Origin of the sequence: Nocardia cyriacigeorgica NBRC 100375 (genome assembly GCF_000308555.1) — a bacterium.
Lineage (GTDB): Bacteria > Actinomycetota > Actinomycetes > Mycobacteriales > Mycobacteriaceae > Nocardia > Nocardia cyriacigeorgica.
Genome location: NZ_BAFY01000178.1, coordinates 1 through 46,862 on the forward strand (window position 1 = coordinate 1; position 46,862 = coordinate 46,862).

The following is a 46,862-nucleotide window of genomic DNA, read 5'->3' on the forward strand; positions in this document are numbered from 1 at the left end:
CCTGGACCCTGACCCGAGACGAAGGCCGCCCACCCCGCGCCGTCCCGATCGTCGGACTCATCGGCTGCCTGCTCCTGGCGTTCACACTGCCGGTGGAATCGGTCCGCGCCGGAGCGGTCGTCGCCGCCGTCGGCGCGGTGGCCTACCTCGCCCGACGAGGTGCGGGCCGCTCCGGCACGTGAGCGCCGAGACCGATCCGCGACGCACAACGCCGGAAATGTGTAGCGGCAGCACTGCTTCGGTGCCTAGCGTTCGCCCATGTCCCTGCGCACAATTCCCGTCTCGATGGACCCGAAGATCGTCGCGTCCATCGACTCGACGTTGGATCGCGTCGAGCGCGAGCATCACGCACGGGTTCGGCTGGCGATCGAAAGCGGCAGCCGGGCATGGGGATTCCCCTCACCGGATTCCGACTACGACTGCCGGTTCCTGTATGTCGCGAGCCTCGATGCGTATCTGTCACCGTGGCGGACACGGGATGTCATCGAGACGCCGCTGGTCGGGCTGCTCGACGTCAACGGCTGGGATCTCGGTAAAGCGTTGCGGCTGCTGGTGAAGGGCAACGCGGTGCTGATCGAATGGTTGCAGTCACCGATCGTCTACCGCGGGGACGAGCGGTTCCGCGCCGAACTGCTCGAGCTGGCCGAGGCCGTCGCCGACCGCCACCGGGTGGCGCGACACTATCTGCACCTCGGCGATCGGCAGTGGAAGCTGTTCGAGCGCAACGCATCCTTGAAGAAGGTGTTCTACTCGCTGCGTCCGGCCATGGCACTGCGGTGGCTGCGCGAGCATCCCGGCGCCGCGGTCGCGCCGATGCATCTGCCGACATTGATGGCGCAGTGCGAGTTGCCCGCCGACCTGGTCGCAGCGATCACCGAACTGACCGAGGTGAAATCGCGGACCCGCGAAATGGGCAGCGGCTCGGCGCCGGAGCCGATCGCCGCCTTCATCGCCGCGGAGTTCGACCTCGCCGACAGCGCGTTCCCGAAGACGATCGACCGCGATATGGCCTCGACCAAGGAGCTCACAGCGGCGTTCTTCCGCCGGGAAGCAGCGGGCGCACCGGCGTAACACACCTGCCCGCGACTCAGCCGTTCGCGCCTACTGCGGCGGCGTACGCGGCCGCCAGCCGTTCGCTCGGCCGTGGCGCCGACGGATCGGGGCGGGGCGTGCCGAGATGCTGTTCCCGCAGCTCGTCCATGAACTCCTCCCACAGCTGCGGACCGCCCTCCTCCAGTAGCTCCGCGCGCACCCGCAGCCGGTGGGTGGTCTCGCGGTGGCGCAGTCCCCATGACCCCAGATGCGCCATGATCGGCACCAGCTGGATGGCGGACTCGGTCAGCCGGTATTCGGCCTTGCGGCCCGGGCCGGCGTCCTCCCGGCTCAGTAGTCCGGCCGCCACCAGCCGTTTGAGCCGGTCGGACAGGATATTGGAGGCGATACCTTCCTCGGAGCCGGCCAGCAGCTCGCGGAAGTGGCGGCGGTTGCCGAACATCACGTCACGCAGCACCAGCAACGTCCACCGGTCGCCGATCACCTCGATGGTCGCGTTGATCGGGCATCCCGAACGTCCGTCTTCGCGCATGCGGTCCTCCTTCGATCCATCTCCACTGCTTGCAATATACAACCACCTGTCGCTACAGTTCGAGTCAACCGATTGCAAACAGCAACCACATTCCGCGAGGAGGCCATCATGCCCAAGGTCCGAGCCAATATCTCCATCTCCCTGGACGGCTTCGTCGCAGGGCCGAACCAGAGCGTCGAGAACCCCCTCGGCGAGAACGGCGAACGCCTGCACGACTGGATCTTCAGCACCCGCGCCGGCCGCGCGATGATGGGCGAGGAGGGTGGCGGCACCGGCATCGACAACGATCTCGTCGCCACCCAGGAAGACGGCATCGGCGCAACCATCATGGGCCGCAATATGTTCGGCCCGGTCCGCGGCGCCTGGCCCGACCACGACTGGACCGGCTGGTGGGGCGAGAATCCACCGTTCCACCACGATGTCTTCGTGCTCACCCACCACCGGCGCCCCTCGGTGCCGATGGCGGGCGGAACCACCTTCCACTTCGTGGACGCAGCACCAGAAGAGGCTCTGCGACAGGCTTTCGCCGCCGCCAACGGACAGGACGTCCGCATCGGAGGCGGCGCGGCGACCCTGCGCCAGTTCTTCCGGGACGGCCTGATCGATGAGATGACCCTGTCGGTGGTGCCGATCCTGCTCGGCTCCGGCGAACCTCTCTTCGACGACCTCGGCACCCTTCCCGGCTACCAGGTCGCGGTGCTCGGCAGTTCGCCCGCCGCATCCCATCTGCGCATCGCCCGCCAGTAGTGGGCCTAGCTCGGAGCACGCACCCGCCCGCTCACGATGATCGGATCGCTCGACCCAATCGCTGTCTCGTTTCCCAGCCTGAGGTGCACCCGGTCACGGCGGAGTCCCGGCTTTCCCTGAGCCGGATTCGCCCCGCGCTTCGGCGTGTCGCTGCCGGGGACCCACAGATTGGGTGGGGTTCGGTACCGCCGGCCAATGGTTATGGGGCGCACGACCATGCCACGACCGGATTTCGTCCGCGCTGCCGGTGATCGGCTGCGGCCTGGTCGTCAAACATGAACTGCAACAACAGAAATGGCGGAGTAGCGATGCCGTCTACCGCCGGGAGTCCGGCCTCTACCACTTGATGTCCGAATCGGATAAGGCCGCATTCGAGCACGAGTTCGTCGTCCACGACCGGCAGCGACTGCTCTGACATCCGCCCCCCAGAAAGGGGCAAGCCCCGCACCGTACGGTGCGGGGCTTGCGAAAGTCACGCTGTTCAGATAGCGCGGACGTCCTGAGCCTGCGGGCCCTTCTGGCCCTGCCCGATCTCGAACTCCACACGCTGACCCTCTTCGAGGGTCCGGAAACCCGACCCGGAAACTGCCGAGTAATGCACGAAGACGTCAGGGCCGCCTCCGTCTTGCGCGATAAAGCCGAAGCCCTTTTCGCTGTTGAACCACTTCACGCTGCCTTGAGCCATGTTCTGTACTTCATACTTCCTGTAGATGAGCCGAGCAAATGTCAAGCCCGGTCTCGGCTACAACGATGCCATGCTTTGCGATATTCCTCCACCTCTAGAGCACGTGACTGTGAGGTAACTATCCCTCAGCGCATTCCACTATGGAGTGTGGACGATTGCCCAGGTAACGGCCGTGTCACGGCCGTACGCGGCCACGGCGCCCCTGCACCGATGAATTTCGGTCGCGGATGCCGTCCCTATCTCGGTGGGGCCGACAGACAGGAGCGCAGTCATGACGAGGCCGTTTCGATTCGGGGTCGTAGCCCCGCTCAGAACCGATCCGAGCACGTGGCGAGATCGAGTACGCCGCATCGCCGACTACGGCTACTCGACGCTGCTGGTGCCCGACTTCCCGCAGACGCAACCGGCACCCGGCCCGATGCTCGCCACCGCCGCTGCCCTGACCGACATGCGCGTCGGCACCTGGGTGTATGCCTCTCCCCTGCGTCCCGCGTGGCTGACCGCATGGGAAGCGCACTCCCTGACACTGCTCACCGATGGCCGATTCGAGATGGGCATCGGCACCGGCAGGCCGGGAATCGAGGACGAACTCCGCGACAAGGGCGTGCACGCCACCCCACCTACCGAGCGACTGAGCGAGATCCGAAAAACAGTCGACACGCTGCGCGATCTCGACGGACACGATCATCACACCCCCGTGGCGATGGCGGTGTACGGCCCGAAGGCACAGGCGCTTGCCGCCGAGGTCGCCGACATCGTCACTTTCACGCTCGGCGATCAGCCTCGTAGCGAAGTCGCCCGCATAGCACGGGATTTCCGCACCGCCCGGGACATCGAGCTCGCCCTCCACGTGCCGGTCATCGGCGACACAGTCGCGCCCCACATGGCCCACCCGGCCACCGACCCCGCAGCCCTCCGCGCAGCGGACGCGCTGACCGTCCTACCGGACGACCCAGCGGCCGCCAAAGATGAGATCCAGCGACGCCGAGAGGAAATCGGCTTCTCCTATTTCGTCATCGGCGCCGACTTCGCCGAGCGATTCGCTTCGGTCGTTGCGGAGTTGGACGGTCGGTAGCGCGGACGCATGGCTACCCCTCCCCGGGCAGTAACGCCCACGTCACCTCAATCCCGGTCGTGCGGCCACCAGATCGCGGCGGCGATCACAAGGATCGGGACCCCAACGGCGATGGTGTATCCGGCAGGTACCCAGCCGCTCACGCCTGCGTCCCAATGATCGACCAGCGCGCGAATGACAATCGTGGACATACCGTTTCCACGTCGACAACGTGCATGAGACCGTCGAGTTCGAGTGCGCCGACGTGATCGGGCGCGGGCAGAAGTACGGCGTCAGCACCGGCGTCGCGCACCTGATCGACCAACGGGAGCACCGACGTCGACCCTGGCCACACCAACCGATAACCCAGCCGCCGGGCCAAGCGGCGCATCTGTGCGGCATCCCAACCAGGCGCCCTGCTGCGGTCGTAGTCGATCCACCCCAGCGCTATCGGCCTCACTTCGCACCACCCCATCCGTCGACGATTGGTATGCACCCCGCCGCCGAGGAGACCGGGAGGATCGGCCGCGTCCCGGCAGCGGGGCCGGTCAGCAGCTTTATCGAGGGAGAGAGCTTGTGGCTATGGCACTTTCAGCTCGTACTCGTCGGAAATACCACGTCAATACTCGAGCCTGACCACTTCGGCAAGGTCGCGCATCTGCGGTGTGAGGGTGCGCCGCTTGGTGATGATGCGGCTCAAGATTTCTCGCGCCAATCGCTGTTCCACGAACCACGGCCGTGCTTCGTCCGACAGCTTCGCCAGCACATCGACCGCCCGGTCGTAGCGCCGCAAATCGACCTGCGCCGCGGCGACGTCGAGCAGATGGCGGTTGCGGTTGTCCGAGGTCGGGCGAAGGTCTTGGGGTATATCGCGGGCGAGGCGCAGGGCGAGATCCGGCCGGTCATCGATGACAGCGTTCTCGACCCGCTTCATCGCGACTGTCGCGGGGTCGAAGGTGGTCCAGTACTGGTGGTACGGGCTGCGTTCGGGCCGGACAGCCACCGCCCCGGCTGCGGCGAGCCGCATCATGTCTTCGGCCTCGTCGGGCCGATTGTCGCGGACAGCTGCCGCCGAACCACGCAACAGGAACCAGCCCCAGGTCGATATTTCACGCGTGGTTGCCGCTGACAAACGTGGCTCTATCCGGTCGGCCCATTCCGTGGCGAGCAGACGCACCTGGTCGAACCGCCGTTCCACGATCAGCAACCAGCACAGTGTGACGACAGCGGACGCCGCATCCAGCACGTTGCCGGTGGACTCCGCGTCCGACACCGCAGACTCCAAGGCCAGTCGCGCAGGTTCCAGCTGGCGCGTTTGGACCAGCACCGACCCGGCGAGTTGATGCACCCGCGATCGCAGCAGCGGTGGCACACCGTTCCCGTCCTGAATCAAGCGCGGCAGGATTCGGGCGAGCTGTTCGTATTCGTTGTCGTGATACAGCCGCGTGGCATGCGCGAGCACGGCCTCCAGCCCAGGTGCCGGCGCGGCCACATCCTCTGCCGGTAGCCGCAGCGCTGCCCGGGTCGGCGCCCACCGCGCATCGGCGGCGTCGCTCTCCAGAAGGTCGGGAGCGGGCCCGAGCAGCGCTGTCAACGGACAGCCGAGCGCGACAGCCAGTCGGCGTAGCGTATCGATCCGGGCATCGTCGCGCTCCCCTTGCTCGACCTTCCGAACAAGCGACAACGACACCGCGGCGGATTCCGCCAGCTCACGCTGAGTGAGCCCCCGCCGCTTCCGGATACTCTGGAGCCGCTCCCCGAGGTCCATGTGTTCCAGGCTAATGCCTTGTCAGGCAACGTTCGGTAGGTAATCGGGGTGGCGGACCTTCGAGCCGATGCCAACGTCCCGGATCGGTGCGCTGTGCTCCATCCGCCGCTTCCGGTAAGAGTCGAATTCGCCCTCCTCCCAGCCCTCAACGCCGCCACCGCTCCTGCCGCCCAACTCGGCCACCTCTCTGGGCCCAACGGCTTCACCTCGCCGGGGCACCCGCTGAGCAGAAGCTGTACTCGCGGTTGCGAAGCGCGGAAGAGGTGCGGAGGACGTGGGACGCTTCCGATGGGTGGGTTGGGTTGCGATTTCCGATGGTGCGGAGTGACTCTCGGTTCACAGAGACAAAGAGCCTCGTCGCAGGAGGCGATATCCAATCTCGGTAGATCGCGCCATCAGGTCAGCCGTTCTCGCGACAATTGCCTAGATCACAGGACGATTACTGCATGCCCACAAAAGAAACCGTGTCGACCGCTACAACTGCACATCCTCGCCTCCCGATCCTCGCACGCATGTTCAACTCCAGCAATCTGTGCTGCACCCAACTGCGCAGCCCAGAACCAATATAAGCGACGGTAGTGGCTCGAATTTCGTAAAGTCCGCGTACACCGACACTCTGGCCTGGCTCCGGAATCATTCGTAATGCACGGCTGGAAAGTTGCGCAAGGGAATCGTCATGTCCGCCACAGGCTTGACGGTGGGCGGAAACTGGCTCTCCAGCCATGCTTTGACCCGCTGAGCATTGCCGATGCCATTCTGCTGCAAGGTATCAACGACATCCTTGCCACAGACCATAACGATCGGATGGCCATCGTCACGCACCTCCTTGTACGCCTGGGCACCAAAGTATGAGAGCGTCACGAACACTCCGAACTGGCGATGCCGGATGCGCGAGATCAACCTGCTCATCTCTTTCACTCCGATTGCATTGCCTGGTTGATAACACTTCGCTTCGAGACCAAAGAGTACGGGCACTCGATCAGCGGGCGGGCCAAGAAGGTACTGACCCGTGGCATCGCGACCTCCATCGCGAGAGGGCGGGGTCACGGTACAATCGCCGGTAGCCGGTGCGATCAGTCTCCAGATCGCAACGGCGCATTCCTCGAAATCGGTTGGCCGGTGCGCGAAGTGCTCATGAATAATTCTCAGGATTTCCTTGCCACCGGGGTCCTGCGGGAGCTGATCTGACTTGGATCGGATCGTCACGGTAGGCGGTGCAACCAACGGCCTGTACACTCGCCCCTCGACCCACTCGAGCCATGGCTTCGGACACGCACCCGAGGTCGTAGGTGCACCAGAAAGTACGTCAGACAACCAACCACGGGGAACGATGCTCACATCGAGCACTGTGAAAATCGCACGATAGTTCTGGAACCTCAGCCCCGATGTGTTTCGCCAGATGGCCGACAGGTCGGCATCCGCGCTCAAAGTCGCAGCACCGGGGGCCAGCAATCCCCGGAACCGCACCGACCTTCCCGGCGCAGCCTTCTCGAAGTACAGGAACGGGGGCACCTTCAATCGATCTTGCGCCGTACCGTGCGCCGCCTCGAAGACGTCTCGCAGCAACAGGTTACCGCCACGACCCGTCTCATGCAGTTCCGAACCGGGCCGCCTGTTGTCGCCGAAGTAGGTGAAGATTCCCGTCTCTGGGTCTAGATGGTCCGGCCAGTCCGGCTCTGCCCCGCTTGTATATAACACCGCCAACCGAACTGTCTTGCGCCAAACCGAGCCGTTGCAACGAAAGCCCCCTTGGTTGCCAACTGGCAACAATCGCGCCAGAGCATCATCGCCAGCCGTACCCTGGGCTCCACCCAGATAGCGCCTCTCTACCTCCAGGTCTGCGTGCTTCAGATCAACGAAGGCCACATCCGCGTTCATTGCCACCATGAGCAATCATCGTAAGCTTGCAGGCTCCTCGTTCTGTCCGGTGAAGCCGACTCAGCCTGCTGGGTTGTTCCATGTCCCATCCAACTGCCCCTGCCCGGATTCCGGTCTGGCCAGTCGCCAAAAGTCTTGCTCCTCAGCCCGTTCGACTACCTCAGCATCAAGACAGAGCTTTGCTCAGCCGGTACGGTTGGCCTGTGACCGAGAGCATGTCCTTGTTCCCGCCAGATCCGCGCCCCGATGACGAGCCGGACACGTTCGATACTGGCTTGCAGCATGTCTGGCAATGGTTTAAGTCTCAGAAGAACATGGAAGCCCGGTTCGGATCGGCACTTCGGCAATCCATCGATGAAGTCTTGGACGGCCAACGAACCGGACGGTATGACGTAGATACACTCGAGAAGACAGAAAAGACATATCTCGGGACAAAAGTAGAAATCGTCGTGAGGGCGGAGTTTGAGCTGGAACGCGGCGGCAGCAGGGAGATGGACTACAAGATCCAAGGCCAGGCAGTCGACGCAAAGTTCTCACTCAAAGGCCAATGGAGCATTCCCCGGGAAGCCATAGGGCACATATGCCTGGTTATGGCCGCCGACGATCACAAAGGCACCTTCGATGTCGGCTTGGTTCGGATCGATCCGTCGATACTGAATATCGGTCGAAACCAGGACGGAAAGACCACGATCAGCCGCGAAGGCCGAAGCAGAATCACGTGGCTCTGCCGGAAGTCCCCACTACCGCGAAATCTGTTACTGACGCTGCACAACCAGAACAAGTCAAACGTCGATGCGATAATGATGAAGATCTCCGGGCAGCAGCGCATCAATGAGCTGATACGCAGGGTTCAGGGCACCATTATCGACCGAAATACTGCTGTGACGGTAGCCAGACAGCACGACGGAATGAAGCGGTGTCGCGATGCACGTCATCATTTGCGAGCCGATGGAATCGTGCTGCTGGGACATCAGAACGACGGACCCAAGATAGCAAGCCAGCTGAGACTTCCCAAGATCGAGAAAGGCACTTACATCGCCGTTCGTCTCGCCGAGGTCACAGGTCCGACCGACGAACGGCCGGCCGCGTTGATCGGAGACCGCTACTACGCCATCGCCACGCCCGACGACCCGCAGCTGCCAGCGCCACCCGTCAAAATGTAACCACCCCACGGGACCCACTACGGGCCCGCACTGAGCCGCGAATCCTGAGCCACACGCCGAAACGTCCATCCAGCAGTAGCAATCGCTCCGACCCGAGCCGATCATTCGGAGCGTCGGTCACACCGACGCTCCGGCGATGCCATAGTATCGCTCACATGTTCGGATCCGCCCGCCAGCGCTGCCACCACGGCGGCAACCGCACGAGGGAGTTCCTCGTGTTCCCAGAGGCGGACCACACGCCAGCCGGCGGCAGCCAAGGCCTTATCGGCCGCACGGTCACGCTCGATGTTTCGCCTCAGTTTCGGCGTCCAGTACCACTCGTTCGTCGTCGGCCGCCGACCGTGGAGAGGGCAGACATGCCAAAAGCAACCGTCGACATACACCGCGACCTTTCGGGCCGTGAAGACGATGTCCGGCCGAACCTTCACCCCGCTGACCTCGAAACGCAGGTCTTTCCGGTATCGGTAACCCATCCGATGAAGTGCCCGCCGAAGCGATACTTCGGGTTTGGTGTCGCTCCGGCGGTTCGCCTGCATATTCCGCGAACGACCCTCGTTCATCGGCGCAGGGTAGAGCCCACGCTCATGAGCCTTCCTACGGGCATCCTCCGATGCTGCCAGCATTACCTCCGAATTGGCTTATCGCGGTGGTTGAACATCCTGAAAGATACTCCCGCAGATATGAACCGTCACCACCAGCCGACTCCCCGAAAGGCCCAGGAATGACCGAACTCAGCGTCATCGAGATCTGCGCCGGCGCCGGCGGCCAGGCGCTCGGGTTGGAGCGTGCAGGTTTCGAGCACAAGCTGGCGGTCGAACTCGACCCAACGGCGGCCGCGACGATCCGCCTCAACCGACCGGAGTGGAAGGTAGAGGTTGGGGACGTTGCTGACCTTGAGGTATTCAACCCTGCAGCGTTCGCACCGGACGCGGAGGGGCTCGACGGTCGCCCGATCGACCTCCTAGCTGGGGGAGTCCCCTGTCCACCATTCTCGATCGCCGGCAAGCAACTCGGGGCCAATGACGAGCGAGATCTATTCGCGTGGGCAGTCGAGCAAGTCGCAATTATCAAGCCGAGGGCACTTCTGCTGGAGAATGTTCGCGGGCTCAGCATGCCCCGATTCGCCGGATATCGCCAGCACGTTCTCGACCGACTCCGTGAATTCGGCTACTCCGCGGAGTGGCGTCTGATACAGGCTTCGGATTTCGGCGTACCTCAATTGCGGCCACGCTTTGTACTTGTAGCGATGCAAACGGGCGATTTTGAGTATTTCTCCTGGCCAGCACCGGTCGGCGAGCCTCCAACAGTCGGCGAAACGCTACTCGACCTAATGCAGGAGAATGGGTGGGATAAGGCCGAGGAATGGGCGAGGAAAGCGAATCGCATTGCGCCCACGATCGTCGGTGGTTCAAAGAAGCATGGCGGTGCCGATCTCGGTCCGACACGCGCCAAACAAGCGTGGGCCGAGCTGGGTGTCGACGCATACGGCGTGCACGACACAGCGCCGCCCTACGCCAAACGCCCAATGACCGAGTACGGGCCCAAGCTGACCGTTGAGATGGTCGCGCGGCTCCAAGGATGGATGTACGTCAGGGACTCCGACTCAGACGGCAGCTCCGACCGCTTGAAGCATGAGTTCGCGTGGCGTTTTACCGGCGGAAAGACCGCACAGTATCGGCAGATCGGCAACGCCTTTCCGCCTCCCGTGGCAAAGGCGATCGGTTCCGCTATCGCGGCAGCCCTCCGCCACGAAGCTCCTCGGCGTGAGCGCGACCTCCGGCCTAGTGCAGATCCGGTTTACATCGCACTACGCGAAAGCGGTGAGTTCATGTCCGCTGCTCAGATTTCCGCGGCATCGGGACTAGAACTGGATGACCCCGAGGTCGATCGACGAATCAGCCTGCTGAGCAGGGACTTCGAAATCCTCAAGGAGGAGCACAGCTCTGGCCTCAAGTACAAACTTGGGGCATTCCGGGCTTTTACCGGCCAGGACGATCACGCCCGCCATGAGTATTACAGGAAGAACCTATCCCGGGTCAGCTAACGGTGCGACGACCCACGCGATAGAGTAAATGTGCGTGGACCCTACGTCGGCAGCAATCTCCAGCCGCCGCAATAACACGACGTTCTAGCAATCACCATCACGATCTCGGCGCGTAGCGCGGAAGGCGGCATAGCCGCCTTAAACCGCAACTGCGATAAGTCAGGAGATATGCCTCCAAGCTGAGATGGGGTTTCGTCGAAATTCGCGCAGGTCATGCATCGAGACCGACTTGAATAGGTCTTGGGCGGCCAGCACTGCAACCTCCTGTGCGCCACAGAAATACGTTTCCTGCTGGCGCCAGGTTGGGTGCACAAGCAACACGCATTTCTCATTTCGAACTAGTGCTGGCACACCCTCGATTGAATGCGCTGAAGTGTTGGGAAGGGCTTTGGCAGCGGTATCAATCCACGTCGCAGCTTCCGGCATCGACCGCGCAGCGGTGAGTTTCTCGCCAGTGACCAGTTCCAACATGTCTAGCGCGAGGCGCCAGTCAAGAAGCGGGTGCTGTCGCGCGTTGCTGTATGACCGCAAACAGTCTGGACAAGACGTGTCGCAGTTGTTGGCGTGGCTCGGGCCCTCCCATGTAGTACGAAGCTCGTCGAGAGCATCGAACAGCAGCCGACGGAACGCGACTGGGTCACCAAGCTCCAAAGCGTAGCCAGCACCGTTTTCGGCCGTGTCCGCGAGGAACACTCCGGCGCCCACTTGGACGCTGTGCTCACCGCTCTTACCAGCTGCTGACAAGCGCATCGGGACAAGACCGGCGGCTATCTCCAGAGGGTCGAGATCGAGCAGGACTTGCGCCGCGCGCCTGAGCGTCTCGGCGAACGACGTATACGCCGCCTTCCCCGAGGGGAGCTCATAAAGAGCTATTGTCCCTGAACCGATATCGAGTGGCCCGGGAGTAACGAGGATCGCGTCCGTTACCCGCACCTCACCGATGGTGTTGATTGGCGTCGCAGCCGTCAGTGGCGTGTCAGCGACAACCGACCTGTCCACCATGGTATGAAACTCATACCCGCGCCCGAAGTTGTCGTTCATCGTCACCAGCTGGGCCTGGTCATAGATGTCCAGCTTGACGTGCTCCAACTGTGTTGACGTCGTCGGAGACGCTCCGGGGATGAGAGCTGGACTAGACGTTGTGCTCAGTACTTCCTGGTCATCATTGAACCCTCGCGGCGAATAGGTAGTGCGGAAGCCACGAGGCTCGTAGAGGTTCATCCACGCCAAATTGCTTCCGCACGCCCCGCAAATCGCAACGTCTGATAGCGTGGTTTGGCCACATTTGTCACACCTGCGCACAGACTTTGCTCTCCCGAGGGGATCGACAGCCTCAGCCCGACTGCCTCGCACGACGTATGCGGCGAAGCCGTTCGCGGTGTGAACCAGCCCATCCTTGACTACTTCGGCACCCGGCGCAAAGCTGCGTACCGCTAGCTCGAGGGCGCGATCGCTCACCGCGAACCGCTCCATGTCCGCACGGCTCTGGACCCGATTGCTCCAGAGGCTTCGGACTCTCGTCGGGAACCCGAACATCGGGATGACACCATGTCGGGCGAGTGCCACGCTCAGTTCAGTATCGGCTGAGCCCTTTTCGTGGATTACGATCTCGTCGATCCGCGTCGCTAACATCGAACGGGCGTAGTCGAGTATCGATGCTCGATCTGGAGGTTCGAGGGGAGTATGTGCGGTTAGCCTCGAGACGATCGAGTCGACTGTTGGCGAGTTCCCCAGCCAGTCAGTAATCCCATCGCGAAACAACGGCCACTCGTCGAGCTGACCAAACGTGCCGTGGTTGCTGTCCGGGGTCCATGCCGGTGACGGAGACTGGGCCGCGAACGCTTCGAATAAGCACTCACTGTTGACGACACGTTGAACAATGCGCGTTCGCGCCAGGTCAAGGAACGGCTGCGGCGGAAGATCTCCAGTAATACGATCCGGCCTGTTGAAATAGTACTCGTCGTGAGTTCTGTCGCGGCAAATCGTGACTGCGAAGCTCAGTGCTTGGCCGGCTCGCCCCGCTCGACCCACGCGCTGCTGGTAATTGAATCGTTGAGGCGGCATGTTCGCCATTAGAACCGATCGAAGTGACCCGATGTCGACGCCGACCTCCATGGTCGTGGTGACCGACAGAACGTCCAACTCGTCCGCAATCCTATTCTCGGACTGCGTGAATGCACCTTTGAACCACCGCTGACGTTCTCGCTGGATAGCCAGGGGCTTCGTCTGCCCCGTTAGTTCAGCAATGGATAGGCGCCTCGGTACGCGATGCGCTAGCCACGCATAATAGTCATCTGAGACATCCCGAATACGTCGGCGCTCAAGGTTTGGCGCAAAGCACTGCCGGTTGGTGCAAACGCCCAGACTTGGCTGAAGATGCACGAAACTGCATCGGTTGCAACGCCATTCATGTTCGCCCGCAGGGTGAAACTTCAGGGTTGAATCTGCTGAAGTCGTCTTGAGGAGCCACCCACTGACCGCGCGGGAGACGGCACTATCGCCCATGAGAGCCACTAATTGATCACTGAGCTCACCCTCGTCGCAGTCTCGAGCCACAGCAACCGCTTTGACGTACTTTCGGATCGGCGCAGGAATCAGAGCCGTAGCCTCGACACCACCGCGGCTACTCCCCTCGGTCCTGCCCATCAGCCCGAGGATTCTCACCACACTGTGGACGAGCTGAGCCTGATCACTTTCCGCCAGTGGGCCGGCGACCGGCCTCCAACCATCGATGTCAACGCGAGCAATCCCAACGGATTCAAGATCACGTCGCGCACGGTCAAAAGTTGCATCGACAACCGCGGACCGAAGGGACGACTTGAGCTTCTCCTGCCCCATCGTGATTGGGGGTTCGGGCCAAAGGCCGGGCTCGGGTGGTCGAAAGGCTCGATACCAGGGAGTTCTGCCGTCCAAGGAATCCTCGAGCTGCTGGTTCCACGGGTCTGTCCCACCAGGATTTGCCCCTAATCCGACCAGCACGTCCGTGATGCGATCACACATTTCACCGAAGGCCACCGTCGGTATTGCACTCAGCTGAGCAAGCGCCTCATCGATTGAGTTCTGTTCGTCAGCTGAGATGACAGCGCCCGCTCGTTGCTTCATCCGGGCGACTGCTCCGAGCAACAGATCCGGCCTTGCCTGTAGCTGGACGGGGTCGGCAACAATCGCATCAAGTGCAGCAAGGGGGTCGGCTCCTTTGGCGAGCTCCCGGCGAAGTACCTGACGGATGAGATCACGGTGGTGATTGCGAGCTACGCCGGCCGCGGTTCGGGCTGCATCGTCCCGGCTGTCGGTGAATACAACCGTCTTCGAGTTCGTGCCGCTCTCCCTGGGCTGTCCCTCATCGAGTGACCTCACGAGCTGCGAAAGATACAGCTGCGTCGCGGCCGCTGCGCCAGAGGTGTGAGCGCGGATGGCCGAGGATACCTGCCCCGCTCTGAATGCCCCTTTTGGGGCACGGCCTCTTGGTCGGTACCCACATGACGGGCATCGGTCGGGCAGAGCTGGCACCCGGTCCTCAGGGGAGTCTCCAGTGAAGACTAGTCCAACCCCGGTCGGTTCACCATGGCGCGCGGCGACGCCAAGCGCGGGATTCCACGAAACCGGCGAAAACGCCAGCTTGATACTGTCACTCGTCCAGGAATCGTAGCTGCTTATCGTTCCTGGCCTATACCAATAGTACTGCTTGGCGGGCCTCAAGAAGACCGGTTTAGCGCTTTGGGTCTCGTCCACTGGAGTTGGCGAGAGGAGGATCTCGCGACCTTGCGCTTCAACGATGTATCCCCCCAGACTGACGTCACCGCACTCGTAACAGTACAGAAGTTCAAGGACGCGCGCGCCGCATTCAGTGCAGGTGCTCACCGGGGTACTGAAAAGCCGACCGACACGTCGGCTACTGGAATGATATCTGATGCCCGAGCAATCCGGATTAGTGCAGGCCCACATCCCTCGAGGAACTCGAACAAACACGTGAGCCCGGATGGGGATCGGAGTATTCCGCGCGACAGCAAGATCAGCATTCGCCAGCTGTCTTAGCGCGGCCTCGATCAGATGACCGTCGGGATCATCCGGGAAGAGTCGTGCTGATATAGCCTCAAGCGAGGTCGCACGAATTCGTTTCTCTCTTTCGTCACGACACGCATCTGCGAGAGCGTGCGTGAGATCCCCGATATCGAGCGAACCGGCTAGCAGTTTCTCGGGGTCGACGGAGTCGGGTGGCGTAATCGTTACCTGCCGGCCTGATTGAATCGAGAAGCTGTCTCGATCGACGCCGAAAAACTCTTCAAGGTAACGACGCCCTCCATCAGTGTCGGTTAGGGATGCCGACGTCGCGATGATCCTGAGCTGAGGACTGTTGGCTGCTATTCCAATTCTTCGGAGCAAGGCTCGGAGGATCATTGCGACTTCGCTGCCCTGCGTACCACGATAGAGGTGAAGCTCATCGACTACAATTGTAAAGACGTTGCTTCTGCTTTCAGCGAGCCATGCGGCAGTCTGGGCGAAGATTTCCTCCTCGCGGTGACGCATCATCATCGTATTGAGCATCGAGTAATTCGTCACCAGTATATCCGGTGCGTGAGCGATCATATCCCAACGGGTGAGCATTTCACCGGAACGTGGGTCCGGAAACTGGCTGAGATCGACATCTGATTTGCCGTTCAGCTGGGCCTCGACCAGTAGATCGTACTCCTGCTCGTAGGTCCTCAGCTCATGCGCGGCCTCGGCCACCCTCGCATTCGACTTGTCGCCCGTTCCAATAGTATTGCCCGTGTAGCGTCCGAACCAGATCGCGTGCGAGGGATCATCCTCACGGAGCTTACGGACGGCCCTCCTCAATCGTGTCATCTGGTCTTCGACTAGCGCGTTGGTCAGGTAGAGGATAAGGCTCCGCACGGCAGGCAAACGGGTTTCGCCGGCCCGAAGTGGATGCCACGAGGGCTGCGCCTGTTTCCACCACGGTGTCGGTGACACCTGAGGTGACCATGACGAAGATTCCCTGACAAGTCTCAGGAGTAGAGGCAGAAGAAAAGACTCCGTCTTTCCAGACCCAGTCCCGGAGGTGACGACGAGATTTCTTCCGATCGAATTTCCATCGAGAAAATGCTGGATGATGGAATTCGCCTGATGATCTCGAAGGGTGATCTCATCAGGGCGGGCGTACGGAAACAATGCCGCGGCAACGCGGCGCGCAATGGACCCCGGAATACCCGCAGTTTCTGCGACTTTATCGAGTCGAGCGGTATCAGAGTAAGGAATCACTGGTTCGATCATGACCGAGCCAACAAGCGCGCCCTGCTTACCCAGCAGCTCGCGGCGCTCAGCCATTAATGCGTCGTCGTTCAGCCAGAAGGCAGTGTCAAAGTAGCGAAGATATGTTTCGCGCAGCCCATTCGCGAGTGTTACCGGCGTGATCGCATCCATCGGGAACCTTAGGTGGTCAGGAGGGTTGTCAGGAGGTCAGCACTCGCTCTGTCGACTGCCGAGTACAACAGGCAGTTTCGCTTCTGCTGAGCAATCGTCACCAGCTTTGAGGATGGTAGGTGTCCAGACAATGCCACTGCCGCGCGGTTGTACAGCCCAGGCAGCTCGCACCCGCGCGGCGTGAGAATCGCCTCGGACTTCTCGACGTAGAAGGCGAAGGTCCTTCCGGTGGCATTCGCGGCTAGATGCTTGGCCAGGTGAACGCCTGTGATCGCACCCACGCCCTCATTCACGTCGTTCTCGTCACGAAAAACATACAAATTCTCGAACCCGCGTTTTATTCGGTACGCGCCAGGGCTGCCGAGATCGCCTGTAGGAACCCAAGTCGCACTCCGTAGTTCGAATCGCTCTGCCGACTCGAAGCCTGGCATCTGCACTCGTTCAAGCCCCGAAGCGACATCGGATAGTCTCGGCAGGGCATGGAGGAGTGCCGACCCTGCGTCCGGGACTACAGTTCCCTCCTCGAGATCTGCGATCATTTTCAGCTCACCGCTCCCTAGCGGTGACAGCAGCATTTCCGTGGGCCCTGAGGGGGGATGGCATATCTTGAGGACATCGGCCCCGAATTGCGCCTCGATCGATGCGATCGACGCCCTAGACCAACGACCTGTAAGCCTGTACTGTCCACTCGCGGTCTGCGCCAGGCAGGACGGCGAGAGTTCCCATCGTATCGGACGTCCGCGCTGATCACGCTCAATTGCGATGTGCCCGAGTGCTTCCAGAGTACGAGTGAATGTATCTACAAAGATGGCTGAGCCCTCGAGTTGGCGGGCAATGCTGTCAATCGAGTTGAATGATCCGCCTCCCAGGTGGATTAGGGCGTCCAGGGCAGCGTCCCAGTCGACCTCGGCTTCTGACACAGCCGGAAGATCTTTAACCGTGATCTGAGGTTCGACGGCCTCCGCGGATCTTCTTCGTGCACGACTGCCGTACCGGGGCAACCAACCCGGATAGCGCTTCACAAGACCACAAGAGGTGCACTCACCCTGAATGAACTTTGGCGCGTTTCCGCCAAACGCTGTCGGAAGCTGTATGTGGTGGGCGCCGGTAGCGACGCATGACTTCGGGTCTGGCGTTCCGATCCGCACCCGATCGATCCGACGACCCTCACGCGGTTTGCTCCAGAAGACGGTATTCGTCGCAGCCTGGGTTGTAGTGATGCCTGTAATACCGTCACAGTAGAGGCCATCGACGATGATGGAGTCTGCCTCTGCCTCAGCCGCGGAAAGAGCTCCAGTAGGCGTATCCAGGACGTAGCAGAGCCTCGGCGCACGATGCCACGCAAGGTTATCGACCGCGTCACCGGAGCGTAAACGAACTGATATCTGTTGGTTTAGAGCTCTTTTCAAGCCGGTGTACAACGAGACCTGGTAGTCACCGTCGGGTAGGCCGAGTTCAGACAATGATGCTACGAGAGCACCAGTATTCGATTCCCAAATGCGCAGTTCGGTATTGGTCTCGGCCTCAGTCAAAGTGACGCACAGCTGGAGCTCACCTTGAACCGCTGCACGTATCTCTGGTGGCCGAACGGTTGACCACTTACGAATCCGCGAAGGAATCTGAAGCCCGCCAGCGATCGTCAGCTGGGTGCGAGCAAGCGGAATCAGCTCATTGAACCTCGTGGAACCGGTCGACGGGGCCGCAAACATCTGGACGCCGCTGAACAGGGTCCACCCATCGGGCAGCCCGTCCAACTTATCCGCCACCGAAAAACCGGGCCGAGCATACGCGTCAAGAACTCGCGCGACCTCCTCAACCGCGCTGCTCGCGGCCTTGTTTTCCCCTAACGAACGAACGAGAATCATTGAGTCGACGCCGAGCTGCATACGCTCAGCTTGCACATACGCGGATTGAAGCTCGTCGTAAATCAGCGGGACAACCTGGCGCGGAGACCGCTTGTACTCTGGTCCTCCAGGACAGCCTGCGTGCCGTAATCGAACGATCCCCTCAAGCATCGATCCGAACGCGATTTCTTCCGTGTAGCCGGTCCGCCATAGTCCCGCCGTCCCAGGTGTAAAATCGATGGCTGACCATCCGCCCGCGGTCTCCAAAATCTCCATGTGCCCGTCCATCTCCCCAGAGACGGGGCGGACCCCAATGAAGAGATCGAGCGAGGAACCGAGGAAACCATTTCGCAAATTAGCGATCAGGAGGGCAGCAGCGGCGCTTGGTGTCGCGGCAGAACCTGGCTGAGCTCCGTCCCAGTTCGCGAGTTCAAGCGCCGCGACCGTGGCGATCCGAGCGTGAGAATCTGACCGCCTCCACAAACGACGCAGGTTGGCAGTTGCTGTTGACGATTCTGCGGTCAGCCAAATGTCGAGGTACGTGGCGACGTCGTCTGGTGATAGCCGCATACCCGGGCCGAGGCCGAACTGATTGAACATCGCCGGAAAGCGCTGCCGGTCGGCTTCTCGAACGAGCGCCTGCGACATCGGCAGGCCTACGTATCGGTGGGTTAGTGCGAACGCCGTCGGTAGCCCGCGCTCACCCTCAAGGTTCTCCAGCCACCTGTTGACCCGCTTCCAGAGCAGCTCGGCGTCACGTTGGTAATGTCTCCGGAGGGCTGAATCAGCGTCATCTAGTCCGAGCAATCGGGCAAGGCGCGCGTAGTATGCGGTGGCTGCCAGGCCTTCGTCCGTGTTGCCCATATCCTCCGCTGCTACCACCGTCAGAGCCAAGAAGGCCAGGCACGGAGGCGGTTCCACCGATCGAACAGGCCATTTCTGTGTTCTGCTCGTCAGCTTCGTCAGCGAGAAGCCATGTTGATCAATCGTCACTGCCTGGACGACTGCGGCCAGCGCCTTTCGCGGATCGGGCTCGTTTGTACCCGCTGCGGCCGCTATGAGGCGGATGGTCTCATCTTCGAGATCCATATACGCGGGAACGGCTTCGTCGGTTTCTGGGTAAACGACATCCGCGACTGCTGTGTTCCAAACGAGGTACCGTTGCCAGCGTTCATTCGCCGTACCCGTGATCAGCCTAGGTTCCGTCAGCACGACTCCGCCTCTCTGGACGGCATACCGAATTGCTCGGTTTCTACGAACCGCGTGCGGTCGATGCTCGCGGCCGGTGCCCGTCCAGCACTCTGTTTGGAATCGCAACTTTCAACCGAGAAGCCTTGCCGCCTCGCGGGTGCTGGCTCGCGTCGTCGGCGTCCAGGTGACTGCTCAAGCCTGCCGTACCCCGCCTCGCCGACCTGAACAACGGGCGATGGGCTGCCAAGATCCGGCGAGGCGTACGTCATGCCATCGGCCGACGGTACGTAGCCAGACCTGATCAGCCTCCAAGTCACGTTATCCGCTACGCCCGGGAAGCTACTCATTCGTAGATCACATGGCTTGCGAAGGTCAGGCAGAAATCGCTTGGTGCCTGCCGCGGTGACGTCGAAACTCCGCTCCTGCGCCGTATCCACCCTGCCCGCCTCACTCTGCCCGTGCCCGCACTGCCGACTTTCGAGGAAACTCGTACGTGAAATCTACGCAGAGGCGGCCGACGTTACAGGCGCAACGACCACCTCTGTTCAGGTCGGCAGCAGTCTTCCCACTACCTCCGCCAACTGCACCACATTCCGGCACTCGTGCATCGTGACGTGCTCCGCGTAGAGATGGGCCGCGGAATCCCCGGTGTTCCAGGAGCGGGCGGGTTCGGGGTTCAACCAGTAGGCGTGTTTGGCCTTGTCGAGCATGAGGGACAGGGCGGCGAGATTCGGGTCGGTGCGGTTGGTGCGGGCGTCGCCGAGGATGAGGAGGGAGGTGCGGGGGCCTAGGGCGTCGAGGTGGTTGGTGACGAAGCCGGTGAGGGCTTCGCCGTAGTTGCTGCTGCCGAAGCGGGTGACGCCGGATTCGCGGATGATGCGGGCGGTGAGGTCGGGGGTGGGTGGGGTGCCGGGGGTGAACCAGGGGGTGATTTCGGCGCAGGTGTCGATGAAGCCGAAGCTGCGGACGCGGCTGAACTGGTCTTGCAGGGCCGCGACCAGCAGGAGGGTGAATTCGGCGAAGCCGGTGACCGAGCCGGAGAGGTCGGCCAGGACGACGAGGTCGGGGCGGCCGTGTTTGCGGGCGCGCAGGACGGGGGTGACGGGGACGCCGCCGGTGGACATGGACGCGCGCAGGGTGCGGCGCAGGTCGATCTGGCCGCGGACGGCCTTGCGGCGGCGGGCGGCGAGGCGGGTGGCGAGTTTGCGGGCCAGCGGGTGGACCAGGCGGCGCATTTCGGCGAGGTCTTGTTCGCGGGCGCCGAGGAAGTCGATGCGGTCGGTGCTCATTTCGACGCCGCGGCGGGCGATGTAGTCGGTGCCGCGCAGGTCGGCGGAGCGGATGCGGGCCTCGGTTTGCAGGGCGGTGCGGAAGGCCCGCAGGCGGCGGTCGGCTTCGATGGTGTGCACCGCGGTGTCGAATTCGCTGGTGGCGCTGCCCATTCGGGAGGCGATGCGTTCGGTGAGGTCGTCGGGTCGCAGTGCTTTCAAGGTCAAGTATGACGACCAGCCCGCGCCGGAGGCGGTGGTGACGACGCCGGAGGCGCCCGCGCCCTGTCCCCCGCTGCCGTAGCCGCCGAGTTCGGTGAGGGCGCGGCGGGCGAGTTCGGTGGTGGCATCAGGGTTGTCGGCGGCGAGGGTGGTGACGAGTTCGTCGCGCAGGGTTTCGATGGCGTCGGAATTCGGTTCGCGCACTTCGCCGAATCCGCCTCGGCCGAGGAAATAGAGGTCGAAGAGCTGGTCGAAGACCGAGCGTTGGCCGTTGCGGCGCAGCAGGGTCGCGGCCAAACCGGAGCGGAGGTGGTCGGTGTTGTCGGTGCCGAGGGCGACGATGGCTTCGGCGGCGTCGATGGTTTCGCTGGGGCCTGCGGTGATGCCGTGTTCGCGGAGCAGGGTGACGAAGGCGACCAGGCGGTCGGTCATCGATTCGTGATGCGACCCGGCCGCGCGGTCACCGGTGCGCGGTGTCGACGGCGTCACCTAGCGGCCCTGCCCCGCGCGGCCCGGCAGCGCGCACGACGGACGCGCCCGGACCGATTCGAGCGTGAGGGGCGGAGGCCCACTAGACCGGCGGCGGCACAGTGGCTTTACCCGGGTGAGGCGTTGACGCGGACCTCGTCGTCCACCGGTCGCCTTCATGCCGACTCCCCGACCACGTCGGCCCCACCCAGCCCGAGCCTTTCCGCCGCGACCTGATGGTCGGACCGGTGTTTCAACAGCACCCCCAGCGTCGACTGCACCATCGTGCCGGTGAGCCGGCGAGCCCCCAGCGCGACGAGGGTCCGCGCCCAATCCACCGTTTCGGCGACCGAGGGAGGCTTGCGCAGCGGCAGTTGACGGAGCGCGGCGACGGTGCGTACGACAGGTTCGGCGAGCGCGGCATCGAGCTCGGGCACCCGCAACCGGACGATGGCGCGTTCCAATTCGGCCGTCGGATAGTCGATATGCAGGTACAGGCAGCGTCGCTTCAACGCTTCGGACAGCTCACGGTTGGCGTTGGAGGTCAGAATGACGAACGGCTTGCGCACAGCGGTGACGGTGCCGAGTTCGGGGATGCTGACCTGATAGTCGCCGAGCACCTCGAGCAGCAGCCCTTCGAGTTCGACGTCCGCCTTGTCGAGTTCGTCGATGAGCAGCACCGTCGGCTCCGGATTGCGGATGGCGGCCAGGAGCGGACGCGAGAGCAGGAACTCTTCGGTGAAGACGTGCTCGCGGGTGTGGTCCCAGCCTTCGCCCTCGGTGGCGGTGATACGCAGCAGCTGTTTGGCGTGGTTCCACTCGTAGAGGGCGCGCGCTTCGTCGATGCCTTCGTAGCACTGCAACCGGATCAACTCGGCCGCGGCGGTCGCGGCGATGGCCTTGGCCAGCTCGGTCTTGCCGACGCCGGCGGGGCCTTCGATGAGCAGCGGTTTGCCCAGATGGCCGGCCAAGAACACGGCGGTGGCGATATCGGTAGACGGCAGATACCCGGCAGCGGTGAGCCTGCGGGTCACCTCGTCCACCGAGGCAAAGAAGTTACTCATCGGTAGACAGTGTAAAACGCGCCGGCCCGCTACCTCGCCTCACCAGGTGAGCGGTGACGAGCGCAGCTCGGCGATGGTCACGCCCCTGCGCCGCTTCACCAGGCCCCGCAAGGTCCCCGCGTTCAGGTATCCGACCCGCGAGGCGACCGCCTCCAACGTCAGGTCGGTCGTGCGTAGCAGGTGCGCGGCGCGCTCCAATCGGATGTCGTTGACGAAGTCGCGTGGTGACATGCCGAGTTCGGCCTGGGTGGCGCGTTGCAGGCTGCGTTCGGTGACGCCGATCGCCTGCGCGGCGGTGGAGATCAGGAACTGGTCGGCCAGATGGTCGCGCACCCAGCGTTCGAAGGCAGCGGTCACCGAATTCCCGCGGGCGACGATCTCGGGCAGCACGAAGTCGCTTTGTTTGCGCCCGCTGCCGGCGATCATGTATCGGCTGGCGAGTTCGGCCAGCGCGGGACTCACCGATTGCACCAGCGACAGTGCGAGATACATGTGCGACAGCGCGGCGCCCGCGGTGCTGACGCGCGGGCCGCGGCACAGGATCCGGCTCTCGTCGAGCGCGATCTGCGGATAGCGGCGGCGGAACGTGGGGCCGAGCCACCAACTGGTGGTCGCCGCGGATCCGTCGAGTACACCGGCCTCGGCCAGGAAGAAGGTTCCCGAACAGGCACCTGCCACATGCGTGCCGTTCTCGTGGACCTGCCGGATCCGGTCCAGCACGGGCTTGCTGCGGGCCGAGGCAACGAGCTCGACCAGCGGCTCGGGATCGAGCACCTGCACCGCTGGCACGATCATCATGTCGAGCTCGGTGGCGCCGTCGACAAGCGGCGTAGTCGAGATGGTGTGCCCGTGGCCTGAGGTGACGCTGTCGCCGAAGGACACAGTGCGCACCCGCCACGGCGCCGGTGGCGTCTCGAGCTGCTCGCGGGCCGCGTTGGCGGTGTCGAACGTCTCTTGCAGTGCCGCCAAACCGAAATCGGCCACACCATCCATTACGAACACCCCGACATCCATGTCGGGAATAGTACTGAACATGTCGTTTCCGACACTCGGTAATGGTCAGCACGCGGCATAGTGTCATGTCCAGTGACGGACCGCACAGTTGTTCGGCCCCCTCACCTCGGCAGCCCCGAGCCGTCGTCCGCCGATCGATCACACCCCTCGGAGTCCCGCATGTCGCTCGCCACCAGCCTCGTCCACCACATCCGTTTGACGGTCACCGATCTCGAACGCTCACGTGAGTTCTACGAGGACGTGCTCGGCTTCGAAGTGGCGGCCGAGTCGCCCGGAAACCCGGCCGACCCACTCGTTCGCGCCGACCCCTTCCAGCTCTACGGCGGAGTCGTCTTCCAGACCCCCGGCGGGATGCTGCTCGGACTGCGACCGGTCGCCGACCCCACCGATCACTTCGATTCCGAACGCGTCGGTCTCGACCACCTCAGCTTCACCGTCGATTCCCGCGAAGACCTGGTGAAAGCCATCGCCCGTTTCGACGAGGCGGGGGTGGAGCACGGCGACATCGTCGAGATGGACCAATTCGGCATCGCGATCCTCGGCTTCAACGATCCCGACGGTATCCACCTCGAACTCACCACGGCGATCTGATGAGCGCACCGGCACGCACCTGTACCGACGTCGATCTACCGCCGTTTCCGCAACTCTGGGCCAGGTGGGCGGCGATGTCGGCCGCCTTCGCCGCCGCCGGATCCCAGTGGGGGCCACGAATGTTGCCATCGCTGGCGTGGTTCGAGAGCTCCGGCAACAGCGGATCCACGTTGTACGCGCTGCCCGGCGGCCGTGCGGTGCTCTCCGGGGGCGTGTGGACGTCGGATACTGCGCAATCCGACGACGACGCACCTCCGCCCGTGCACCCCGCACCGCCGGACTGGGCCGTCGACCCGATGCTCAACCCGCACGCCGACACCGGGCTCACCGCGTTCTGCTACTGGTGGGACGCCGGGCACTGGTCTCGCGCCGACTCTCCACCGGTCGCGCAGTCGGCCTCGGCGCTGCCCGGCCTGTGGACGACCGATTCGGTCGCCGAGTTGATCACCTGCCTGGCCACCGGCCGCCCGAACGACGACCAACGCGCGCACGCCGTCACGCTGATCTGCGCGGCCGAGATCGGCGCGGTCACCCATGACACGGTCGCGAATGTGTTCGGCGACAACGACTTGTTCGACCTGGACGCCGCCATGGATCAGTTCGAGATGGCGGGGCTCACCGCACGCCAGACCGCTACCCGCACGGCCACCCAATGCCTGCGCGGTCCGGCGACCCCGCGGTTCAGTACGGGTTCGCCGCAGCTTCGACGCGTCCGGATTCGATGGCCTCGACCAGGGCTCGGTGATCGCTGACGGTCTGATCGGCATACGCGAGCGCGAAGCCGGCCATCGCTCGGTCGAACGATTCGCCGGAACCGAGATAGTCGGCGATGGCGATGCGGTCGCCCGAGCGGGCATGCGCCCTGGCCAGGGTGTGCCCGCACAGCGCGGCGTACTCACGGAGGCCGGCGCGTGACATGCTGCCGATCTCGGCGGAACCTTTCATATCGCGCAGTTGCCGCCAGTAGAAGTGACGGCCCTGCGGTCCGGCGATCCGCCCGAGGAAGATATCGCTCGCGGACTGCATCAATCGCTGCCCGTGCACCACGCGGTGGCTGTGATTGCGGAACACGCTCGGCGCCAGATACGGTGCGAGCACCGACTCCTCGGCCTCTTTCACCTGCAGAAACAGCGGGCCGCCGGTATCGCGATCGATGAGCAGCACCACGAAGCAGCGGGTGCCGACGCTGCCGACGCCGACGACTTTGCGGGCGAAATCCACGATCCGGTAGCGGTTCACCAGCACCCGCCGCTCCTCGGGCAGCGAGCGCCGATAAGCGGCGAAGACCTCCTCCACAGCATCGGCGTCGGCGTCGGCGATCGGGGTGAGCAGTGGCGGTTGCTGCCGGATGCGCAGGCGGCCGTCCGGTCCGCGTTCGGTGAGTTTGTGCAGCGCCTGGAGGCTGGTACGGCGGCGGGCGGCATCCAGGGTCTTCTCGATGTTCTTGCGGCGCTTCGGTTTACGGACCAGATCGACCAGGGTGTCGGCATCGACCTGCTCGTACCAGACGTCGAGGGAATCACGTCCGGCCAGCCGCCGCATGCCTTCGCGGTAGGCCGACGCGGCGGTGCGGGCGGCCGCGGAAGCCTCGTCGTCGGGGCAGCCGTTGGCTCGTGCGGCGACCGCGATGCTGGCCGCCAGCCGCTTCACATCCCATTCGAAGGGACCGGGCAGCGTCTCGTCGAAATCGTTGAGGTCGAAGACCAGCGAACGTTCCGGCGAAGCGAAGACACCGAAGTTGGACAGGTGGGCGTCGCCGCACAGTTGTACGGTCAGTCCGGTGTTCGGGGTGGCCGCCAGATCGGCGGCCATGATCGCGGGCGCGCCACGCAGGAAGGGGAAGTGGCCTGCCACCATCCGGGCGTAGCGGATCGGCACCAACTCCGGGACGCGGGTGGCCGCCTGCCGTTCCAGGATGGCGATCGGGTCACGGTCCGGCGCGAGCCGCAACTGACCGAGGGCCGAACGTGGCAGCTGCGCGCGCACCGCGCGGCCATCGTGTTCGCGCTGCGACGGCGGAGTATCGACCACCGTGTTCGTCATCCACACAGTCTTGCCCGCTGCCGATACCAGCACAATGATCCGGCGAAATCCGGTGTGTCCCCTATTGCCCCCGACCCATCCGGTATGCACGGATGGGTGGCGCCTCATCCATTCGAATGATCCTCGAGCACAAACCTGCCCGCACCCGTGACCTTTGCGGTGAAGTGCGCAAGAGTAGGACATGTGTCACCGCTGCTCGGCCCTCCCCCGACCTCGTCGGCCGGCCGGGAACCGGTGTCCATCCGAACCCGGACCGCCGCGGCCCCCAGGTGCGCGCTCACGCCTCGCCCGCGCGAACCACGCACGTCCCGCGGCCAGGGCCTCGAGTCACGGCGAAGGGCTGCGATCGACAAGCATCGCGGCCGGCTGGAAAGGAAACGACAGTGTTCACGACGACATCGTCCACGGGGTTGCGCCGGACGGCGGCCCGCGTCGCCATCGCAGGCGCTATCACGGTGTTTCCGCTGGCAGCGGTAGCGGTTCCGGCCGCGGCCGACCCGGCGACGGCACCCCCGGCCATCACCCAGGTCGACCGGCCGCACCGGGATTGGGACAACCCGTGGGACCACGACCGCAACTGGGACCACGACAAGAACTGGGACCGTGATCGCCACTGGGACCACGACCGGAGCCGGGACTGGGATCGCGGCCGCGGCAACGACCCACTGTGGCGGCTGCTGCAGCGGCTGCTGCCGAGCGGATCGTTCGGCTGGTGACGATCTGCGGGCGGCACAGCGCGGGTGCCGCCCGCACCCCTTGACCTCAACCGATGTCGAGGTTTTAGCGTCGGCGGCATGGCTTATCTCACCGACGTCGAACGCGAGTACCTGCGCAGTGTACGGCTGTGCCGGCTGTCCACCGTCACCCCGGACGGGCAGCCGATGACCGTCCCGCTCGGCTTCCGACTCAACGATGACGACACCATCGACATCGGCGGCCCGAACCACGCGGCCACCCGCCGCTATCGCAATGTGCTCGTCAACCCGAAGGTGAGCGTGCTGTTCGACGATCTGACGCCGGACCGGCCCGGCGAGCTCGTACCGGGCAAGGGCCGCGGAGTCGAGATCCGCGGCATCGCCGAAACGCTCACCGTGGAGGTGCCGCCGGTGGTGCCGGAGTGGTTCTCCCACGACATCATCCGGATCCATCCGCGACGAGTGCACAGCTGGCATATCGATCCGGCCGACCCGAAAGGCCGCGCCCGCACCGTCGCCTGAGGTGTACACGCGAAAGGGCCCGTCCGCCATCGGCGAACGGGCCCTTTCTCGCGTGCGGAACTTACGCGGTTTCGGTGATCGGGCGATCCACCCAGCTCATCAGGCCGCGCAGCTTGGCGCCGGTGACCTCGATCGGGTGCTCGGCGTTCTGCTTGCGCAGCGCCTCGAGCTCCTTGTTGCCGCCCTCGACGTTGGCGACCAGGCGCTTGACGAAGGTGCCGTCCTGGATGTCCTTGAGGATGTCCTGCATGCGCTTCTTGGTGTCGGCGTCGATGACCCGCGGGCCCGACAGGTAGCCACCGAACTCGGCGGTGTCGGAGACCGAGTAGTTCATCCGCGCGATGCCGCCCTCGTACATCAGGTCGACGATCAGCTTCAGCTCGTGCAGCACCTCGAAGTAGGCCATCTCCGGCGCGTAACCGGCCTCGACCATGACCTCGAAACCGGTCTTGACCAGTTCCTCGGTGCCACCGCAGAGCACGGCCTGCTCACCGAACAGGTCGGTCTCGGTCTCTTCCTTGAAGGTGGTCTTGATGACGCCCGCGCGGGTGCCGCCGATCGCCTTGGCGTAGGACAGCGCCAGCGCCTGACCCTCACCCTTCGGGTCCTGGTCGACCGCGATCAGCGCGGGAACACCCTTGCCGTCGACGAACTGACGACGCACCAGGTGGCCCGGACCCTTCGGCGCGACCATGCCGATGGTGACGTTGGCCGGCGGCTTGATCAGGCCGAAGTGGATGTTGAGACCGTGGCCGAAGAACAGCGCGTCGCCGTCCTTCAGGTTCGGCTCGATGTCGTTGGTGAAGATCGACGCCTGCGCGGTGTCGGGGGCGAGCACCATGATCACGTCGGCCCATGCGGAAACCTCGGCGGGGGTGCCGACGGTCAGCCCGGCCTCCTCGGCCTTCGGCCGCGACTTCGAGCCCTCGGCGAGGCCGACACGGACCTCGACACCCGAATCGCGCAGGCTCAGCGAGTGCGCGTGGCCCTGGCTGCCGTAACCGATCACCGCGACCTTGCGGCCCTGGATGATCGACAGATCGGCATCGTCGTCGTAGAACATCTCGACTGCCACTGTTGTGGTTCCCTTCTCACTTGATAGGCGTTAGTAGAGCTTTGTTTTTCGGGGTAGCTCAGCGGGTTGCCGTGATCGACTTCGGCCCGCGTCCGACCGCCACCACACCGGACTGCACGATCTCACGGATGCCGTACGGTTCCAGCATCCGCAGCAGCGCGTCGAGCTTGGACCGGGTTCCGGTCGCCTCGACGGTGAGCGCGTCCGGTGACACGTCGATGACCTTCGCCCGGAAGAGCGTAACGGCCTCGATCACCTGGGTGCGCACGCTGGCGTCGGCGCGCACCTTCACCAGGATCAGCTCGCGGGCCACCGAGGCCTCGGCGTCCTGCTCGACGATCTTGATGACGTTGACCAGCTTGTTGAGCTGCTTGGTCACCTGTTCGAGCGGCAGATCCTCGACGGTGACGACGATCGTCATCCGGGAGATATCGGGCACCTCGGTGCCGCCGACCGCCAGCGATTCGATATTGAAGCCGCGGCGAGAGAACAGGCTCGCCACTCGCGCCAGCACGCCCGGCTTGTCCTCGACGAGGACGCTGAGGGTGTGGGTGCTGCTCATTCTTGGTTCCCCTCGCTGGTCTGTGCGGTGATGTCGGCGGGACGGCCGGCCTGCGTCCGATCATGGGACAGCGCCTCGTGGATGACGGCGGGCTCGGCGGCGGTCTCGTCCTCGTCGAACAGCGGACGGATGCCGCGCGCGGCCATGATCTCGTCGTTGCTGGTGCCCGCGGCGACCATCGGCCACACCTGGGCGTCCTTACCGACGATGAAGTCGATGACGACCGGGCGATCGTTGATCGACTGCGCCTCCCGGATCGCGGCCTCGACGTCTTCTTCCTTCTCCACCCGGATGCCGTGGCAGCCCAGCGCTTCGGCCAGCTTGACGAAGTCGGGGATACGCAGGGTGTGGGTGCCGAGGTCGGTGTTGGAGTAGCGCTCCTCGTAGAACAGGGTCTGCCACTGGCGGACCATGCCGAGGTTGCCGTTGTTGATCAGCGCGACCTTGATCGGCACGCCCTCCACCGCGCAGGTGGCCAGCTCCTGGTTGGTCATCTGGAAGCAGCCGTCACCGTCGACCGCCCAGACCTCCTTCTCCGGAGCACCCATCTTGGCGCCCATGGCAGCGGGCACGGCGTAGCCCATGGTGCCGAGGCCGCCGGAGTTGAGCCAGGTGCGCGGCTTCTCGTACTTGATGAACTGGGCGGCCCACATCTGGTGCTGGCCGACGCCGGCGCAGTAGATGGCGTCCGGTCCGGCCAGGCGGCCGAGCGCGTCGATGACGAACTCCGGCGACAGTGATCCGTCGCTCGGCGCGGTCCAGCCCAGCGGGTAGGCGTCGCGGATGCCGTCGAGGTAGGTCCACCATTCGTTCAGCTCGAACGGCATGGTCTGGGCCGGATCGGACTTCAGGGTCTCGATCAGCTCGATGATCACCTCGCGGCAGTCGCCGACGATCGGCACGTCGGCGTGGCGGTTCTTGCCGATCTCGGCCGGGTCGATGTCGGCGTGGATGACCTTGGCGCCGGGCGCGAAGGAATCCAGCTGACCGGTGACGCGGTCGTCGAAGCGGGCGCCGAGGGTGATCAGCAGGTCCGACTTCTGCAACGCCGCCACCGCGGCCACCGAACCGTGCATGCCGGGCATGCCGCAGTGCAGGCGGTGGCTGTCGGGGAACGCGCCACGCGCCATCAGTGTGGTCACGACCGGGATGCCGGTCAGTTCGGCCAGTTCCACCAGTTCGGCCGAGGCATCGGCCTTGATGACGCCGCCGCCGACGTAGAGCACCGGCGCCTTGGCCTCGGCGATCAGCCGGGCGGCCTCACGCACCTGCTTGCCGTGCGGCTTGGTGACCGGCCGGTAGCCGGGCAGCCGCATCTCCGGCGGCCAGCTGAAGGTGGTCTGCGCCTGCAGCACGTCCTTGGGGATGTCGACCAGCACCGCACCCGGACGGCCGCTGGCGGCCAGGTAGAACGCCTCGGCGATCATGCGCGGGATGTCGGCGCCGTCGGTGATCAGGAAGTTGTGCTTGGTGATCGGCATGGTGATGCCGGAGATGTCGGCTTCCTGGAAGGCATCGGTGCCGATGAGTCCGCGCCCGACCTGACCGGTGATCGCGACGATCGGCACCGAGTCCATCTGGGCGTCGGCGATCGGGGTGACCAGGTTGGTGGCGCCGGGACCGGAGGTCGCCATGCAGACACCGACCTTGCCGGTGGCCTGGGCGTAGCCGGTGGCGGCGTGACCGGCGCCCTGCTCGTGGCGCACCAGCACGTGGCGCACCCGCGTCGAGTCGAACAGTGGGTCGTAGACGGGCAGGATGGCGCCGCCGGGAATGCCGAATACGGTGTCGACGCCGAGCTCCTCGAGCGAGCGGACGACCGACTGCGCGCCGGTGACCCGCTCGGGCGGGAGCTGGCGGCGGTTGGCCGTGGTCGTCGCGGGAGTACCGGCAGCTGCCGGCTGGTTCGCCGAAGGCGCTGGCCTGCGGGCCGAGGGCCCGGGCCGGGCGGTTGGTGCGCTCACCGTCTTGGTTCCTTACCTCTTGTCGTTATGACCCCGGGCGAGCCGCGAGTGGCGGTGCCTGCCCGTCCGGACAGCGGTCATGGTCCGAACACAAAAAAGCCCCCGACAGCACATGGCTGTTCGAGGGTGGCGCGTCGCAGTGCGAGCTGACGTATCAGGTAGTCGGGCTCAACGCTGGACGCGCCGGCCGATTACGAGCAACTCGTTTCGATTCACGCGCATGACGGTATTTGTGCGTGAGGTGAAGAGTCAAACTGCTGGCCTACGCCGTCCCATTATGTGGGACGACAGTGGGTGCTCGAGTCCGTCCACCATGATGCGAGGATGGTGGTGTGTCATCACCGCATCAGTCCGTGCCACCGGCTAAATCGTCCCACACGTCCGACGCGGCGCCGGATACGGGTGGTCAGGCGAGCGAGGGCACACCGGCCCGTGTCATCCGCATCACACGACTGAACTTCATCGGCGTATTGGTGCTGGTGCTGTGCGTGTTCTTCCCGTTCGTCGGCTGGCCCGCCGCGCTGTGGTGGCTGTTCGCCCTGCCGATCGCGGTGTCGGTGTGGATCCTGCGCACCCAGACCACGGTCTCCGGGGACGGCCTGGATCTGCGCACGGTCCTCGGATCACGTCACATCGACTGGGCGCAGGTGCGCGGCATCCGCATTCCCAAGCGTGGGTATGTCCGGGTCCACCTCGACGACGACAGTGAGGTCAAACTACCGGCGGTAAGCTACGACCGGTTGCGCGAACTGGTGGACGCCTCGGGTGGACGAATCCCCGACCCGTTCGCCGGGCCCGCGGAACCGATCGAATCGGCGGAGGCCACTACCGATGGCACCACCGAGCCCAGCTCGGGCGCCGACCCGACCACGGGCGGCGACACACCGAGCCCCAGCGAGGCCGATACCGCGGCCGCACGCGACACCGACACCACCCCGGGCAGCTGATCTCCGCTCCCCCACCGGCACACAGCCCGTGCGCGGTGCGGGAGTAACGTCGAGGAACGCCGAGCAGTGCGTCGGCCGGACCGCCGGGCATCCCCGGCCGATCCGCCGAGCCGCTCGACGTCGTCGCATCCCAGCCCCCGCGACCCACCCGAGGACCCACCCATGCCACCGCTTCGTTCACGAACCACCACCATCGGCCGCAATGCCGCAGGCGCCCGCGCCTTGTGGCGGGCCACCGGTATGACCGACTCCGATTTCGGTAAGCCGATCGTCGCCATCGCCAACTCCTACACCCAGTTCGTGCCAGGGCACGTGCACCTGAAGAACGTCGGCGAGATCGTCGCCGACGCGGTGCGCGAAGCCGGTGGTGTGCCGCGCGAGTTCCACACCATCGCCGTGGACGACGGCATCGCGATGGGTCACGGCGGCATGCTGTACTCGCTGCCCAGCCGCGAGATCATCGCGGACTCGGTGGAATACATGGTGAACGCGCACACCGCCGACGCGCTGGTGTGCATCTCCAACTGCGACAAGATCACCCCCGGCATGCTCAATGCCGCTATGCGGCTCAACATCCCGGCGGTGTTCGTTTCCGGCGGCCCGATGGAAGCCGGAAAGGCCGTCGTGGTCGGCGGTGTCGCACAGGCGCCGACCGATCTCGTCACCGCGATCTCGGCCAGCGCGAACTCCGCGGTCAGCGACGAAGGGCTCGACGAGGTCGAGCGCAGCGCCTGCCCGACCTGCGGTTCGTGCTCGGGCATGTTCACCGCGAACTCGATGAACTGCCTCACCGAAGCGCTCGGACTCGCCCTGCCCGGCAACGGATCCACCCTCGCCACCCACGCCGCCCGGCGCGCGCTGTTCGAGAAGGCGGGCCGCGTCATCATCGACATCGCCACCCGCTGGTACCGCGATGACGACGCCTCCGTGCTGCCGCGCAATGTGGCCAACGCCAAGGCTTTCCGCAACGCGATGGCCCTCGACGTCGCGATGGGTGGTTCCACCAACACGGTGCTGCACACCCTGGCCGCCGCGCAGGAGGGTGAGATCGACTTCGACCTGAACACCATCGAAGAGATCAGCCGCAAGGTGCCGACCCTGTCGAAGGTGGCGCCGAACTCCGACTACCACATGGAAGACGTGCACCGCGCCGGCGGCATCCCCGCGCTGCTCGGTGAACTGCGGCGGGCGAACCTGCTGGAAACCGAGGTCACCACGGTGCACACCGCGAGCTTCGACGAATGGCTCGACACCTGGGACATCCGCTCCGGCAAGGCGTCCGAGGAAGCCCTCGAGTTGTTCCACGCCGCGCCGGGCGGGGTTCGCACCACCGAGCCGTTCTCCACCGACAACCGCTGGTCCTCGCTCGACACCGATGCCGAGGGCGGCTGCATCCGCGACCTCGAACACGCCTACACCGCCGAGGGCGGACTTGTCGTACTGCGCGGCAATATCGCCCCCGACGGCGCGATCCTCAAGACCGCGGGCATCGACGAGGAGCTGTTCACCTTCCAGGGCCCGGCCGTGGTGGTCGAATCCCAGGAGGAAGCGGTGTCGGTGATTCTGGCCAAGAAGATCAAGCCCGGCGATGTGATCGTGGTGCGCTACGAGGGCCCCGCCGGCGGCCCCGGCATGCAGGAGATGCTGCACCCCACCGCGTTCCTGAAGGGCTCGGGTCTCGGCAAGGACTGCGCCCTGATCACCGATGGACGCTTCTCGGGCGGCACCTCGGGCCTGTCGATCGGCCACATCTCGCCCGAGGCGGCCAGTGGGGGCGTCATCGGCCTGGTGGAGGACGGCGATCAGATCCGCATCGACGTCGCCAGCCGCACCCTCGAGGTGCTGGTCGATGATGCGGTGCTGGCCGAGCGTCGCGCCAAGATGGAGGCGCGGGAGAATCCCTGGCAGCCGGTCAACCGGGACCGCCCGGTGACCACCGCGCTGCGCGCGTACGCGGCGATGGCGACCTCGGCCGACAAGGGTGCGGTGCGGTACGTGAAGTAGTGGTGGCCGAACGAATCAGGCCATGAAGAAGGGCGCTCCCGTCGAGTGACGGGAGCGCCCTTCTGGTCGGATCCGGCGGCCGCTCAGTCAAAGGGGCCGATGCCGACCAGTGGGTTGCCGCCGTGCAGGTACCACCACGCACCCGCGGCCGCGGCGATCGCGAGCAGCAGCACGACGAACGAACCCCAGGCCGGACGGGTGGCCCAGCCGCGGCTACGGTCCAGCGCCCAGCGGCCGGGGCCGGTCAGGATGATGACCGCGGCGGTGCCCGCGAGGATGGTCTCCAACTCGACCGCGCCGGTGCCCTGGGTGTACTGGAAGTCCGGATGCATGCCCTGTTTCCAGGCCCAGGCGTCCAGGATGACGGCCAGCACGGCGCCCGCGGCCAGTGGCGTGGCCAAGCCCAGGATGAGCAGGATGCCGCCGCCGACCTCACCGGCGATGAGCATCGCGGCCGACAGCGACGGATGGTCCCAGCCGCCCTTTTCCATCATCTGGCGGGTGCCGTCGATGCCCGGGCCGTCGAACCAGCCCGCCAGCTTCTGCATGCCGTGGTAGAGGAAGGTGCCGCCGACGACCAGTCGCAGCAGGAACAGGCCGAGATCGAGGGTGCCCCGCCGGTGGTCGCCGTTGCGGCGGCGCACCCGGGCGGCCGTGGCGCCGGTGGGCGGTGCGGCGGCGGGCGGAATGCTGGCGTAGGCGTAGGTGGCGTCCGGGTCGGTGCTCTTCGCGTCGGCGCCGGCGTCGTCCGCGGCCGGGGTCGCGCCCTTGGCGGCCGCGGCGCCGGAGCCGGGGGCGGCGTCGACCTCGGGATCGAGCCCTAGCTCCTCGTCGGTGCGCGGGATCTGCTTGGTCATCTTCGGACGTTCCTCGCCCACCGCGGGGAACTCGCCGGTCGGTGAATCGTAGGGGCTGCCGACGCCGCCCTCCGACGATGACACCGCCCGCTGCTCCGCCGTGCTCGCAGCCGATTCTGGCTCGTCTTTCGACTTGTCGCTCACGCGTTCAGCCTAAGCCGCGAGGGCCCGCCGGTTAACCCTCTCGGGCGACGGCGTGTCCGGTTGACCTGTTTCGGCCACACCGAGTGGACACCCGCGGCAGGCGCGCGGACCGAGGTTTCCGTTACGTTTGGGGTATGAAGTCGGTTGGCGCGAGGCGCTTGGTGGTGGGGGTGGTGCTCGGCTCGATGCTGCTGGGTGGCTGCGCGCGGTTCGACGATTCCGCATCCAGTCCGTTCACGCCCGAGCCGACGCTGCACGGCGCGAATATCGAGCCGAAGAAACCCGATCAGCCGCCGACCTCGACCACCCGTCCCAGCGGACCGTGCATCGACCCCGATCCCGCGGTGGTGGCGACGTGTCTGGACACCACCGGCGGCCTGGTCTCGCTCGGCGGGACCGCACTGGTCACCGAACGCCGCACCGGACGGATCATGAAGGTGGTACCCGAGCAGCCCCCGGTGGAGATCGCGCGCGTCGATGTCGACGGTTCCGGCGACGGCGGACTCACCGATCTGGCGCTCTCCCCCACCTATGGCGAGGACGGCCTGCTCTACGCCTACATCACCACCCCGAGCGATAACCGGGTGGTGCGGATCGCCCAGGGCGGCGGCCCGCCGAAGCCGGTGCTGACCGGAATCCCGAAGGGCGCCACCGGCAATCGCGGGGCCATCGAGTTCACCGAACCGAACCGGATGCTGGTGCTCACCGGCGACGCGGGCAATCCGGGCGCGGCCGCGGCGCAGTCGTCGCTGGCGGGCAAGCTGCTGCGGGTGAATTCGCCGAGCCCCAACGGTTCGGCGTCGCCGGAGGTGGTGATCTCCGGGATCGGGACCGCCGGCGATATCTGCCTCGACAGCACCCGGGGTGTCTGGATCACCGATCGCACCGCCACCGAGGACCGACTGCAGCGGCTGGCCCCCGACGGCGCCGTCAGCACCGCCTGGACCTGGCCGGATCGCCCCGGTGTCGCGGGCTGCGCGGCGGCCGCCGACGGCGTGGCGATCGCCTTGACCGGCGCGAAGGCGCTCGCGCTGGCCGTCACCGACCCGGACACGCATGCGGTGACCGCGGCGCCCACGCTGGTGGCACAAGACAAGTACGGGCAGCTCAGCGGCGCTGCCTCCGGTGGCGACGGCACCATCTGGGTATCCACTGTCAATAAGAACGATGGCGGCACACCCGGCCCGTTCGACGACCGCGTGGTGCGGATTCCGCCGCCCGCCGCGGGTGGGGGCGGACCGGACTGATCCCGTTCGCAGTCCGGTCATCGCGATTGTTCGCGGTGACCGGACGCTGGGGTGCCGGCGGCTGGTGATGTCGACCGCGGAGGCGGCCCACCGTATGGGCCGGGCATCAGATGACAGCCGGGCGGGCGTGTCCTGCGCAGGTGGCATGGCCCGCGGTGGCCGTAAGGCCCGGTAGCTGCAGCCGAAAACGCGGGACGCCCGCCCACAGATCAGCGGACGGGCGTTCTCCGATCCGAAGGATCAGGCCCCGCAGGCGGCCAGCACGAGTTCGCGCACCCGGGCCGCGTCGGCCTGGCCGCGGGTGGCCTTCATGACGTCGCCGACGATCTTGCCCGCGGCCTGCACCTTGCCGGAACGGATCTTGTCGGCGATATCGGGGTTGGCGGCCAAAGCTTTGTCGACCTCGGCCTGCAGGGCGCCCTCGTCGCTGACCATGCCGAGGCCCTTGGCCTCGACGATCTGCGCGGGATCGCCCGCACCGGCCAGCACGAAGTCGACGACCTGCTTGGCGACTTTGTTGTTCACCGTCTTGGCCTCGACCAGCTTGATCACCTCGGCCACCTGGGCGGGCGTGATCGGCAGATCCTCCAGCGCGACCTCGCGTTCCTTGGCCTTCTCGGTCAGGTAGGCCACCCACCAGGAGCGGGCCTCGTTGGCCGGTGCGCCCGCGTCGACGGTGGCGATGATCAGATCGAGCGCGCCCGCGTTGACCAGATCGCGCATCACCTCGTCCGACAGTCCCCAATCGGACTGGATGCGGGCCCGGCGCAGCCACGGGTACTCGGGGATCGTGGTGCGCAGCTGCTCGATCCACTCGGCGTCCGGGGCGACCGGCCGCAGATCCGGCTCGGGGAAGTAGCGGTAATCCTCGGCGGTCTCCTTGCGGCGCCCGGGCGAGGTGGAGCCGTCGGCCTCGTGGAAGTGCCTGGTCTCCTGGACGATCGAACCGCCGGAGGCCAGCACCGCCGCCTGGCGGCGCATCTCGTAACGGACCGCCACCTCCACGCTGCGCAGCGAGTTGACGTTCTTGGTCTCGGTGCGGGTACCGAATTCGGTGGCGCCGACGGGCATCAGCGAGACGTTGGCGTCGCAGCGCAGCGAGCCCTGCTCCATCTTCACATCCGAGACGTGCAGCGACTTCAGCAGATCACGCAGCGCCGTGACGTAGGCGCGCGCCACTTCCGGCGCCCGCTCGCCCGCGCCGGTGATCGGCTTGGTGACGATCTCGATGAGCGGCACACCGGCCCGGTTGTAGTCGAGCAGCGAATGGCTGGCGCCGTGGATGCGGCCGGTGGCGCCGCCGATATGCACCGACTTGCCGGTGTCTTCTTCCATGTGCGCGCGCTCGATGTCGACGCGGAAGGTGCTGCCGTCGTCGAGCACCACATCCAGGTGGCCTTCGGTGGCGATGGGCTCGTCGTACTGGCTGATCTGGTAGTTCTTCGGCTGATCCGGGTAGAAGTAGTTCTTGCGCGCGAACCGGCCCCACGGGGTGATCGAACAGTTGAGCGCCAGACCGATGCGAATGGCCGATTCGACGGCCTTCTCGTTCACCACCGGCAGCGATCCGGGCAGGCCGAGGCACACCGGGCACACCTGGGTGTTCGGTTCGGCGCCGAACTCGGTGGGGCACCCGCAGAACATCTTGGTCGCGGTGGACAGCTCGACGTGAACCTCCATGCCCAGCACCGGCTCGTACCGGGTCACGACATCGGCGTAATCCATCAGCTCGACGGTAGGTGCGCTCATGGCGAACAGTCTATGTAAGGGCTACCGGCGGGCGTGCCGACGGTCCGCGCATGTGCGGCGCGCGGTTATTTCGCCGGTACCCGCTGGGTGAGCCAGTCCTTCACATAGTCGAGCACCTCCGGCGCGATGGTGGTCTCGATGGTCGAATATTCGCTGGGCAAGCCGCTTCCGGCGGGCTGCATCAGGTGGTTGAGCCCGGGGAAGGTGTGCACCGTGGCGTCCGGGTCGCCGGCGAGCAGATCGCGCATCGGCTGTTCGTTCTGGCTCGGCAGGACCTGCAAATCCTTCTCGCCGAAGAAAGCGAGCACCGGCACCCGCAGGGCCGAGAGCGCGGGTGCGGGGTCGTAGCTCATGAACGAGGTCATCGACGGGGTGAGCAGGGCGTCGATCTGTTCGTCGGTCATCCGCTGGCCTTCCGGCAGCGTCTGGTTGTGCTCGCGCGCGACCTGCCTGGCCTTGTCGAGATCGCCTGCCCGCATCGCGTCGGCCAGCGCGGTGATGTAGTCGACCTGTGCGGCGGTCTCCTCCGGGGACGCGCCGCCCGCGGCGAACAGTGCGCGGTTCTGTTCGATCAGCACATCACCACCGGGAACGGCGGGGCCCGCCATCAGGATCGCGAAAGTCACCCCGCTGTCGGGTTTCGAGGCGACCAGCGGGGCCAGGTAGCCGCCCTCGCTGTGCCCGAACAGGCCGATGCGCGCCGGGTCGATGTCGGCACGGTTGCTCAGGTAGTCCACCCCGGCGGCGGCATCGCCGGCCAGGTCGTCATAGGTGGCCTGATCGAGGTTGCCGCTGGTGCCGCCGACGCCACGGTCATCGGTGCGCAGCACGGCGTACCCAGCGCGGGTGAGCGTATCGGCGATCAGCAGAAAGGGCTTGTGCCCGAACAGTTCTTCGTTGCGGTCCTGCGGGCCGCTGCCGGTCAGCATCAGCACGGCCGGGAACGGGCCTTCGCCTTCCGGCTTGGTCAGCGTGCCGGCGATGGTGATATCGCCGTTGGCGTAGGTGACGTCCTCGGACACGTAGGGGAACGGCGGTTTCGGTTCCTGCGGGCGGGCCGCGGCTGGGATCGCCCCTCGGTCCATCACCAGCGCGAACGTCTGCCCGGACTGGGTGAAGTCACCGGTGATCTGCCCTGCGGCCGAATCGAGGCGGCCGCGGAAGGTGGGATCGCCCGGTATGTCGGGAATGGTGAACTCCACCTGATCGGCCTTCGCGGAGACCGCCGACAGCGGGGCATCGGCGACGCCCTGGGACGGGATGTCGATCGTCGCGCTGTCGACGGCGCTGAACGTCACCCCGACCTCGAGCGGCTGGCCTGGCACGTCGATCGTGCCGTGCCAGTCGCCGAGCACCGGATTCTCGCCGCTCGGCCCGGCATCGGAGGCCGACCCGGAATCACCCGAGCAGCCGGCCACGACCATCGCGGCCACCATCGACAGCACCAGCACCGCCACTCGTCGCGCACGCATGATCTTCACAGTACTGATCGCGCACGCGTTTCCGGGGGAGGTTCGCAGCGATGCGACGCCGACCCCCGGAGCGCTCAGCCGAAGAACGCCTCGGCTTCCCGATACCGCTCGGCCGGGACCCGCTTGAGCTGTTTGGTGGCCTCCGACAGCGGCACCAGGCCGATCTCGGTACCCCGCAACGCGACCATCTGCCCGAAATGCCCGGCGTGCACGGCCTCGGCGGCATGCAGTCCGAAACGAGTGGCCAGCACCCTGTCGTAGGGGGTGGGGCTGCCGCCGCGCTGCACGTGCCCGAGCACCGTGGTGCGAACCTCTTTGCCGATCCGGCGCTCGATCTCCACGCCCAGCTGCTGCGCGACGCCGGTGAACCGCTCGTGCCCGAACTCGTCGACACCACCCTCACGCAGGGTGAATCCGGAATCGGGCGCGGGATGCGACCCTTCGGCCACCACACAGATGAAATGCTTGTCGCCACGCTGGAAACGGCGTTTGATCATCGCGCACACCTGCTGCACGTCGAAGGGAACCTCCGGTACCAGCGTGAGGTGCGCGCCCGCGGCCATGCCCGCGTGGATCGCGATCCAGCCGGCATGCCTGCCCATCACCTCGACCAGCATGACGCGCTGATGCGATTCCGCGGTGGTGTGCAGCCGGTCGATCGCCTCGGTGGCGATGGCCAGCGCCGTGTCGTGGCCGAATGTGACGTCGGTGCAGTCGATGTCGTTATCGATGGTTTTGGGGACGCCGACGACCGGCACACCTTCATCGGACAGCCAGCTGGCCGCGGTGAGCGTGCCTTCACCCCCGATCGGAATGAGAGCCTCGATGCCGTTGTCGTCGAGGGTCTGCTGAATCCGGCCGAGCCCCTCGCGCAGCACGTCGGGATTGGTGCGTGCGGTGCCGAGCATGGTGCCGCCCTTGTTGAGCAGCCGGTCGGTTCGGTCGTCGTTCAAGATCTGGATCTTGCGATCCTCGAGTAGGCCGCGCCAGCCGTCCTGGAAACCGACGATCGCGTCGCCGTAACGCCCGTTCGCGGTGCGTACGACGGCGCGGATCACGGCATTCAGCCCTGGGCAGTCTCCGCCTCCGGTCAAGACTCCGATGCGCATGGCCGCTATCTTGCCTCGCATCGGGCCTCGATGGAGCCTCGCCCCCGTGAACGATGAGTAACAGTGACCGCGAGACTCAGGACGGACACTGCCCGCCGCTGAGTTCGCGCAGATGCTGCGAGATCAACGTCGCCATCTTGTTCAGCATGGTCATTCCGTCGGAGAAGTTGCCCGAGGCCGGCTGAGCGGCGAACGCGACCGCGATCTGCCCGCCCGCCGCCGGGACCAGGCCGAATTGACGCACCAGATAGGCGCCTTCGGAATCGGGACCCCAGCCGCCCTTGAAATCGGCGGTCTCGAACACCGAACCAAGCCCCCACTGGTGATTCGGAATGATCTGCCCCATCAGGGCGACGACCTCCGCCGAGTCCGGCAGGCACGGCAGCCGCGAGGCGAAGCGCACCTGATCGGCCAGCGCCCATTCGGCCTGACCGAAGGCCGAGAACTCCGCCCTGGCCTTGGTGGCGGGAACGGTGGTCACCGCGTCACCGCCCTCGCGCAAGACCGATTGCACGGCCTGCGCCGCCTCCTGCGGGGTGCCGAGCGACTGCCACAGCGCGTCGGCGGCGGAGTTGTCGGAGGCGGTGATGGCGGCGGTCGTCGAATACGACGGGCTGCCCTGGCTCTTGCGCAGCGCGGCAATGGCCAACGGCACCTTCATCGTCGACCAGGCCGGGCCGGTGGCCCAATCACCGAAGGTCACCAGCTTTTCCCCGCCGACCGGCATGATCGCGAGGCCGAGCCGTCCCTGCTGATTCTTGCTCAGCTCGGCGATATCGGCGGCCAGCGTGCCGGGGACGACGATCGAGAGACCCTCGTGCTCGGCCTTTGCCGCGGCCTCGGTGACACTCGGCATGGACGGGGCCGCGGGCTCGGCCTCGCTGCCGCACGACACCACCAGTAGCGCCGTCAGCACGGCGACGACCACGGCCGCCTGCTGTCGGATCTTCGGGAAGCGCCCCGCTTGTTCAGTTGGCATGTTTCGACACATTCTGGTTGCGGTCTCCCCCCGGTCTCGGCGTCGGCGCAGCATCCGGAAACCGTACTCGTTCGGCGCCCCGGCCGCCTGTTGCGTTGCTGCGGCAACGGCCCGGGGCGCCGAGAATACCCGATGCCTCGCGACCGAACCCGGTTACGCACAACCGATCTCGTCGACGCGACTACTGGACAATCGACCGGATTCGCTTGACCTCAGTACACGTACACCACGGCGTTGTCGCCGCCGGTGCAAGTGACGAGCCGATCCTGCTCGGAGCAGCTCATGGTGTAGGTCCGGCCGGTGATGGGGCTGGCGGCGACGACCGACGCGGGCGCGCTACCGCGACCACCGCCGGCCGCCGCGGCGTAGGCCTTGCGGACCTCCTCGGCGAACTCGCAGCTGGTCACCGTGGTCCCGGCCGCGGCGTTGGCGAAGGCGACCGTCGCCGGCGGGCCACACGGCCGGGCACCCGGTGGCAGCGCGATCGGCGTCGGCCGGGCCGAGGTGGTCGAGGTCCTGGCCGAGCCGGTGGCGCCGCCGGTGCGCGCCGCCGCGGACGTGGGCGCCGCGGCGGTGGTCTGCGCGGTGGTCGACTCGGAGTCATCGGAGCCGAACATCTGCAGGCCGACCACGGCGCCGATGGCGATGACGGCGACCACCAGCACACCGATCACGATCGGCAGCACGACCGAACGGCGGCGGCCCTGTGGTGCATACGGGTCGTGCGCGTAGGGATCGTGTGCGTAGGGATCGGGCTGGTATCCGGCCGGTCCGGCGGGCGGGTAGCCACCGGGCGGGTAGCCACCCTGATCGGCGGCGTATTCCTCGCCGTAGCCGCCGCCGGCACGTCGATCGGGGGTCCCGTATCCGGCGGGCTCGCCGTACGACGGAGGCGGAGGCGCGCCGTAACCGGCGGGCTGGGGGTGGCCCGGTGACGACCCATAGCCGGGAGTGGGGGCGGGCGCCGGTTCTACCGGGGCGCCGTAGATTCGGGTTTCCTGATCGGCGGGATAGCCGTCGGCCGGCCGGTGGTCGGCAGGGTGATCGTCGTCCTGGCCCGCACCGAGACCAGCTGCGCCGTAGATCCGGGTTTCCCGATCTGCCGGGTAACCGCCGCGATCGGGTTCGGCGCGGTAGTCGCCGCCGGCGCCGGGATGGCGGACGGTGGGCGCCGATTCGGCGGTGCCGTAGACGCGGGTCGTCTCACCGGGTGGATACGGGGCATCACCGCCGCGACCGCGCGCTGCGGGGCCCGGCTCGTCGCCGGCTCCGGCGCCGGTGGACGCCGAGGCGGCGATCCCACCGAGCAGGGTGGGCGCGCCCGCGCTCGCATAGCCGCTCACATCGGGCCGCGCGGCGGGATCGACCGCGGGATGCAGTTGCGCGCCCTCGTACAGGTGCGCGTCGGGGAACGGGCGGACCTGCGGCACCGGGCCGGTTCCCGGCGCCGTCGCGATCTCCTGGGTCGGCAGGGTGAACTGGGTTTCGGTCGGGCTCACCTCGGTCGGCCTGCTCGGGCGGATGACGGGCAACGACACTTCACCGGTCGACTCCGGCGCCACCGCGCTCAGCTCACCGGTTCGCGACGGGTCCGGCGGGCGCACAACCAGACGCGCGAAACCACCGGTCGCGGGCGCGGACCCGGCCGCAGGGGCGCCGGCGGCGGCAGGCAGAGCGGCCCTGGCGGCGCGGGCGAGTTCGGCCGCGGTGGGGAACCTGTCGTTCGGATCTTTGGCCATGCCGCGCGCGATCACCGCGTCCAGTGCGGCGGGCACCCCGGGGCGTTGCACGCTCGGACGCGGCGGCGGTTCGGCCAGATGCGATCGGATCAGCACGCTCATGCTGGCCGCGGGGAAGGGTGAGGCGCCGGTGAGGCATTCGTGCAGCACGCAGGCCAGCGAATAGATGTCAGCGCGGCTGGTGACGGGGCCGATGTCGAATCGTTCCGGCGCCATGTAGGTGTAGGAACCGATGGCGACACCGACCATGGTGATGGCGCTGTCGCCTTCGGTGTGGGCGATGCCGAAATCGGCGAGGTAGGCGAAGCCGGCCTCGGTGACCAGGATGTTGGCAGGTTTGACGTCGCGGTGCACGAGTCCGTCGGCGTGCGCGGCGTCCAGGGCGGCGGCGATCTGCTCGATGACGGACACCGCGCGGTGCGGGCTCAGCGCGCCGCTGGTCTGCAGGATCGTGCGCAGATCCGAGCCCGGCACCAGCCGCATGTCGATGAACAGCCTGCCGTCGATCACGCCCCAGTCGTGAATGGGGATGATGTGCGGTTCGGCCAGCCGCGCCGCGGCCTGGGATTCGCGGCGGAACCGGACCTGATACTCCGGGTCCTGGGCCAGTTCGTCGGAGAGCAGTTTGAGCGCGACTACCCGGTCCTTGACCGTGTCGTAGGCCTCGTAGACCTCACCCATTCCCCCTTTGCCCAGCAACGACCGCAACTCGTACGGCCCGAACCGTTTTCCCACGTCGGACCCAGGTGCCACCACCGGCGTCTATCCTCCACTCCCGGGCGCCGGCGGTCGCTGCGACCGTGCGGTCATGGACGCCGAACCTGCCCGTCAAACAGTGGATTGTCCTGGTGAGACCACCCCGTGGTCAAACGCGAACACGATCGCGGCGGCCCGGTCACGCAGATCCAGCTTGCCGAAGATGTGTCCGACATGGCTTTTCACGGTGACCTCCGAGATGCCGAGCTCACGCGCGATCTCGGAGTTCACCCGACCGCGGCCGATGAGCTCGAGAACTTCGTACTCGCGGGCGGTCAGCTCGGCGAGCCTGGCATCGGTCGGCGTCGCCGGGCGCACCGTGCGATAGGCCGACAGCACCCGGCCGGTCACCGCGGGGTCGAGCCAGGCGCCGCCGCCGGCCACGGTGCGCACGGCGCGGATGAGATCTTCGGCCGGGGAGTCCTTGAGAATGAATCCGGCCGCGCCCGCGCGCAACGCCCCGGACAGCAGTTGATCGTCGTCGAAGGTGGTGAGCACGAGCACCGGCGGCGCGTCGGCGCGCATGCGCACCAGCCGGGTGGCCTCGATGCCGCCGACCCGTTTCATCCGCAGATCCATCAGGATGACGTCGGGGCGTGCGGCCGAGATGACGGGCACGACCTCGTCGCCGTCGGCGCATTCGGCGATGACGAAACCGTCGCGGCGGCGCAGGATCCGGCGTAGTCCGCCGCGCACCAACTCCTGATCGTCGACCACGAGTACCGCGATCGTGGTCTCCGTTGCCGCTGTGGTCACATGTTCTCCTGTCTGATCGGCCCACTGCGCCCGAAGGCCACATCATGGTCGCGCGGCCCCTTCGACCCAAGGGTGACCGGAAGCCCGCCGGTCAGCCATCCGCAGAGCGCGCTCGTGCGTGGCGGGACGTGCGGAAATCGCGCCTCGACCGACCAGCCGTCGTCGTCCGGACCCGCGGTCATCCGGCCGCCGAGCAGTTCGGCTCGATGGCGCATCCCGGTCAACCCCATTCCTGTCCCGACGGTGAGCGCGCCCGCGGGCAAGGTGTTGGCGACGACCAGGGTGACGGTCGCCGGGTCGACCGTCAGCCGGAAACGCACGTCCGCGCCCGGCGCGTGTTTGGCGATATTGGCCAGCGACTCCTGGCCGATGCGGTAGAGCGCGAGGCCGACGGCGGCGGAGACCGAGTCGAGGTCGCCGGTGATCTCGGCGTCGATGGACAGCCCGGCCCGTGCGAAATCATCGATCAGCGCGGCGATGTCCTCGGCGCTCGGTTCGGCCAGATGTTTGGACGGACCGTCCAGCAGCCCGACGGTACGGCGGATATCGGCCATCGCCTGCCGGCCGAGGCGTTCGGCGTCGGTCAACGCGTCGACGGCCTCGTCCACGTCGCGGTCGGTTTGTAGCGAGTGCCGTGCGGCGGTGAGATGCAGCAGGGTGACGCTGAGCGAATGCGCGATGACGTCGTGCACCTCGCGGGCGATGCGCCTGCGTTCCTCGGCGGCCGCCTGGGCAGCGCGGATGCCCTGGTATTCGCGTTCCTGATAGAGAAACCGGCGCTGGGATTGCAGCATCACGCCGACCATCCAGCCGAGCACCACCCCCAGCGCGTACATCGGCATCCCCTCGAAGGGCACCGTACTCTCGAGCCAGGGCAGTTTGCCGAAGCTGTCGAAGGCCACGAGTATGCCGATCGAGACCACCACGAACGGCACGCTGACCCGCTTGGTGGAGATGGCCGCCACCTCGCCGGCCGCGATGACCAGCACGAATGGCGCGAAATCGGCGGCGACGGGTTGGGCGAGGTAGATCGCCGTGGCGGACAGCGAGGTGATCATCAGTTGCGCCGGTGTGGGGACCACGCCGAGGAATGCGAACAACGGCAGCGAGATGAACAGCAGCACCAGCGCCAGCAATGGCAGCGCCGACGGGAAGTATTCGTGCCGCTGGATGGTCGCGGCGATGCCGGTGAGCAGGAATGCCAGGTCGGCGATGATGACCACCGCGGGCGGGTAGTCGAACGGCAGCTCGTCGAGGTTGCGCCGGAACTCCGCTCGCGGATGGCGCACGAAGGCAGCGATCCGGTCGCGGATGCGCCCGCTCTCCCGGAACGGCGCCACCGGGCCGACGAACCCCGGCTCGGGTGTGACGCTGCTCGCACTCATCCTGTCAGGATATTCGCCCGGCCGGCCCGGGCACATCGTCCCGGAAACGGGCCACGCCTCCACCCACGGTAGGAGAAGGATTCGCGTCCCTGGCACGACGACAAGGCGGTCGCCGCGTTTGTAGCGTGAATTCCACGCACTCGAGTGGCGTGGATCCGCACCCAAACCCGAAGGCCCAGCTCACGAAAGGCCAGAAGCCATGACCTGGGAAGACCAGCACACCCGCATCGACATCATGCACACCGTGCTCGCTCGTGCGGCGACCGATCCGCACCGCCCCGACCTCTTCGACGGCCTGCCCGACCTCGACCGCCTCTTCGGCGGGCGGGAGGGCTTGCTGCTGGCTCTGCGCAACCGGTGGAACCTGCACCTGGAAGCCAAGCTGGACGAGGCCTACGAGCAGGGCAGGCCCGAGCTGGAGGCCTACCTCGAACTGTGCGCGCAACAGCCCGAACTCCACGCCCTGCTCGACGGCCCGAATCGGCGCCACCCGAGCGCGTCCGAGGCGATGGCACGGTAGCGTCGCACCGGCCGATCCCGGAGGCGTATCCGAACACGCGCCTACCCAACGATATACACGCTAGAGAGAGGGCGGGGAACGCGATGACGCAACCAGCCGTGCTGGAACTGTCGAACGTCAACAAGGAGTATCTGGTCGGCGACCAGGTGGTACGCGCCCTCGACGGGATCAGCCTCGACATCGCGGCGGGCGAGTTCACCTCGATCATCGGCCCGTCCGGTTCGGGCAAGAGCACCCTGCTGCATCTGCTCGGCGCGCTCGACAGCCCCGACTCCGGCTCGATCCGGTTCCAGGGTGAGGAGATCGGCAGCCTCGACGAGGAGCGGCAAT

The 46,862-nt window shown here is 65.8% G+C and carries 38 protein-coding genes and 1 pseudogene; 16 read left to right on the forward strand and 23 right to left on the reverse strand.

Annotated features, from left to right (window positions below):
• Nucleotides 1–182, forward strand: a pseudogene (locus RJ05_RS31435) (amino acid permease); the annotation flags it as partial.
• A 76-nt stretch (nt 183–258) separates the two neighbouring features.
• Nucleotides 259–1,071 carry a nucleotidyltransferase domain-containing protein gene (locus tag RJ05_RS17235; protein WP_051016656.1) on the forward strand — a complete coding sequence of 271 codons (813 nt, stop codon included), beginning with the start codon at nt 259–261 and terminating at the stop codon, nt 1,069–1,071.
• 16 nt (nt 1,072–1,087) lie between these two features.
• On the opposite strand, the gene RJ05_RS17240 is transcribed toward RJ05_RS17235, so the two are convergent.
• Nucleotides 1,088–1,585, reverse strand: coding sequence for a winged helix-turn-helix transcriptional regulator (locus tag RJ05_RS17240; protein ID WP_036538478.1), 498 nt, complete (start codon nt 1,583–1,585; stop codon nt 1,088–1,090).
• A 108-nt stretch (nt 1,586–1,693) separates the two neighbouring features.
• Between RJ05_RS17240 and RJ05_RS17245 the strand changes: the two genes are divergently transcribed.
• Both RJ05_RS17245 and RJ05_RS30950 read left to right on the forward strand, forming a co-directional pair.
• Entirely contained in the window at nt 1,694–2,332 is a 639-nt protein-coding gene (locus tag RJ05_RS17245) for a dihydrofolate reductase family protein (protein WP_036538514.1), read from the forward strand.
• Nucleotides 2,333–2,504: 172 nt separating this feature from the next.
• Entirely contained in the window at nt 2,505–2,747 is a 243-nt protein-coding gene (locus tag RJ05_RS30950; RefSeq protein ID WP_138445495.1) for a hypothetical protein, read from the forward strand.
• A 66-nt stretch (nt 2,748–2,813) separates the two neighbouring features.
• Here RJ05_RS30950 and RJ05_RS17250 read toward each other — a convergent pair whose 3' ends face one another.
• Entirely contained in the window at nt 2,814–3,017 is a 204-nt protein-coding gene (locus RJ05_RS17250; RefSeq protein WP_030521844.1) for a cold-shock protein, read from the reverse strand.
• 271 nt (nt 3,018–3,288) lie between these two features.
• Between RJ05_RS17250 and RJ05_RS17255 the strand changes: the two genes are divergently transcribed.
• On the forward strand, nt 3,289–4,092 hold the full coding sequence (locus tag RJ05_RS17255; RefSeq protein WP_036538481.1) for an LLM class flavin-dependent oxidoreductase: 804 nt from the start codon (nt 3,289–3,291) through the stop codon (nt 4,090–4,092).
• A gap of 47 nt (nt 4,093–4,139) precedes the next feature.
• Here RJ05_RS17255 and RJ05_RS30955 read toward each other — a convergent pair whose 3' ends face one another.
• From RJ05_RS30955 to RJ05_RS17270, 3 genes are all read right to left on the reverse strand, one after another.
• Nucleotides 4,140–4,283 (reverse strand): hypothetical protein, encoded by a 144-nt coding sequence (locus RJ05_RS30955; RefSeq protein WP_156090830.1) that lies wholly within the window; start codon nt 4,281–4,283, stop codon nt 4,140–4,142.
• A 407-nt stretch (nt 4,284–4,690) separates the two neighbouring features.
• Nucleotides 4,691–5,839: a helix-turn-helix domain-containing protein gene (locus RJ05_RS17265; protein WP_036538484.1), complete on the reverse strand. Its 1,149-nt coding sequence runs from the start codon at nt 5,837–5,839 to the stop codon at nt 4,691–4,693.
• Nucleotides 5,840–6,472: 633 nt separating this feature from the next.
• A complete protein-coding gene (locus RJ05_RS17270) occupies nt 6,473–7,726 on the reverse strand; it encodes a restriction endonuclease (RefSeq protein ID WP_081597386.1) in 1,254 nt (417 codons plus the stop codon).
• 194 nt (nt 7,727–7,920) lie between these two features.
• Here RJ05_RS17270 and RJ05_RS17275 point away from each other — a divergent pair, with 194 nt between their 5' ends.
• The gene (locus RJ05_RS17275) at nt 7,921–8,880 is read left to right on the forward strand and encodes a NaeI family type II restriction endonuclease (RefSeq protein ID WP_158682490.1); all 960 of its coding nucleotides are present in this window, start codon (nt 7,921–7,923) and stop codon (nt 8,878–8,880) included.
• Nucleotides 8,881–8,981: 101 nt separating this feature from the next.
• Here RJ05_RS17275 and RJ05_RS17280 read toward each other — a convergent pair whose 3' ends face one another.
• Nucleotides 8,982–9,440 (reverse strand): very short patch repair endonuclease, encoded by a 459-nt coding sequence (locus RJ05_RS17280; RefSeq protein WP_081597385.1) that lies wholly within the window; start codon nt 9,438–9,440, stop codon nt 8,982–8,984.
• A gap of 161 nt (nt 9,441–9,601) precedes the next feature.
• Between RJ05_RS17280 and RJ05_RS17285 the strand changes: the two genes are divergently transcribed.
• Entirely contained in the window at nt 9,602–10,924 is a 1,323-nt protein-coding gene (locus tag RJ05_RS17285) for a DNA cytosine methyltransferase (RefSeq protein ID WP_036538485.1), read from the forward strand.
• 159 nt (nt 10,925–11,083) lie between these two features.
• Here RJ05_RS17285 and RJ05_RS17290 read toward each other — a convergent pair whose 3' ends face one another.
• From RJ05_RS17290 to RJ05_RS17310, 5 genes are all read right to left on the reverse strand, one after another.
• Nucleotides 11,084–16,345 (reverse strand): DEAD/DEAH box helicase, encoded by a 5,262-nt coding sequence (locus tag RJ05_RS17290; RefSeq protein WP_036538487.1) that lies wholly within the window; start codon nt 16,343–16,345, stop codon nt 11,084–11,086.
• 8 nt (nt 16,346–16,353) lie between these two features.
• Entirely contained in the window at nt 16,354–19,401 is a 3,048-nt protein-coding gene (locus RJ05_RS30960) for a hypothetical protein (RefSeq protein ID WP_138445494.1), read from the reverse strand.
• Between the two features lie 524 nt (nt 19,402–19,925).
• Nucleotides 19,926–21,302: a vWA domain-containing protein gene (locus RJ05_RS17300; protein ID WP_036538518.1), complete on the reverse strand. Its 1,377-nt coding sequence runs from the start codon at nt 21,300–21,302 to the stop codon at nt 19,926–19,928.
• A 212-nt stretch (nt 21,303–21,514) separates the two neighbouring features.
• Nucleotides 21,515–22,402: an AAA family ATPase gene (locus RJ05_RS17305; RefSeq protein ID WP_036538489.1), complete on the reverse strand. Its 888-nt coding sequence runs from the start codon at nt 22,400–22,402 to the stop codon at nt 21,515–21,517.
• A 39-nt stretch (nt 22,403–22,441) separates the two neighbouring features.
• On the reverse strand, nt 22,442–23,416 hold the full coding sequence (locus RJ05_RS17310; RefSeq protein ID WP_036538490.1) for a GlxA family transcriptional regulator: 975 nt from the start codon (nt 23,414–23,416) through the stop codon (nt 22,442–22,444).
• A 159-nt stretch (nt 23,417–23,575) separates the two neighbouring features.
• Here RJ05_RS17310 and RJ05_RS17315 point away from each other — a divergent pair, with 159 nt between their 5' ends.
• Together RJ05_RS17315 and RJ05_RS29400 are read left to right on the forward strand one after the other, a co-directional pair.
• Nucleotides 23,576–24,007 carry a VOC family protein gene (locus RJ05_RS17315; protein ID WP_036538493.1) on the forward strand — a complete coding sequence of 144 codons (432 nt, stop codon included), beginning with the start codon at nt 23,576–23,578 and terminating at the stop codon, nt 24,005–24,007.
• A complete protein-coding gene (locus RJ05_RS29400) occupies nt 24,007–24,759 on the forward strand; it encodes a hypothetical protein (RefSeq protein WP_051016659.1) in 753 nt (250 codons plus the stop codon). The genes RJ05_RS17315 and RJ05_RS29400 overlap by 1 nt, the downstream gene beginning before the upstream one ends.
• Here the strand turns inward: RJ05_RS29400 and RJ05_RS17325 are convergent.
• Entirely contained in the window at nt 24,689–26,050 is a 1,362-nt protein-coding gene (locus RJ05_RS17325) for a DUF2252 domain-containing protein (RefSeq protein WP_036538494.1), read from the reverse strand. The two genes, RJ05_RS29400 and RJ05_RS17325, sit on opposite strands and share 71 nt — an antisense overlap.
• 383 nt (nt 26,051–26,433) lie before the next feature.
• Here RJ05_RS17325 and RJ05_RS17330 point away from each other — a divergent pair, with 383 nt between their 5' ends.
• Nucleotides 26,434–26,766 (forward strand): hypothetical protein, encoded by a 333-nt coding sequence (locus RJ05_RS17330; protein WP_104359129.1) that lies wholly within the window; start codon nt 26,434–26,436, stop codon nt 26,764–26,766.
• A gap of 78 nt (nt 26,767–26,844) precedes the next feature.
• Nucleotides 26,845–27,267, forward strand: a complete 423-nt coding sequence (locus RJ05_RS17335) for a PPOX class F420-dependent oxidoreductase (RefSeq protein WP_036538496.1) — start codon at nt 26,845–26,847, stop codon at nt 27,265–27,267.
• A gap of 61 nt (nt 27,268–27,328) precedes the next feature.
• On the opposite strand, the gene ilvC is transcribed toward RJ05_RS17335, so the two are convergent.
• The 3 genes from ilvC to RJ05_RS17350 all read right to left on the reverse strand — a co-directional run bounded on the left by ilvC (nt 27,329) and on the right by RJ05_RS17350 (nt 30,868).
• Nucleotides 27,329–28,330, reverse strand: a complete 1,002-nt coding sequence (gene ilvC, locus RJ05_RS17340; RefSeq protein WP_174343942.1) for a ketol-acid reductoisomerase — start codon at nt 28,328–28,330, stop codon at nt 27,329–27,331.
• Between the two features lie 70 nt (nt 28,331–28,400).
• Nucleotides 28,401–28,904, reverse strand: coding sequence for an acetolactate synthase small subunit (gene ilvN / locus RJ05_RS17345; protein WP_014352179.1), 504 nt, complete (start codon nt 28,902–28,904; stop codon nt 28,401–28,403).
• Nucleotides 28,901–30,868: an acetolactate synthase large subunit gene (locus tag RJ05_RS17350; protein WP_036538499.1), complete on the reverse strand. Its 1,968-nt coding sequence runs from the start codon at nt 30,866–30,868 to the stop codon at nt 28,901–28,903. The genes ilvN and RJ05_RS17350 overlap by 4 nt, the downstream gene beginning before the upstream one ends.
• A 332-nt stretch (nt 30,869–31,200) precedes the next feature.
• On the opposite strand from RJ05_RS17350, the gene RJ05_RS17355 reads away from it, so the two are divergent.
• A complete protein-coding gene (locus RJ05_RS17355; RefSeq protein ID WP_195026461.1) occupies nt 31,201–31,815 on the forward strand; it encodes a PH domain-containing protein in 615 nt (204 codons plus the stop codon).
• Nucleotides 31,816–31,977: 162 nt separating this feature from the next.
• Nucleotides 31,978–33,819, forward strand: coding sequence for a dihydroxy-acid dehydratase (gene ilvD, locus RJ05_RS17360; RefSeq protein WP_036538500.1), 1,842 nt, complete (start codon nt 31,978–31,980; stop codon nt 33,817–33,819).
• 83 nt (nt 33,820–33,902) lie between these two features.
• On the opposite strand, the gene RJ05_RS17365 is transcribed toward ilvD, so the two are convergent.
• On the reverse strand, nt 33,903–34,820 hold the full coding sequence (locus tag RJ05_RS17365; RefSeq protein ID WP_036538502.1) for a DoxX family protein: 918 nt from the start codon (nt 34,818–34,820) through the stop codon (nt 33,903–33,905).
• 134 nt (nt 34,821–34,954) lie between these two features.
• On the opposite strand from RJ05_RS17365, the gene RJ05_RS17370 reads away from it, so the two are divergent.
• Nucleotides 34,955–36,067, forward strand: a complete 1,113-nt coding sequence (locus tag RJ05_RS17370; RefSeq protein ID WP_036538505.1) for a PQQ-dependent sugar dehydrogenase — start codon at nt 34,955–34,957, stop codon at nt 36,065–36,067.
• A 240-nt stretch (nt 36,068–36,307) separates the two neighbouring features.
• On the opposite strand, the gene gatB is transcribed toward RJ05_RS17370, so the two are convergent.
• The 7 genes from gatB to RJ05_RS17410 all read right to left on the reverse strand — a co-directional run bounded on the left by gatB (nt 36,308) and on the right by RJ05_RS17410 (nt 46,012).
• Nucleotides 36,308–37,816 (reverse strand): Asp-tRNA(Asn)/Glu-tRNA(Gln) amidotransferase subunit GatB, encoded by a 1,509-nt coding sequence (gene gatB, locus RJ05_RS17375; RefSeq protein WP_036538506.1) that lies wholly within the window; start codon nt 37,814–37,816, stop codon nt 36,308–36,310.
• Between the two features lie 65 nt (nt 37,817–37,881).
• Complete coding sequence (locus RJ05_RS17380; RefSeq protein WP_051016663.1) at nt 37,882–39,288, reverse strand: alpha/beta hydrolase family protein; 1,407 nt, start codon at nt 39,286–39,288, stop codon at nt 37,882–37,884.
• A 74-nt stretch (nt 39,289–39,362) separates the two neighbouring features.
• Nucleotides 39,363–40,397 (reverse strand): ATP-dependent 6-phosphofructokinase, encoded by a 1,035-nt coding sequence (locus tag RJ05_RS17385; protein ID WP_036538507.1) that lies wholly within the window; start codon nt 40,395–40,397, stop codon nt 39,363–39,365.
• Between the two features lie 76 nt (nt 40,398–40,473).
• Nucleotides 40,474–41,376: a serine hydrolase gene (locus RJ05_RS17390; RefSeq protein WP_228828914.1), complete on the reverse strand. Its 903-nt coding sequence runs from the start codon at nt 41,374–41,376 to the stop codon at nt 40,474–40,476.
• Between the two features lie 212 nt (nt 41,377–41,588).
• Nucleotides 41,589–43,871, reverse strand: a complete 2,283-nt coding sequence (locus RJ05_RS31950) for a serine/threonine-protein kinase (protein ID WP_373365066.1) — start codon at nt 43,869–43,871, stop codon at nt 41,589–41,591.
• Nucleotides 43,872–43,943: 72 nt separating this feature from the next.
• Entirely contained in the window at nt 43,944–44,627 is a 684-nt protein-coding gene (locus RJ05_RS17405; RefSeq protein WP_036538509.1) for a response regulator, read from the reverse strand.
• A complete protein-coding gene (locus RJ05_RS17410) occupies nt 44,624–46,012 on the reverse strand; it encodes a sensor histidine kinase (RefSeq protein ID WP_051016662.1) in 1,389 nt (462 codons plus the stop codon). Before RJ05_RS17410 ends, RJ05_RS17405 begins: the two co-directional genes overlap by 4 nt.
• A gap of 199 nt (nt 46,013–46,211) precedes the next feature.
• On the opposite strand from RJ05_RS17410, the gene RJ05_RS17415 reads away from it, so the two are divergent.
• Together RJ05_RS17415 and RJ05_RS17420 are read left to right on the forward strand one after the other, a co-directional pair.
• Complete coding sequence (locus RJ05_RS17415; RefSeq protein ID WP_036538510.1) at nt 46,212–46,532, forward strand: hypothetical protein; 321 nt, start codon at nt 46,212–46,214, stop codon at nt 46,530–46,532.
• Nucleotides 46,533–46,615: 83 nt separating this feature from the next.
• Nucleotides 46,616–46,862, forward strand: a 247-nt coding sequence (locus RJ05_RS17420; RefSeq protein WP_036538511.1) for an ATP-binding cassette domain-containing protein, incomplete at its 3' end; no start/stop codon positions are given.

What these genes read in the sequence shown, in the direction of transcription:
- RJ05_RS17235 (WP_051016656.1), top strand. Translation starts at nt 259, where the DNA reads ATGTCCCTGCGCACAATTCCCGTCTCGATGGACCCGAAGATCGTCGCG.
- RJ05_RS17240 (WP_036538478.1), bottom strand. Translation starts at nt 1,585, where the DNA reads ATGCGCGAAGACGGACGTTCGGGATGCCCGATCAACGCGACCATCGAG.
- RJ05_RS17245 (WP_036538514.1), top strand. Translation starts at nt 1,694, where the DNA reads ATGCCCAAGGTCCGAGCCAATATCTCCATCTCCCTGGACGGCTTCGTC.
- RJ05_RS17250 (WP_030521844.1), bottom strand. Translation starts at nt 3,017, where the DNA reads ATGGCTCAAGGCAGCGTGAAGTGGTTCAACAGCGAAAAGGGCTTCGGC.
- RJ05_RS17255 (WP_036538481.1), top strand. Translation starts at nt 3,289, where the DNA reads ATGACGAGGCCGTTTCGATTCGGGGTCGTAGCCCCGCTCAGAACCGAT.
- RJ05_RS30955 (WP_156090830.1), bottom strand. Translation starts at nt 4,283, where the DNA reads ATGTCCACGATTGTCATTCGCGCGCTGGTCGATCATTGGGACGCAGGC.
- RJ05_RS17265 (WP_036538484.1), bottom strand. Translation starts at nt 5,839, where the DNA reads ATGGACCTCGGGGAGCGGCTCCAGAGTATCCGGAAGCGGCGGGGGCTC.
- RJ05_RS17270 (WP_081597386.1), bottom strand. Translation starts at nt 7,726, where the DNA reads ATGGTGGCAATGAACGCGGATGTGGCCTTCGTTGATCTGAAGCACGCA.
- RJ05_RS17280 (WP_081597385.1), bottom strand. Translation starts at nt 9,440, where the DNA reads ATGAACGAGGGTCGTTCGCGGAATATGCAGGCGAACCGCCGGAGCGAC.
- RJ05_RS17285 (WP_036538485.1), top strand. Translation starts at nt 9,602, where the DNA reads ATGACCGAACTCAGCGTCATCGAGATCTGCGCCGGCGCCGGCGGCCAG.
- RJ05_RS17290 (WP_036538487.1), bottom strand. Translation starts at nt 16,345, where the DNA reads ATGGATGCGATCACGCCGGTAACACTCGCGAATGGGCTGCGCGAAACA.
- RJ05_RS17300 (WP_036538518.1), bottom strand. Translation starts at nt 21,302, where the DNA reads ATGACCGACCGCCTGGTCGCCTTCGTCACCCTGCTCCGCGAACACGGC.
- RJ05_RS17305 (WP_036538489.1), bottom strand. Translation starts at nt 22,402, where the DNA reads ATGAGTAACTTCTTTGCCTCGGTGGACGAGGTGACCCGCAGGCTCACC.
- RJ05_RS17310 (WP_036538490.1), bottom strand. Translation starts at nt 23,416, where the DNA reads ATGGATGTCGGGGTGTTCGTAATGGATGGTGTGGCCGATTTCGGTTTG.
- RJ05_RS17315 (WP_036538493.1), top strand. Translation starts at nt 23,576, where the DNA reads ATGTCGCTCGCCACCAGCCTCGTCCACCACATCCGTTTGACGGTCACC.
- RJ05_RS29400 (WP_051016659.1), top strand. Translation starts at nt 24,007, where the DNA reads ATGAGCGCACCGGCACGCACCTGTACCGACGTCGATCTACCGCCGTTT.
- RJ05_RS17325 (WP_036538494.1), bottom strand. Translation starts at nt 26,050, where the DNA reads ATGACGAACACGGTGGTCGATACTCCGCCGTCGCAGCGCGAACACGAT.
- RJ05_RS17335 (WP_036538496.1), top strand. Translation starts at nt 26,845, where the DNA reads ATGGCTTATCTCACCGACGTCGAACGCGAGTACCTGCGCAGTGTACGG.
- ilvC (WP_174343942.1), bottom strand. Translation starts at nt 28,330, where the DNA reads ATGTTCTACGACGACGATGCCGATCTGTCGATCATCCAGGGCCGCAAG.
- ilvN (WP_014352179.1), bottom strand. Translation starts at nt 28,904, where the DNA reads ATGAGCAGCACCCACACCCTCAGCGTCCTCGTCGAGGACAAGCCGGGC.
- ilvD (WP_036538500.1), top strand. Translation starts at nt 31,978, where the DNA reads ATGCCACCGCTTCGTTCACGAACCACCACCATCGGCCGCAATGCCGCA.
- RJ05_RS17370 (WP_036538505.1), top strand. Translation starts at nt 34,955, where the DNA reads ATGAAGTCGGTTGGCGCGAGGCGCTTGGTGGTGGGGGTGGTGCTCGGC.
- gatB (WP_036538506.1), bottom strand. Translation starts at nt 37,816, where the DNA reads ATGAGCGCACCTACCGTCGAGCTGATGGATTACGCCGATGTCGTGACC.
- RJ05_RS17380 (WP_051016663.1), bottom strand. Translation starts at nt 39,288, where the DNA reads ATGCGTGCGCGACGAGTGGCGGTGCTGGTGCTGTCGATGGTGGCCGCG.
- RJ05_RS17385 (WP_036538507.1), bottom strand. Translation starts at nt 40,397, where the DNA reads ATGCGCATCGGAGTCTTGACCGGAGGCGGAGACTGCCCAGGGCTGAAT.
- RJ05_RS17390 (WP_228828914.1), bottom strand. Translation starts at nt 41,376, where the DNA reads ATGCCAACTGAACAAGCGGGGCGCTTCCCGAAGATCCGACAGCAGGCG.
- RJ05_RS17410 (WP_051016662.1), bottom strand. Translation starts at nt 46,012, where the DNA reads ATGAGTGCGAGCAGCGTCACACCCGAGCCGGGGTTCGTCGGCCCGGTG.
- RJ05_RS17415 (WP_036538510.1), top strand. Translation starts at nt 46,212, where the DNA reads ATGACCTGGGAAGACCAGCACACCCGCATCGACATCATGCACACCGTG.